The 43,957-nt window shown below is 58.2% G+C and carries 32 protein-coding genes and 11 pseudogenes; 13 read left to right on the top strand and 30 right to left on the bottom strand.

All coding sequences use genetic code 11. From position 1 onward, the window contains the following. A partial coding sequence (locus EX20_RS21795; protein ID WP_034194729.1) for an IS5/IS1182 family transposase occupies positions 1-504 on the bottom strand: 504 nt, incomplete at its 3' end. Positions 505-1,192: 688 nt separating this feature from the next. Here EX20_RS21795 and EX20_RS21790 point away from each other — a divergent pair. Both EX20_RS21790 and EX20_RS21785 read left to right on the top strand, forming a co-directional pair. Further along, positions 1,193-1,987 carry an enoyl-CoA hydratase/isomerase family protein gene (locus EX20_RS21790; RefSeq protein ID WP_034194728.1) on the top strand — a complete coding sequence of 265 codons (795 nt, stop codon included), beginning with the start codon at positions 1,193-1,195 and terminating at the stop codon, positions 1,985-1,987. Positions 1,988-2,528: 541 nt separating this feature from the next. Beyond that, the gene (locus tag EX20_RS21785; protein ID WP_231572276.1) at positions 2,529-3,290 is read left to right on the top strand and encodes a FadR/GntR family transcriptional regulator; all 762 of its coding nucleotides are present in this window, start codon (positions 2,529-2,531) and stop codon (positions 3,288-3,290) included. Positions 3,291-3,804: 514 nt separating this feature from the next. Here EX20_RS21785 and EX20_RS32130 read toward each other — a convergent pair. Continuing rightward, complete coding sequence (locus tag EX20_RS32130) at positions 3,805-4,284, bottom strand: MFS transporter (protein ID WP_034194727.1); 480 nt, start codon at positions 4,282-4,284, stop codon at positions 3,805-3,807. Between the two features lie 467 nt (positions 4,285-4,751). Between EX20_RS32130 and EX20_RS21775 the strand changes: the two genes are divergently transcribed. Next, positions 4,752-5,525: an SDR family NAD(P)-dependent oxidoreductase gene (locus EX20_RS21775; protein ID WP_034194726.1), complete on the top strand. Its 774-nt coding sequence runs from the start codon at positions 4,752-4,754 to the stop codon at positions 5,523-5,525. Between the two features lie 562 nt (positions 5,526-6,087). Here EX20_RS21775 and EX20_RS31160 read toward each other — a convergent pair. The 10 genes and pseudogenes from EX20_RS31160 to EX20_RS21740 form a co-directional block, all read right to left on the bottom strand. Continuing rightward, on the bottom strand, positions 6,088-7,218 hold the full coding sequence (locus EX20_RS31160; protein WP_072465583.1) for an acyl-CoA dehydrogenase family protein: 1,131 nt from the start codon (positions 7,216-7,218) through the stop codon (positions 6,088-6,090). Then, a complete protein-coding gene (locus EX20_RS21765; protein ID WP_034194724.1) occupies positions 7,219-8,412 on the bottom strand; it encodes an acyl-CoA dehydrogenase family protein in 1,194 nt (397 codons plus the stop codon). A gap of 65 nt (positions 8,413-8,477) precedes the next feature. Further along, positions 8,478-8,882, bottom strand: coding sequence for a Zn-ribbon domain-containing OB-fold protein (locus EX20_RS31155; RefSeq protein ID WP_072465582.1), 405 nt, complete (start codon positions 8,880-8,882; stop codon positions 8,478-8,480). Positions 8,883-8,885: 3 nt separating this feature from the next. Next, a complete protein-coding gene (locus EX20_RS21760) occupies positions 8,886-10,052 on the bottom strand; it encodes a thiolase domain-containing protein (RefSeq protein ID WP_034194723.1) in 1,167 nt (388 codons plus the stop codon). After that, positions 10,052-10,978 carry a MaoC/PaaZ C-terminal domain-containing protein gene (locus EX20_RS31150; protein ID WP_072465581.1) on the bottom strand — a complete coding sequence of 309 codons (927 nt, stop codon included), beginning with the start codon at positions 10,976-10,978 and terminating at the stop codon, positions 10,052-10,054. Before EX20_RS31150 ends, EX20_RS21760 begins: the two co-directional genes overlap by 1 nt. Then, positions 10,975-12,630: a long-chain-fatty-acid--CoA ligase gene (locus EX20_RS21755; protein WP_034194722.1), complete on the bottom strand. Its 1,656-nt coding sequence runs from the start codon at positions 12,628-12,630 to the stop codon at positions 10,975-10,977. Before EX20_RS21755 ends, EX20_RS31150 begins: the two co-directional genes overlap by 4 nt. A gap of 156 nt (positions 12,631-12,786) precedes the next feature. Continuing rightward, positions 12,787-13,688, bottom strand: a pseudogene (locus EX20_RS31145) (ISL3 family transposase); the annotation flags it as partial. Positions 13,689-13,826: 138 nt separating this feature from the next. Continuing rightward, positions 13,827-13,979 (bottom strand): annotated as a pseudogene (locus EX20_RS32985) (IS5/IS1182 family transposase); the annotation flags it as partial. A 171-nt stretch (positions 13,980-14,150) separates the two neighbouring features. Next, entirely contained in the window at positions 14,151-15,788 is a 1,638-nt protein-coding gene (locus EX20_RS21745) for a GMC family oxidoreductase (protein ID WP_072465580.1), read from the bottom strand. Between the two features lie 113 nt (positions 15,789-15,901). Beyond that, the gene (locus EX20_RS21740) at positions 15,902-17,410 is read right to left on the bottom strand and encodes an aldehyde dehydrogenase (protein ID WP_034194736.1); all 1,509 of its coding nucleotides are present in this window, start codon (positions 17,408-17,410) and stop codon (positions 15,902-15,904) included. A gap of 137 nt (positions 17,411-17,547) precedes the next feature. Between EX20_RS21740 and EX20_RS21735 the strand changes: the two are divergent. Then, positions 17,548-18,039: pseudogene (locus EX20_RS21735) on the top strand (transposase); the annotation flags it as partial. Between the two features lie 86 nt (positions 18,040-18,125). Here the strand turns inward: EX20_RS21735 and EX20_RS21730 are convergent. From EX20_RS21730 to EX20_RS21685, 11 genes are all read right to left on the bottom strand, one after another. Continuing rightward, positions 18,126-19,238: a CaiB/BaiF CoA transferase family protein gene (locus EX20_RS21730; RefSeq protein WP_051974476.1), complete on the bottom strand. Its 1,113-nt coding sequence runs from the start codon at positions 19,236-19,238 to the stop codon at positions 18,126-18,128. Beyond that, positions 19,220-19,672 (bottom strand): Zn-ribbon domain-containing OB-fold protein, encoded by a 453-nt coding sequence (locus tag EX20_RS31135; RefSeq protein WP_081350679.1) that lies wholly within the window; start codon positions 19,670-19,672, stop codon positions 19,220-19,222. Before EX20_RS31135 ends, EX20_RS21730 begins: the two co-directional genes overlap by 19 nt. Continuing rightward, on the bottom strand, positions 19,669-20,850 hold the full coding sequence (locus tag EX20_RS21725) for a thiolase C-terminal domain-containing protein (protein WP_034194721.1): 1,182 nt from the start codon (positions 20,848-20,850) through the stop codon (positions 19,669-19,671). The genes EX20_RS31135 and EX20_RS21725 overlap by 4 nt, the downstream gene beginning before the upstream one ends. After that, positions 20,847-22,163, bottom strand: coding sequence for a CaiB/BaiF CoA transferase family protein (locus EX20_RS21720; protein ID WP_051974475.1), 1,317 nt, complete (start codon positions 22,161-22,163; stop codon positions 20,847-20,849). Before EX20_RS21720 ends, EX20_RS21725 begins: the two co-directional genes overlap by 4 nt. Positions 22,164-22,221: 58 nt before the next feature. Continuing rightward, positions 22,222-23,187, bottom strand: coding sequence for a PDR/VanB family oxidoreductase (locus EX20_RS21715; RefSeq protein ID WP_051974474.1), 966 nt, complete (start codon positions 23,185-23,187; stop codon positions 22,222-22,224). Positions 23,188-23,204: 17 nt separating this feature from the next. Continuing rightward, a complete protein-coding gene (locus tag EX20_RS21710; protein WP_034194720.1) occupies positions 23,205-24,521 on the bottom strand; it encodes a Rieske 2Fe-2S domain-containing protein in 1,317 nt (438 codons plus the stop codon). 460 nt (positions 24,522-24,981) lie between these two features. After that, positions 24,982-26,028 (bottom strand): aromatic ring-hydroxylating dioxygenase subunit alpha, encoded by a 1,047-nt coding sequence (locus EX20_RS21705; protein WP_034194719.1) that lies wholly within the window; start codon positions 26,026-26,028, stop codon positions 24,982-24,984. 35 nt (positions 26,029-26,063) lie between these two features. Beyond that, complete coding sequence (locus EX20_RS31130; RefSeq protein WP_034194718.1) at positions 26,064-27,113, bottom strand: alcohol dehydrogenase; 1,050 nt, start codon at positions 27,111-27,113, stop codon at positions 26,064-26,066. 36 nt (positions 27,114-27,149) lie between these two features. After that, the gene (locus tag EX20_RS21695) at positions 27,150-28,601 is read right to left on the bottom strand and encodes an NAD-dependent succinate-semialdehyde dehydrogenase (RefSeq protein WP_034194732.1); all 1,452 of its coding nucleotides are present in this window, start codon (positions 28,599-28,601) and stop codon (positions 27,150-27,152) included. A gap of 87 nt (positions 28,602-28,688) precedes the next feature. Beyond that, positions 28,689-29,018, bottom strand: coding sequence for a non-heme iron oxygenase ferredoxin subunit (locus EX20_RS21690; RefSeq protein WP_081350677.1), 330 nt, complete (start codon positions 29,016-29,018; stop codon positions 28,689-28,691). A gap of 21 nt (positions 29,019-29,039) precedes the next feature. Further along, complete coding sequence (locus tag EX20_RS21685; RefSeq protein WP_051974470.1) at positions 29,040-30,071, bottom strand: 2Fe-2S iron-sulfur cluster-binding protein; 1,032 nt, start codon at positions 30,069-30,071, stop codon at positions 29,040-29,042. 661 nt (positions 30,072-30,732) lie between these two features. On the opposite strand from EX20_RS21685, the gene EX20_RS21680 reads away from it, so the two are divergent. Beyond that, entirely contained in the window at positions 30,733-31,809 is a 1,077-nt protein-coding gene (locus EX20_RS21680; RefSeq protein ID WP_034194716.1) for a porin, read from the top strand. A 147-nt stretch (positions 31,810-31,956) separates the two neighbouring features. Here EX20_RS21680 and EX20_RS21675 read toward each other — a convergent pair. Beyond that, positions 31,957-32,937: pseudogene (locus EX20_RS21675) on the bottom strand (IS5 family transposase); the annotation flags it as partial. A gap of 84 nt (positions 32,938-33,021) precedes the next feature. Between EX20_RS21675 and EX20_RS32125 the strand changes: the two are divergent. From EX20_RS32125 to EX20_RS32120, 5 genes and pseudogenes are all read left to right on the top strand, one after another. Continuing rightward, a pseudogene (locus EX20_RS32125) lies at positions 33,022-33,111 on the top strand (IS5/IS1182 family transposase); the annotation flags it as partial. Positions 33,112-33,254: 143 nt separating this feature from the next. Then, positions 33,255-33,479: pseudogene (locus EX20_RS21670) on the top strand (IS110 family transposase); the annotation flags it as partial. A gap of 109 nt (positions 33,480-33,588) precedes the next feature. After that, the gene (locus EX20_RS21665; RefSeq protein ID WP_034194714.1) at positions 33,589-34,509 is read left to right on the top strand and encodes a tyrosine-type recombinase/integrase; all 921 of its coding nucleotides are present in this window, start codon (positions 33,589-33,591) and stop codon (positions 34,507-34,509) included. A gap of 71 nt (positions 34,510-34,580) precedes the next feature. Next, on the top strand, positions 34,581-35,048 hold the full coding sequence (locus tag EX20_RS21660) for a hypothetical protein (protein WP_034194713.1): 468 nt from the start codon (positions 34,581-34,583) through the stop codon (positions 35,046-35,048). Between the two features lie 208 nt (positions 35,049-35,256). After that, positions 35,257-35,460 carry a hypothetical protein gene (locus tag EX20_RS32120; protein ID WP_131929125.1) on the top strand — a complete coding sequence of 68 codons (204 nt, stop codon included), beginning with the start codon at positions 35,257-35,259 and terminating at the stop codon, positions 35,458-35,460. Between the two features lie 67 nt (positions 35,461-35,527). Here EX20_RS32120 and EX20_RS31120 read toward each other — a convergent pair. The 3 genes and pseudogenes from EX20_RS31120 to EX20_RS21650 all read right to left on the bottom strand — a co-directional run. Beyond that, positions 35,528-35,923, bottom strand: a pseudogene (locus EX20_RS31120) (IS5 family transposase); the annotation flags it as partial. 38 nt (positions 35,924-35,961) lie between these two features. Then, positions 35,962-37,233 carry an IS256 family transposase gene (locus tag EX20_RS21655; protein WP_374702175.1) on the bottom strand — a complete coding sequence of 424 codons (1,272 nt, stop codon included), beginning with the start codon at positions 37,231-37,233 and terminating at the stop codon, positions 35,962-35,964. Positions 37,234-37,281: 48 nt separating this feature from the next. Further along, a pseudogene (locus EX20_RS21650) lies at positions 37,282-37,664 on the bottom strand (IS5 family transposase); the annotation flags it as partial. A gap of 436 nt (positions 37,665-38,100) precedes the next feature. On the opposite strand from EX20_RS21650, the pseudogene EX20_RS33270 reads away from it, so the two are divergent. The 3 genes and pseudogenes from EX20_RS33270 to EX20_RS21635 all read left to right on the top strand — a co-directional run. After that, positions 38,101-38,598, top strand: a pseudogene (locus EX20_RS33270) (AraC family ligand binding domain-containing protein); the annotation flags it as partial. Positions 38,599-38,652: 54 nt separating this feature from the next. Further along, positions 38,653-39,123 carry a helix-turn-helix domain-containing protein gene (locus tag EX20_RS32975; RefSeq protein WP_231572277.1) on the top strand — a complete coding sequence of 157 codons (471 nt, stop codon included), beginning with the start codon at positions 38,653-38,655 and terminating at the stop codon, positions 39,121-39,123. Between the two features lie 97 nt (positions 39,124-39,220). Beyond that, positions 39,221-40,120, top strand: coding sequence for an alpha/beta hydrolase (locus EX20_RS21635; RefSeq protein WP_034194709.1), 900 nt, complete (start codon positions 39,221-39,223; stop codon positions 40,118-40,120). 759 nt (positions 40,121-40,879) lie between these two features. On the opposite strand, the pseudogene EX20_RS21630 reads toward EX20_RS21635, so the two are convergent. The 3 genes and pseudogenes from EX20_RS21630 to EX20_RS21620 all read right to left on the bottom strand — a co-directional run. Then, a pseudogene (locus tag EX20_RS21630) lies at positions 40,880-41,853 on the bottom strand (IS256 family transposase). Positions 41,854-41,903: 50 nt separating this feature from the next. Then, a pseudogene (locus tag EX20_RS32115) lies at positions 41,904-42,616 on the bottom strand (transposase); the annotation flags it as partial. Positions 42,617-42,706: 90 nt separating this feature from the next. Beyond that, positions 42,707-43,957: IS5 family transposase (locus EX20_RS21620; protein WP_034194628.1), on the bottom strand; the 1,251-nt coding region annotated here is incomplete at its 5' end.

Genomic DNA, 43,957 nt, shown 5'->3' with positions numbered 1-43,957 from the left:
ACACCGCTCGAGCAGGCGAGAATCGGTTGGATGGGCGATCGCCTTTTGCATGACCGTCGTGTCGACAATTACACGCTTCGCGCTTGAGGCCTTGATCACGCCCGCGCGCTTTGCCGCTTCGATCGTCTCGGCCAGCAACTCCTCAACTCCGGCCTCACCCAGGCGCTTGCGCCAGCGCGTCAGGCTCGACGGATCGATCGGCGGCTCGGTCTGTAAAAATGTTTCGCCGGTGAAGCCCTGCCAATACGGGTTCTCCACCCATTGCCAGACCACGTCCTCATCCGACAGATCGAACGCATGCTGGAGATACAGCAAGCCAGCAATCAGCCTCGGTGACGTGGCCGGCCGACCCTTGCGTGAGACGAAGCTCGCGCTCATCGACGCATTCAATCCATCCCAGTTGATCAGATCGGCCAGACGCACCAGCGGATGCTTCAGGTTGATCTGCTCGCGCAGAGGATGCCGGAACAAATCGCCCTCGCTCACCGCTGTCTTCGGACCCATCCAGACCTCGACAGAATTTGCAGGAAACAACCCACAATCTGCCAGGTTCCTGCAAATGCATCAACAACTTTCAGCTTCAAACCCTTGCTGCGCAAGGCGTTTCGAGTTTTTCAGGACCGACTACTTAGCCCAGTTCGACAATAGTCTCGTGATTTGGTGTCGTGATTTGGTTGAACCATTATAACAATACCGGTATCATGCGGCGATACGATCGAGCCACGAGAAGCCGTCGAATCGCAATCGAGGACGCTCGCACAATTACCACTTCGTGCGCAGGCCAACCGCCAGCGCTCGCGGGAATGCGAAACCAAAGTGATCATTGACGAGCCGCTTACTGTTTGAGACTGAAGTTCTGATAGCGTTATCTGGACCACTATGGACACAAACTAAATTGTGGTTGTGCTGATGTAGACAGGCAAACATGTCGATTCATTTGTCACAACGCCAAACAGATGCTTAACCACTCAATCCAAACCTTTACCGAATTCAGCCCTGCCACGCCCACGGAAGCCACAAGCAGAACACTGGCATCCTGTTGATCAAAGGGTCAATAAACAGTCCAGCCGAGTGATACGCCGTTGCGATCCATTCGGAAGGAGCGGTGCATGCTATCCGGCACTCCGAGACGGTCCAACGCCGCCGGCGGTCGCTGAATGAACACACTGGTTGGAATTACGGAGCACAGCCAATGAAAACACTGAATTTCGCCGTCGAAACAGGCATCGGTTGGATTCGTCTCTCACGCCCTGAAAAGCGAAATCCCTTTGACACGCTCCTCCGTGAGGAGTTGATGACCGTGCTCGAACAGGTGCGTAATGACCTGACGGTTCGGGCTCTGGTCCTGACCGGTGGTCAGGGCAGCTTCTGTGCTGGCGGCAACATTCAAGACCTCCAGGCGAATGCGGACGCTGGAGCGGTATACTGGCAGCAACGCATTACCACAGGACTGAGGGCGATTAACGACCTACTTCATCTCAGCCGCCCGTTAATCGCCGTGGTCGACGGCCCTGCCTACGGAGCGGGTTTCTCCCTTGCGCTGACCGCAGACATGATTCTTGCATCGCCGCGCGCACGCTTTTCAATGTCGCACCTCAAGCTGGGGCTCGTTCCCGATCTCGGCGCACTGTATATGCTACCTCGGGTCGTCGGCCTGCAGCGCGCCAAGGAGATCATTTTTTCAACGCGTGAAATTGACGCTGTCGAAGCGTTAGATCTTGGCATCGTTATGGAGATCCACGAGAGCGAGCTGATTGAGGAAAGAGCCCGGGAAATTGCTCTCAGCCTGGCCAGTGCATCGCCGACTTCTCTTGCGCTAACAAAAGCGGCACTCACAGCATCTCTCGACTCGGACCAGCATGCAATGTTCGCCATGGAGGCCTCCAGCCAGGCCGCGGCATTTTCGGCACCGGAACCCAAAGCTGCAATTGACGCGTTCCTTGGCCGAAAGCCACTCCCGTTCCAGTGGAAGGCGCAAAAATCATAAATCTTATGTGAGAGCGCAGTCTTCGTTACCCATGTCAGCTGGACGGACCGTTGTTTTTATCAGTCACGTCTTCACGAGCTAACGGCGTGTTCTGAGGATAGGCAATGGGGTAACGATGACCTGTGGGCGCATCAGCGATCGACTCCACGTTGAGAGCTCGATGAGCGACGACCGATTGAAGAGATCGTATCAAGCGGATGGACGCGTGAACCTCTATGGCGTCGCCAGCGGGTGAAGTTCATGGAGATCTGAGGCAACAGCCGCTCAGCCGGATGATTCCGGCATCAACTGATACGGGGCGGCAGACATGTTGTGACAGCGCTATACCAAAGACCCGCTGCATTACAGTGAATTCCGGAAGCCGTGTTTTCGCCGCCAGCCTCGCATTGCTTACGGAGAATGTCCGACTGCGATTGAGCCCTAGATCAATTTGTCAAATCAAGTACAACAGATCAAATGGTACTATGGATGATCCAATTACACTGCAAGGTGTTCGTCCGGAGTCTTCCGACTCCGGACGCTATTCACTACGGCGGCCATCGTGACTTCAAATCCAGTCATCAACCTCACTCTTGACGTCAGACCTGTTCAAACGGCGAGAGCCTTCGAAGAAATTGCCCTACAGCTACGAAATCTGATCTCTTCGGGAAAGTTAAGACCCGGCGATCGCCTCCCAAGTGAGCGGGAGCTTGCGGTGCTTTTTAACGTCAGTCGCAATACCTTGCGCGAGGCACTTCGCTCTCTCGAGATATCGGGAATGATAGAACTACGCAAAGGAATCAAGGGCGGAGCTTTTGTCCGCCCAGGAGACCCATCCGTCGTAGTAGGAGGGTTTCTCGACCTGTACCATCTGGGCGCTATCACACCGACCCAGCTTACGGAATCACGCATATGGATTGAGGATCTGGTGGTACGGGTAGCGTGCCGGCACGCTACCGAGGATGATCTCCTACAGCTCGAAACCAACATTGACGCCACCGAACGGGCGATGAAAACCCAGGACATGAACGCCTGGACCGACGAGTTGCTCACCTTCCATTCACTGCTCGGAAGAGCAACACACAACCCTGTGATGATGATAGTAATGGAAGCGATTATCAAGATCACCCGGCAGTTTATCGATGCAATTGGTCCCCAACTCACCCGCACCGTGGTGCCCTCGCGTCGGCGCCTGGTATCCCATCTGCGCGCCCGAGACGAAGCTGCTGCAGGTAGGGAGATGACAGAGCATCTGGAACGGCTACACCGGCAATATCTCACTCAGCTAAAACGCGTTGCCAAGGAAACGACCGACCTCAATTGAGGTCACGCGGCCCAAATCCGGTTCGCTTTTCACCGGGACTTCGGCCATGCGCTGCGTATCATGCTGCCGAAATCTCGGCGCATATGTCGGGTGCCAAAGAAAGTGAAATCTGCGCCAGCTGAGTGCAAAACTACTGACACAGTTCATGAAAAACTCGATGGCTGGCACCCATCGGACGTATCCTTCCGTGACGGTCGCGGACGGATTCGAATCAGGCATACGGGGACCCGCGTAACAGTAGTGCCGGCGTTAGGCCGCGTCGACCGAAAGCGCTCGCAGGTTCGACTGCACCCGCCAGTGAGCGCATCAGGCCGTCGCGAGCATGCACCTCCAAGCCGATGCAGCCACCAAACTGGAGCGCCGGGGTACTCAGCAATGAGGAATCGGATCGGGGAATTTTCCGAGAGGTCGTCAACCGGAAGTTCACCCGCGACCAGCACGGCCCGCATGAGGTCGTAGTCTTCGGCGCGTGTTGCACGCATTTTCATGCGTCGCGCGTTATGCTTCTTAAATGTTACGTCCGTATCACGCCGGCCGCGACACGATGATCGATTGCCTGCTGACGAGGGGCGAATTGCATCGCAACTAGAAACGCGGCAGTCGACACGAGCGAGACCCCGAGAATTCCCCACTCGACTAACGCATAGTCTCGATGGATGGTCCAAAAGGCGGCACCGGAAATGGGTGCGACGCCTTTCACGATGTTCGACGGAGCCGAGAGCAAACCGCTGATCGCCCCGTTACCCTCGGTCCACATCGCATCCTGCGCAATCGTTCCGCGCAGGATTGTCATCATTCCGTTCGCCCCTCCGTACAAGAGACCAAACAGCATCAATAAGTAGGGTGACGTTCCCGCGTACAGCAGCACGAGAATCGAAACCGGAAACGCTGTGGTGCCTACCGCATCATCATCGAGGGCGAGAGCTTCCGCAAGCCTAATCCAATACCCGAAAACGGCGAAAACGCCATTGCGAAATTCGGTAAAAAACCGCATTCTTAAGGCCCTTCGAATCCACGTTTGACACCACTTCCAACTGGCGCCATACGGCGATCATCCCCGGCGCCTTTGCGCCGATCCGTGACACCATGAATCGTAGCAACCGACAGCATAGCTAAGAGACGCTTTCTAGTGCTAGGCGGAGACATAGGACTTCTTCAGATCCCGCATGCCGTGAAGCATCAGTGGGGTACGCGGCCTTCAACCACGCGCCGTGCGCTCTATCGAAACATATTCAGGCGCAAATCCCAGAATCGACGCTAAACGGGCGACATCGCTCGCTCCCGGGACCTATGCGGGCCCGCGGAGGTACAACCCGCTCCCCAAGTCTCGCCCCCGAAGAATCGGCTGCAAACAAGTCCCTGGCCGTTCAGGCTATAGGCAATCTGGGTAACAGCCAAATTGACGGAAGCGTCCGAAGCATCTAAGATGGTCACTCCACTAATGGTTGAACCAATATACTTATGAACCAATTAATTGATTTCAGTGAGCGGACGGTAGTTGTGACCGGCGCGGCCCAAGGAATTGGGCAAGCTATTGCTCGTCTAGTGACGAACCTCGGAGGCAACGTCGTCGCGGTAGATCTCAATAGTGACGCGTTGCACTACAGTGTGGCGGAGTTACCCCGTGATCGGGTTATGGCCGTCGCGGGAAGTGTGGTCGATCCCGAACTCGCGTCCCGGGCGGTTGGCGAGGCCGTGTCTCGTTTCGGTGCTGTGCATGGTTTGGTCAACAACGCCGGTGTCACTCGTCCCGCGATGATCGAAAAGATGACACTTGAGCAGTGGCAAAGCGTGCTCGACGTACATCTGACCGGAACTTTCCTCTGGTTGCAGGCTGTCGGACGACACATGGTCAGCCGGGCCAAAAGCGGGGACGCAGTAGGCGGGTCAATCGTGAATATTTCGTCAGACGCCGGTCGCAAGGGCTCAATCGGTCAGGTTAACTACTCTGCCGCAAAGGCAGGAATGCTCGGTATGACCATGACTGCGGCCCGTGAATGGGGCAAGCATCAAATCCGTACCAATTCGGTTTGTTTTGGCGTAGTCGAAACGCAGATGACAGAAGTCGTGCGCGGCGAAAAATTCAGCGAGGGCATGCTTGCCCAGATCCCGATGGGACGGTGGTCAACACCTGACGAGGTGGTCAAGACAGTGTGTTTCCTGTTGTCAGACGCCGCCTCTTATATCACCGGTCAGCATCTTGGCGTAAATGGTGGCTTCCATATTTCCCTCTAATATTGGCCCTCGATATGCGCCAAGGTCAGGCCGACCGCACATTGGCTCGGCTCAATTAATGCGGTCGCCAGACCATCTGCAATTACCCGCCAATACCCTATACGGATCCGGGTAGTCCTATGGGGCAAAAGAGCGCTTGCACTGCACCCAAAGAGCACTGGCAGCGCGCCCTCCGTCTGAGGTCACGCAGTCACCTCAGACGGAGGGCGCACGTGCCCCGGTAGCGATGAGCCGATACACGACATGGGCGCTTATATCGTCACTGGGGAAATCTAACTGAACGGTTGGGTGCTCATACGCATACGTGCATCACGTATCGCGCGAGACATAAGCATCTGCTGGACTCCATGCCGGGTCTGGAATTCCCGTACGTGTGCCGACCGTTATCCCCGATGCCCTCTCCTTAAAGCAAAGAATCCATCGGTGGATGGATGCCAGTCCAAATATTCCTGCCATAACAGGATCGTTAAGCATTGCTTTCGAATGCGCGCCGTCCCATCTACTCTCAATCAGATCTCCGATGATAGGCGGTCTCGGCACGCATTCAGGTCACACAGTCGCGTTAGCGCATCGCAGAAAGCTCAGAAGCATGCTGATCCGCATCCCCAGACAACTGTTCATTGACTGCAAGGAACCGGAAATAGTGCCCGACAGGATATTCCTCTGTCATCCCGATACCGCCGTGCAACTGCACCGCCTGCTGACCCACAAATCGGCTACTGCTCCCTGTAACCATCAGGGCAGCCGAGAGTTCATGCCGACGTTCAACGGCGTCGACATAACCCAGCGCCATGGTCGCCAGCAAGCTACTGCTACGTGCCTGCTCAAGTGCAACCAGCATGTCAACAAGTCTATGCTGGAGCGCCTGATTTTCGGCAAGCGGGCGACCAAACTGCTGACGTACCTTCAGATAATCGACCGTAAGCCGAAGTGATCTTTCCATAGCGCCTACCGCCGCCGCCGCAGACGCCGCGGCACCTGCCTGCACAACACGCTCCACCAAGGCAAACGACTCCTCGTCCGTGAGGCATCCCAAAGGTTCCGCAGCAGCATCGACTAACTCGATGCTGGCGGCGGGAGTTCCATCCCGCAACTTTTTGCTACGGCGAATAACACCTGGGTCCGAGGCATCGACGAGATATAGACCAATACCGCCCATATCGTCATCCACGCCTGCTCTCCGCGCCGTGACGATAATTTTATCAGCACTTCTGCCATGAAGCACCGTGGATTTCCTGCCAGTAAGACGCCAATGACCGTTCTTCTCTGCTGCTCGGACAGCGACGTGATGCAAAACACCATAGGTATCTGGCTCTTCGTGCGCCCAGGCCAGAAGTAACCTGCCGCTAGCTACACCAGGTAAGATCGCCTGTTTTTGCTCCGCAGCACCCGCCCACAATACGGCATTTGCACCGAGTACAACTGTCGCAAGGAATGGTTCAAGGGAAAGTACAGAACCAAGCGAGTTCATAACGAGCATGGTATCTACGGCGCTGCCGTCGAAACCATCGTATTCCGCCGGAATCGCAAGGCCGAGCAACCCCAACTCAGCATAGGCAGCCCACACGTCCCGACTGAATCCTTCATCGGTCGCGCAATATTGCTGACGTTGCTCAAACTGATATCGGTTCGAGAGAAGACGCTCCAGGCTATCTCTCAATTGACGTTGTTCGTCCGAAAGGTCGAAATTCATTTAGAGCTCCAGTAACGCTTTGGCGAGAATATTTCGCTGAATCTCGTTTGTCCCGCCAAAAATCGACTGAGCACGAGAGTAAAAATAGGCGGGTGCCAAGTGCGCGGCCCAATGCTCGTCGACGCCCAGGACTGGCTCTTCGGCACCCTCTGCAACTGCCAGCGGACCAGCGATCCGAAAGAGAAGCTCAGTGGATGCCTGATATAGCTCTGTACCCTTCAATTTAAGAAGCGAAGGCAGCGGAATTCGCTGTGCATCCGTCTCAGCCGAACCATGTAAAGAGGAGCGTAGCTGAGTAACCTCGAGAGCCCGAATCTCCGCCTCTAGCCGGACCAAGTGCTGACAGAAGACGGGGTCCTCGATTAGCGGACGACCACGGCGCTTTACCTGTCCTGCCAACGTACGTGCGTGTCGCAGGCGTTCCTTGGTCCGACCAATTACCGCGACATCGGTACGCTCGTGACCTAACAGATATCTGGCGTACTCCCAACCCTTGTTTTCCTCTCCGATCCGGTTTCCAACGGGTACGCGCACATCGTCGAGAAAAACCTCGTTCAGGTGATGCTCTCCGTCAATTGAGATGATCGGACGCACCGTTATGCCTGGCGTCTTCATATCGATCAGTAGAAACGTCAGGCCTGCCTGTTTTTTCCCCTCGCTCGACGTTCTCAATAATGCGAACATCCAGTCCGCATGTTGCGCCGTAGATGTCCAGATCTTCTGGCCATTCACAACGTAGACACTTGGGTCAATGCTTCGATCTGCCCGCGCGCGTATCGCCGCGAGATCCGAGCCAGCACCCGGTTCAGAAAAGCCCTGGCAAAACCAGAGGTCAAGGTTCGCGATCGCGGGCAGAAAGCGCTGTTTCTGTTCCTCCGAACCGTATCGGATGATCAGCGGTCCCACCATCGAAACATTCAGGTTGAGAGGAAGCGGCGCACATGCTGAGTAAAGCTCGTCCAGAAAAATGGAGCGCTGTGTGGCAGTCCATCCCGGCCCACCCACCTCGCGCGGCCAACTCGGTGTAGCCCAGCCTTGGCGATTGAGAATGCGCTGCCACGTGACAATGTCATCATGCTCGGCAGAATGTCCGTTACGTAAGCGCTTCTGAATATGTCCTGGCAGGTTTTCGCTGATAAATGCGCGAACCTCCTGCCGGAACTGTGCATCGGCTTCTGTTTCTTGCAGGTCCATAGATAGGGAAATATCAAGAGGTGATGGAAAATTTCATATCGAAAAACTGTCGAACGCAACCGCCCCTACGCTAGTGCAAACGCTGGTACCGGCGGACCATCCTGTGTTTCCTTGAATACGACAGCGACCCGGGCTCCAATACGTATATCTTCGAAGTCGCAATCAACAATACGTGTCATCACCGTGACTCCCTCGTCCAGCGTGACATACGCTATCGCATAAGGCACCGGGTCGGGTCGGGAGGTAACACTGAAGCTGTATACGGTGCCGTGACCGCTCACCTGCTCCCATTTTGTTACGGCACTTCCGCAAAACGGGCAATGTGCGCGCGGGTACCAGTGTGGTTTCCCGCAACTGTCGCAGCGCTTGAGGAGCAGCTTTCCCTCACTTGCCGCCTGCCAGAACGGGGCGGTCTCGGGATTTACATGAGGACTGGAAAATGGGTGCTGTTCCATAATCGACGTATTCATTAATTACTCCCGTTCCAGAATCAGCGTAGCACTGCCATGACGCGTGCCGAGCGAGCCACCTGTACCTTGTGCCAGAGCAAGATCACAGTTCTTGACCTGCACGCTGGGGTGAGCCTCACCACGCAGTTGCCTCACCGCCTCAATCACCTTCGTCATACCTCCCCGATTTGACGGGTGGTTATTACATAAACCACCGCCATCGGTATTGAATGGCAATTTACCGACACCTGAAATCAGATTGCCGTCCGCGACAAAGCGTCCACCCTCACCTTTTCCGCAAAACCCGAGATCCTCGAGCTGAATCAGCACGGTGATTGTGAAACTATCGTAGATGGACGCGTACTTGATATCGGATGGCTTGACTTTCGCCTCCTCGAACGCGCGAGGGCCCGACCATGCAGCGGCAGAGTAGGTCAGGTCAATCTCACCTCCGTGTTGGCCCTTCACTGCCTCGCCAGCCCCAAGAATCTTGACGCGCGGGCGGGACAACGTCTTTGCAATTTCCGGAGACGTAACAATCAGCGCGCCTCCACCATCGCTCACGACACAGCAGTCAAGCTTCCGGAGTGGGGACGCGATAAGCGGTGATGCGAGCACGTCCTCTACCGTCACGACATCGCGCAGCATCGCGTTTGCGTTGTATTGGGCGTGATGAGAAGCGGCGACCTTGATCCATGCAAGCTGTTCGGCTGTCGTACCGAATTCGTGCATATGGCGCATGGCGGCCATGGCATACATGTTCGCTGTCGTCGGACTGAATGGCATTTCAAACGACGAATCGGGCACTGTAGGGCCGGCGGTCCGAAGCACAAACGTATTCCCGCTTTCGCTCCTCGGCCGTCCAGCCAAGGTAATCAATGCGACGCTGCATTTTCCTGCTGCAATTGCTTGGGCGGCGTGCGCTACATGAATCAAATAAGCTGATCCACCCGTATCCGTGGAATCAATGTGACGTGCACGGATTCCCAGATAGTCAACCATGTTTAATGGTCCGAGCCCGGGTGCGTCTCCGCCGCAAAAATAACCATCCACATCCGCAAGGCTTAACCCCGCATCATCGAGCGCTCCCTTCGCACACTCAGCGTGAAGCTGCGCGAGCGACTTGTCCGGTGCCTTACGGAGCGGGTGCTCGTATGCCCCCGCAATATAAGCTTTGCCGTAGATCGTCATTACCTTGTATCCTCCGATGCTATTTGTCGTGACAAGCGTGAATCCAGCGCTTCAGCGCCTTGCGTGGTCAGCTCGAACAAACCGTTGCTGAGTACGGTCACGCCACGGTCGGGTACAGTCGCGCGTATGTTCAGCTGAGTACCAGCACGCCAGATTTCCGTGCGGATCGTGTCGCCCGGAAACGCCGGCGATGAGAATCGCGCGCGCATGGCGTGCAATGCCGTTGGGTCGTAATCACAACAGGCCCGCAACACTGCGTGCACTGCCACACCAAAAGTGGCGAGCCCGTGAAGAATCGGTCGTGGGAAACCAGCTGCCTGCGCCACGCGCGGATCGGCATGCAGCGGATTCATGTCACCGGAAAGCCTGTAGATCAACGCGGCCTCTGGACGCGTCGGTAGATCGATAACAAAGTCCGCGTCTCGCAGTGGCGCTCCAGGCAATGGCTCCGGTGACGCGTCGCTAGGCTCCGAAGCAGTGGAGAATCCGCCGTCAGCGCGACATACCAATACTTGCTCGGAGATGCTCAACAGATGACCACTTCCCTGCTCACGTAAGGCTCGCTCGACGTGGAGCACGGCACCCTTATCGCCCTTGTCGATCACTCGCGTAATGCGGTTCTCGGCGACCACAGTGGCGCATGCAGGTATCGGAGAATGCAATATGACGTGTTGCTCACCATGCAACACGCGTCTGGCGTCCAGACCAAAAGACGAATCCGTCGCAAAAAATCCAGGAGAACCCAACACCGCGCCGTAGGTCGGCAGCACCTTGAGATGGGGACCATACACGTAGGCCAGAGCCTGTTCATTTTCCGGCTCGGCGCCCAGGCCAATCCCCAGCGCATACAGGATAGCGTCACGTTCGCTGTACGATTTCACAACGTCATCAAAACGCCAGTTCTTGAGTTTTTGATAGTTGATCATGGTGTCTCGGTGGAATCTGCTGCTGCGGGTGGTGGCGGTGAAGCAGGTCGCTGACTTTCCTGCAGGCGACGCCAGTCGATCTTGCCGGTTGGCGAGCGTGGCAACGCGTCGACGAACTCCACAATTCTTGGATACTTGTAGGCAGCCATGCGCTCGCGTGACCAGGAAATGATGTCGTCGGCCGATACCGCCCCAGACGATTCCTGCCGCAACACGATGACCGCCTTGACGGTTTCTCCACGGTAAGGGTCCGATGCTGCAATCACACAAGCTTCATGCACGGCGGGGTGCTCGTACAGCATTGCTTCCACCTCGGAAGGCCACACCTTATAGCCCGAGGCGTTGACCATGCGTTTGAGACGATCTTTCAGGTAGAAGTAGCCGTCTGCGTCGTAATAACCAAGATCGCCTGTCCGGAAAAAGCGGCGGCCGTCGCGTTCAAAAAAACACGCTTGCGTCGCCTCGGGATTACGCCAGTAACCGAGAAAAACCTGAGGTGCGGATACAACTATTTCGCCGACCTCGTTAGCCGGAAGTTCGACGAGCGTATCGGCGTCGACCACACGCAGATCCACATTGAAAAGCGGTACACCAAGACATTGCCGGCGCGGATGATCAGCCGGATTACCCGTGACGTGGGCAGTTTCCGACAGCCCGTACCCTTCCAGGAAGTCGATGCCCCAAGTCTCCTTGATGCGCGCCCACAATCCCTCGGACATTTGTGCGCCTCCGCCTCCGATGCGGCTCAGCGACGAGAAATCAAACGACGAGATCTGTGGGCTGCCCAGCAGATCTGTGATCATCGTTGGCATCGCGGTCAGATGCGTAACCCTGTAACGGTGAACGAGATCTGCGGCTCGCTCGCGGTTCCATCGCTTCAACATCACCATGGTTGCACCAGAATAGATCGGCGCATTCATCTGATTCTGCATCGCGGTGATATGAAAAAGCGGCAGTGACAGCATAACCACTGCATCCGAGTGTATCCACATCCAGTGCGTCAACGTCACGACGCTCGCCATCAGCGATCTATGGCTGTGTACACATCCCTTGGGCAGGCCTGTGGTTCCCGAGCTGTAGAGGATCAGTGCGGGCTGATCAGCATCAAACAGGAAATCCGGCTCACCTGCGTCTTCGACGAACATCTCCAATGCTGCATCGAATTGCGTCACCGTGAACGCTGTAGGTCCCGTTTCAACTGTGCCCGCCACGAGCGCATGACGAATCCGGTTTTCACTATTAGCAGCCGCGACATGCGCGAGAAGATCGCCATCGCAGACGATGACCTCCGCATCCGCGTCGCCAAAAAAATGGGCAAGCTCAGCCGCCCTGTTCATCGGATTGATCGTGACCACGATTGCACCAATGCGCAATGCCGCATAGTAGGCCACGATGAACTCGGGCGAATTCTGCATGTATAGGACCACTCGTGCCCCACGATCGAGACCACATCGAACGTAAAGAAAGGATGCGAGTACGTCGACCCGCCTAAGCAGCTCACGATAGGAGAGGCAGACATCTTCGCAAATCAACGCGGCCTTCTCAGGGAAGCGCTGCGCCGACACGAACAGGTTGCTATACAGGTTCGTGCCAGGCACCGTTAACCGGTGCGGAAGATGGTGAGGCCAGTTTTTTATATCCTGTGCTTGCATGGTGTCCCCAGGGCGCGATGCACTACAGCTCACGCTTTAGATAAATGGTTCAACCATTTCATTATTGATGTTCGGAGCCAGATTTGTCAAGCGCGGATATCACTGCAAAATGCAGAGCGAAGCAAGGCATCGTCCAGGTGAGTTCCGGCAAAGACTACCCTGTAGACGCTGTGCAAACAGTTCGAGAGCGGCGATGCCGCTCTGCTTGGCGTGTTCGATCCAATGCTCCCACGCCTTCTGCACCCGGACGGCCCTCCTGTAGAACCATAGCAGCTTGAGTTCGTCGCGCAGCAGCCAGCGACTCGACTTCAACAATTTCTGAGCAGGCAAGTCGTGTCGAAGCTGGTTGGCCTGATCGACCCGCATCCGGTCGATGACTTCGCGCCCATGTTTCGCGATCACATGGAACAGGTCATAAGCGATCTCCGCCTGCGAGCAGTTCGCCTTGATTTCCAGCTCATAGGCCGTCGTCATGTCGATAGCGACTGTCTCGATACGTTTAGCTACGCCGGCGGGAAGTTGCTCGAAAAAAGCTCGGGCGGTTCTCGCGTGAGCGGCCCGGACCGATCCACAGTATTTGGCAATTGAGCGGCTCACCCACGACCGCCGCGTAGCGGTAGCCCTTGTGGAATACGAATTCATTCATCGCCAAATGACGCACCTGCGTCCAGTCCGGATCAGTGATCCTCGCCCACGGGCTTGCCTTGTCGATGGATTGACGGCGTGCCAGTCCAAACCGTAGAACGCCGCCACTGCCTGCACGCTGGCCGATTGCAGCAGTGTCTCGCAGGCCTTCGCATACCGCTCCGTCACTCGCTGGTCGCGACCCACCCAACCCCGCTTCTCCAGTCGGGGACAAACACAGTGCTCGCACCAGACTCGCCGACGCGGTACGCGCAGGACGACCCGAAACTCGAACAGCGGCGGATCCCGTACCCGGCGTACCGTCGTTTCGTGGATCTGCTGGTAGCGCTTGCCGCATGCTCACAGCGCATCACCTCGCCGATCGGCTTCAGATACAGCGACAGAGTCTGGCTACCGTCTGTCGGCCATTCCACACGCTCAAGTCGTTAACCTGTCCAGCTGCCCAGCGCCTGCAGGGTCTTGCGATCCAGCAATTTTCTCTCCAATGCCTGTCTTTACTGACATCAGATTACCAATTGCTTCGCTATCCTCCACGGAATTCCGCGATAAACCCTTTTTAATGCACCGGTTCCATCTGGATGCACCTTTACGACCGTGCTATCAAACGAGGCCACATCGATCCTGACACGAACAATCTGTTCACGCTGCAATTCGGTGAATACGCGATCCAGCACGTCGCTTGTGGAACAACGGTTCATCATAGTATCCCTTTGCCGCGCAGCCTTTTCCCGCTTCATAACTTGTGGAACGGGCGTGGCAAAATTTGAGCCGCGGCGCCAGAGCTCATTACGCGATCATCACGTTGCCGAAGCCCCGGATGTAAATTTGACCCTGCCGCCTGTTCCCCACTTATTCCAAGCCGTGATGTTTGCGATTTAGGCTAATGCCGCATCGTTCTTTGGATATCCCGCCAATTGCAAATCGGCCACTATCATTTCAGCTGCGCGTTCTGCGATCATAATCGTCGGTGCATTCGTATTGCCGCTGATAATATGCGGCATGACAGAGGCATCGGCGACACGCAGGTTGGCCACGCCCCATACACGGAGTTCGAGATCGACAACCGAACTGGTGAGAGATGGCCCCATCCGGCAAGTCGAGGTGGGATGAAATATCGTTACACAATTGCTCCTGACGAATTCGGCGACGTCGGTGTTCTCAGTGATCGACGGTGAAATATTGCGCACGATCTTCCCTAGCGATGGTGCTTCAAAGAAACTCATACCCAGCTTCACTGCTTCGACCTGTGCATCGAGGTCTCCTTTTGCGGTCAAATAATTTCCTTTCAATCGGACCGGATCAGCGGCAGTGGCGCCACTAAGGAGTACTTCGCCACGCGACTCCGGGCAGACATGGCCTACCTTGAGCGAAATGCCGTCAGGGATCTCGGTTGTTTGCGTCGCATTTTGGGCACGTTTGCCCTCGTAGAAAGGAAATACGAACAGCTGCGTATCTATTCTGCCATCCTTGTCTATGTCGAAATAACCTCCGCCCTCAAGCACGTTTGATGACACGACTCCATCGTGATTGAATGCCAACCACTCGATCCCGTTGGCGATCTTTCTAAGTCCTTTTGACTCCCGCAGGATGCTACGGATTCCGGGTGTTTCGGCAGTCAACGAGACCATCAAATGGTCCTGGTAGTTTTGGCCTACCTGCGGGCTGTCAACCTTGACCTTTATCCCGAATTTCCCCAAATGCGCAGCCGGACCAATTCCGGATAGCATCAACAGCTTGGGCGATTCGATGGCACCAGCGGTTACAACGACTTCCTTGTTCGCGGCCACTTCCGTCTGCGACCCGCCTTTGCGGGAATAGCTAATACCAACAGCGCGCCCATTTTCAATCAGAATTTTTTCAGCGACGGCATCGGTGATAAGCGTGAGACGCTTGTTTTTGATGACCCGATACAAATATGCGCGAGCGGTGCTATCTCGCTTACCTTCACGAATCGTGCATTGCCAGAAGCCAACACCTTCCTGTTCAGCCGCTCCGCTCATGTCGGTGATGTAGGGGTAGCCGAGTTCCTGCCCCGCGCGGATGTAAGCCATGGTGAGGGGGTGCCGGTAGCGGTGCTCGCTCACGCACAAGTAGCCGTCGGTTCCATGGTTCGGCGCTCCGAGCGTCTCGTTTCGCTCAGAATGGATAAAGTACGGTAATACATCATGATGGGCCCATCCGGTGCAGCCATAGATGTTTTCCCAATCGTCATAGTCGTGGGCTGTCCCACGGCAGTAGACCATGCCGTTGACCGAACTGCCGCCGCCCAACACCCGACCCTGATGTATATGGATGGGGGGAACTCCGTTGTCAGGGTTAGCTTCGCTAAGATAGTTCCACGAGTACTTTTGGGCGTTACGCATCCCTGCAGGCATGTGGATGAACATATCTTTGTCCATCGGGCCCGCTTCAAGTAACAATACGCTAGCTTGAGTTTCTTCAATCAGTCGTGTCGCGATAACGCATCCAGCGGACCCGCCTCCCACAATGATGTAGTCGTATGCTTCCGGCACGTCAATATCTCCTGATAAGTGCTATTTTTGATCGTGTCGCTGCGTTACCTGTCGACACGCACTGCGCTGGGTCGCCGAAGACGCGGGCCAGCCACGTCCGATGTTTAAACCCGTCAGGATTGCAGGTGTTTAGACGGGAGGCTGTCGAGGAGAACCGTCTTTGTTTCCAGGTATGGCATCAGGCCTTCAATGCCGCCTTCTCGACCTATTCCCGATTGTTTGAAGCCGCCGAAGGCTATTCCGAAGTCGTTGCGGAATCCGTTGTGCGCAACCGTTCCCGTCCGCAGTTGTCGTGCAACCGCATATGCGCGGTCCACGTCATTAGTAAATACGGCGCCGCTTAGACCATAAACCGTGTCATTGGCCATCTCGATCGCTCGCGCTTCACTCTCGGCTGGGATGACCACGAGAACAGGACCGAAGATTTCTTCCTGGGCCAGTACCGACGCGTTATCGACGTTGCCGAACACCGTAGGCTCAATAAAATAACCGCGAGGGAGGTGGGGCGGGCGTCGACCACCGGCAGCAAGCGTGAAGCCAGCCTCTTTCCCTTTGGCGATGTAACTTTCCACTCGCTCGCGTTGTCGGAACGTAGCCAGTGGGCCCATCTGCGTCTCTGGATCGAAGGGGCTACCGACCTTTACTGCTGAGTAGGCTGCTCCAAGCGCCTCCATGAATTGGGTATGGCGAGATTTGGGAACGATGATGCGGGTGAGAGCTGCGCAGACCTGACAGGTCATTTGAGTTGCGGCCGCTGCAAGTTTCTTTGCCGCGACTTCTACGTCGTAGTCTTCAAGAATGACCGCAGCGGACTTGCCGCCCAGTTCAAGGGTAAAGCGCCCGACGCGTTCGGCCAATACGGATGCAATGTGCTTGCCCACCGCGCTCGATCCAGTAAAGGTAATCTTGTCGATGGCTGGGTTACGTACCAGCGCATCCGACGCCTCGCGGTCGGCAGTTACGACATTGAGCACACCTGCTGGCAGGCCGATGTCCTCTGCGGCTTCGGCGACGACCAACGCCATGCCTGGCGCTTCCGGCGAAGACTTTAAGACGACGGTACATCCTGCTATCAATGCCGGTGCCAATTTGTAGGCGATCAGCATCGCCGGGGCGTTCCACGGAATGATTGCACCTACTACGCCGACGGGTTCTCGTACCAACAGACCGTTGCCATTGCCAGAGCTGGTCTGGCGCTGCTCTTCAAATGCAAAAGAGTCACCCAGATTCGCGTAGAAATCGTAAATGTCGGCAATCCGTGGCATATGAGCTTGGGCGAATGTCGATGTGACACCCATCTCGTTTGGCCATATTTCAGCCATGTCACCAGAGCGAGCTCTCAGTTTGTCCGCGATTGCATGAAGGTACTTTGCCCTCTCTTCATGTGAAAGACGCGGCCACGGGCCGTGATCGAACGCTGCGCGCGCGGCAGCCACGGCTCGGTCTATGTCAGCCCTTCCGGCCTCGGCAACAGTAACGTAGACATCCTCGGTGTGGGGGGCGATGACCGAGAATTTTGTGTCCGAAGAGGCATCGATCCACTTACCACCGATGAACAGCTTGTCGGGATACCTAAGCGGCACGGCGGATCTACCGGGATTGTTTGCCTTGATTGCCGTCATCACTTCCTCTTCTGTGTCTGAGAACAATCCATATTCCTGCCCATGTTTCCTGTATCAGTGAATATTTTGGGCGAGGGGCCTACGGCGTTTCCATTCTATTTCGCCATGCTTGAAGCACCACATCCGCGCTACTCACATCAGATATCAGCGAGCGTCCTACACGGGTACGTACCTAGGCACCCGAGGGGCAAACGCCGGCTGTCCAGTTTCACTTCAACTGGAACTACGTGCCGGTGATCGCCGGACTCTATCGCACGAACTACTTGTTCCGGTTATACAAGCGCAGCGTCAGAAAAGAGCAGATGGTCGAGTTTCTCAAGGCGCTCAAGGCACAACTCAAGCAGCCGCTACTGATCATTTGGTATGGTGCCGGACCCCATTGGGCCGCGATCGGCCGCGACTATCTCGATTCCCTCGACGCACATATTCACATGACATTTCTGCCGCCCTACTGTCCCGAGTTCAATCCCGTCGAGTATCTGTGGGCATGGCTCAAGCGCCATGTGATGGCGAACTTCCGCCCCAAACACCCTCGACGAATTGCATGTCACCGCTCGCAACAAACTCAAAAGCGCCCAGCACCGGCCCTGATCATCGCCGCTTGCTGGATTCAGGCAACCTTGTGGTGATGTCATGATTTGGGAAAGATCAAAAGATAGGTGAGCGATTTGATTCAGCCCGCCACGCGCGAAAACGCACGCCCCCACCGGCACGTCTATGACCAGCGACCCAACACGTCCGCCAGCCGCGTTACGGTTTTCGGCGCTGGCCCCTGAATGATAGAAGGTGTCCGGGAAAACCGCGGCGCGGGGGCCGGATGACGTACACCATCCACGTTTACCATCGCATGTCGCGCCTCATTGTGAGGATGGCGGCCCGACTCGCTCATGGATAGAACGGGAGCGAAACAGCAATCCGTTCCCTCGAGCAGGTCACACCATTGCGCCTGGGATTTTTGCAAAAACCGTTCGCGCAATGCCTCGTGCAATGCAGGCCAGGCGGCGCGATCGTGATGACCACTGCGCAGCGACTCGCTGACCCCCACGCTCTCACACAGAAGCGCAAAAAACTGCGGTTCGATTGCGCCGACCGAAACGTGTTTTCCATCGGCTGTTTCATATACACCGTAGAACGGTGCGCCGCCATCGAGCATGTTGGTACCGCGCTGCTCGTTGATCTCTCCGCGCAACTGGAATGATAAAAACGTGCTCATCAACGAGAGGGTCCCATCGACAATCGCGGCATCAATCGTCTGGCCACGCCCTGAGAACTGCCTTTCGTGCAAGGCGGCGAGGATTCCGCAGACCAGATACAGGCTGCCGCCACCATAATCGCCGACCAGGTTCAACGGCGGCACGGGTGGGCCATTGGCGGGGCCAATCGCGTGTAGCGCCCCGGCCAGCGCAATGTAATTGATATCGTGGCCTGCTGACTGCGCCAGCGGACCCGACTGTCCCCAGCCGGTAACGCGACCGTAGATCAGTCGAGGATTGATTGCTTCAAGGGTATCGGGTCCGAATCCAAGGCGCTCCATGACACCAGGACGGAACCCCTCCACAAGTATGTCTGCACGGGCAAGCAACGCGTAGATATCCTCTCGGGCATCGCTGTCTTTCAGGTCAGCGATAACGACCGTACGACCGCGGCCGGTGATGTTCGCCGGGTCGCCAGCTTTCGTGCCGGGTTTCGCGATCGTCACCACGTCGGCCCCCAGATCGGAGAGGAGCATGCACGCAAACGGTCCCGGCCCCAACCCGGCAAACTCAACAACCTTTAGGCCAGCAAGCGGCCCGTGTCGGTCGCCTGATGTCAATTCTTGATTTGCCATTGGATCAGTGAATAAGGTGGTGAGGCCAGCTCGTGATGCTCGAACACGCCCTGAACAGGCGTACCGATGACGACGTTCTGCAGCGGATCGCCCAGCAGGTTGCCAATCATCCGGACATTGCCGGCATGTGGGAGTTCGACCAGCACGACGAGATAGGGCTGGCTCCCCACCAGGGCGGAATGTGACGGATGCCACACACGTTCCCAACTGAAAATCTGTCCGTGCGGCTCCACTTCATGCCATTCCGGGTCGAACGCGTGACACGAATGACAAATCCATTCCGGGCCGAACTGCCAGGTGCCGCAATGCGAACAACGCTGCACGAGCAGCCTTGATTCACGCAGCCCGTTCCAGTAGGGCGCGGACAGTCCATCTGGCTCCGGTACGGGCGAGGGCAATCCCGTCGGCAGGTAGCTTGACGTCTCCGGCTTCACAGTACCGCCTCCGATCCTAGTAACAGGCTGCTTGCAGGCGCGACCATCGGGCCGCCGGTCACCAGCGCAACGTCGTTGCGCGCAGCCTGGCTCGTCGATGTGCCACGCACCTGGCGCGCGGCCTCGAGGACGAGTTCGAGCCCGTGCATATAGCATTCCGCCAGATTGCCGCCGCTTGTGTTTAGCGGGAGTCGTCCGGAAGGCGCCGTGAGGTTCTCGAGCGTGAGAAAGTCGTTAGCGTCCTCAGGACGGAAAAAGCCGTGCTCCGATAGTGCCATCACGACACCGCCCGTAAAGTTCTCGTAGCTCTGCACCACGCCGACGTCCGCTGGCGAAAGGCCTGCCATCCGGAACACGTCCGGCGCGACGGTGGTGAAGCCAGCGCTCGCATAATCTGGTGCGTTGTGCGGGGAAGCCGCCGCTCGCCCGACCGAGCCTGTGGCGGCACCGAGAACATAGACCGGCCGGTGCGGAAAATCCTTTGCCCGGTCTGCGGCGACAAGCACGAGCGCCGCCGCTCCATCGTTTTCCATGCAGCAATCGAAAAGTCTGAACGGCTCGACGATCCACCTCGACTCGTCGTATTTTTCCTGGTTCAGCGGCTTGCCATACATGAGCGCGTGTGGATTGGCCTGAGCGTGGTGATACGAGGCGAGCGCGATGGCGCGCAACGCTTCGCGCCGGACCCCATGCTCGTGCATGAAGCGCGTCACCTTCATTGCAAACTTCTGCGGGGGTGCCAGCACACCATAGGGCATCTGATAAGCCATGTCGCCCGATACCGTCTGCATGTCCGGTGCCTGCCCATATCGACCGTATTGTCCCTGGGCCAGACTGCGGTAGACCACGACACACTGGGCAAGCCCGGCATGGATCGCCGCGGCGCCATTGGCAACAGCCGCCGCGCACCCACCGCCGCCGCCGCCCCATTGCATGGTCGTCGAGCGCAACTGCCGGATGCCAAGCGCGGCAGCCAGCCTTGCAGGGTCGCTTCGGTCGTTTCCAAACGAGGCAAAACCGTCGATGTCACGCGGGTCCAGCTGGGCGTCCCCGCACGCGGCCAGCACCGCCTTGAGGGCAAGCTTGAACTCGGCGTCCGGCGATTTACCGACCTTGTAGTAAGTACTCTCACCAACGCCGACCATAGCGACGCGCCCGCGAAGCGTTCGCTCACTCATGATGCGGAAGCCACCTGCTCCGACGCCTGATCGACAGGTTCCGTCCGGGACGGAGGTTCGTACACTACGCCGGCCCGGACCAGTTCCTCAATCCTCGCCGAACTGTACCCGAGCGAATCCCTGAGAATCTGCCCGCTATGCTCGCCCACCCGCGGCGCGGGCACCGGATCCGCCACTGGCGTCCCGCCGAACCGGAACGGTAATGCAACGTTGGGCAACCAGCCCAGTTCCTGATGATGAACGCGGCTCACTAACCCCCGCTCACGCGCCTCGGCCGAACGGATCGCCTCCCCGACAGTGCGCACTTCACCGCACGGTATCGAGGCGTCACGCATGCGCTTCTGCCAGTACGACCACGGATGCTGGATAAACGCCTCGTCGAGCACCTTGAACAGCTCCGCCCGCTTCGCGATACGCCCGTTCCGGTCGGCGAGAATCGGGTCGGCCCCGAGTTCCGGCATCTCCAGGACCTGTGCGACGAGGCGATGGAAAATCTTGTTATTGCCGCAATTGATATAGAACGCCTTATCCGAGGCTTCGAACACGCCCGACGGGCAGGTATCCGGACTCGTGTTGCCGTGCCGCTGCGGCTCATCTCCGGTGAACAGGTGCTGAAGAGTCGCATAGCCCGTCATCAGAACGGCATTGTCGAACAGCGATACTTCAATCGCCTGCCCCTTGCCGGTACGCTCGCGGGCCACCAGCGCCCCCAATATTGCGTTGCATGCCATCATCGCTGTGCTGATGTCCATGACCGGCGACAGCGCACGGACGCCCTGCCGGTCCGGATAGCCGTTCATCGACACGAAGCCGCTCTCCGCCTGTGCGATCGGGTCGAAACCGAGTCGATCGGCAAACGCCCCCTCGCGTCCATAGGCCGACACAGAACAGTAAATCACTTCAGGATTCAGTTCACGGCACACCTCGTAGCCGAGCCCCAGCCGCTCCATCACCCCAGTTGAAAAATTCTCGGAGACGATGTCGGCGGTCGCGATCAGGTCCCGCGCAATCTGGCGACCGCCCTCCGATTTCAGGTCCAGCGCGATACTTCTTTTATTGCGGTTCGCCCAGAGATACGGCGCCCCGATCGTCTCATCCGCGGGATGAGCTGGAGGATAGTAGCGGAACTCATCGCCCCGACCAGGCGCTTCGACCTTGATAACGTCCGCCCCCATGTCGGCCAGCATCATGGTCGCGAATGGTCCTGCGATAAAATGGGTGAAGTCAACGATACGGATACCGTCCAGTGCCTTGGGCGCACCTTCCGGACGCGAAACGTGCTCCGGAAACTCTTCTTCTAGCTTCGAAAACATCTCTGTACTCCTCCTGTTATTACCACAGTCCGCCGTACCCGACCGCGGTTCCCTCACGCTAAAGGTCGAGCACCAGCGTTCCCGAAAGCGAGCCCGAGCAGCACACCATCACAGCCGAATTGCTGCTCTTTTCTTCATCGGTGAGGTAGTCGTCACGGTGATCGGGGACACCATCGATGACGCGGGTCTTGCAGGTTCCGCACACCCCCGCCGAGCAGGCGTACTGCACATCGACGCCGTTATCCAGCAACGCGTCAAGAATGCTCTTGCCCGGGACGATCGCGATCCTGCGCCCACTACGATTCAGCATCACACTGAAACCGCCTGCGGTCGATGCTTCGTTCGCGGACGAAAAGCGCTCGTAATGGACCGTATCCGGCGATCGCCCAGACGATACGGATATGAAATCATCGACCATGCCACGCGGACCGCAACAGTACACGTGCGCGTCGCCCGCCGCATCCTGCACGATACGTCGCACGTCAAGACGTGTTTCCGACTGTGATTCGAAACAGAATTCGACCCGTCCGGCGCCTTGCGCCGCTTCAGTCAGTTCCTGAACAAACGCGGCTCGCTCCGGCGAACGCGCCGCGTAGTAGAGTCGCCACGCTCCACCGCGACGATCCAGACTGCGGATCATCGACATGACAGGCGTAATGCCGATGCCTCCGCAGATAAAAATCGACTCCCACGCTTCTTCATGCAGCGGAAAATCGTTGGTCGGCGCGCTAATTTCCATCACATCACCCACACGCGGTACCGTATGAAGCCACGTCGACCCCCCGCGGCCCTCGAGTTCCCGTTGCACGGCGATCACGTAACGATGACGCTCCTTGGGATCGTTTACCAGGGAATAGCTGCGCACCATGCCCTTGGGTAAATGCAGATCGATGTGTGCGCCTGCCGAAAATGCAGGCAGCTCCGCCCGCCCGTCCGGACGGAATTCATACGAGAGAATTCCGTCGGCCTCGAGGCGAATCTGCGTAAGGCGTGCCTTCAACCGGGCAGGACTTTCTATCGACATGTGTATCCCCGCAATCTTCAAAGGGCGTAGCCGAAATCGGCACCTATACGCGCAGTCATGGGCTCAACCCCGTCTGTTTGCCACGTTGCACTTGCTGGCAGCGTAAGGGACACCGCGCGTACCATCCACAGGTCCGGATCGTCATAGCGCGTGGGCGTGATCTTATCGGCTGCGAACTTCCGCACGTTCTCCAGCAACAGCCGGCGCGTCATGGCAATGCCCGTATCGCTGATCCCCAGATTTTCCTTGCGGCGGTCATAGATCGGAGAAACACCCGACTGGCATGCAGCATCCTGCACCCAGAGCCCCGGCAATCCCGAGAACCAGGTTTTGGTCTGGGCGTCGTAATTGAACTGAAATGCAGAATCCAGATTGAATTTCGTCCAGTATTTGGCGTACGGTTGGGTCACTGGACGCGGCGCGAACGCATGGACGCTTGCATGGCCGGTCTCACGTCCCTTATGTCCTTCCTCGAACAGTTTCCGCGTCTTTTCGTACAACGGCTGTGCAGGGTGGTATGAGAACATGATGCAAAGGGTGTTCCGGTCATCGATCGGCACCCACGCGTGGCCACTCAGTTCTGGATACTGCGATTGCGGTGGAACAAGCGTGTAGAACGGGAAAAGGAACTGGTTAACGCGCCAGTAATTCGTGCTGTCGTCGATGATCCGGCGGGAGGCGATGCTGATACCGAAGTCCCGGCGCTGGCATTCGAATACCGGACGCAGGTCCTTCTTTGCCACCCATTCGCTGATGGCGCCCTGCGAGTCGATCCGGCCATGGAGGATAGGTGCGTGAGCCGAGTCAATTTCTCCTTCTACCGCCTGTAGCCAGTTGCATTCCTGCACCCGGAAACTGACATGGATGTTTTCGGAGGGCACGAGGTTCCACTCGACGTTCGGAAGCGGCGGAAGCGCTGCGCCATCACCGAGATACGCCCAGACAATACCGTTTCGTTCCTGACACGGATAACTCTTGATCCGGACTTTTTCCTTGAGCCGACTCTCTGCAGGCTCAGCGGGCGTATCGAGAACAGCTCCATCGACGCCGAACTGCCAGCCGTGGTAAACGCAACGAAGACCGCACTTCTCGTTGCGCCCGAAAATCAGCGGCGCACCCCGATGCGGACAGACGTGGTCCACAAGCCCTACGCGCCCCTCGCTGTCCCGAAAGGCGATGAGATCCTCGCCAAGCAGACGCACGCGTTGTGGCTCGCCATCGGCAACCAGATCAGTAGCCGGAAGAAAGGGAATCCAGTAAAGCCGCATGAACTGACCCATCGGCGTACCGGGGCCTACGCGCACTAGTGTTTCGTTGTCTTCGTATGAAAGCATTCGCTGTCTCCCTTGTGGAAGGTCCAAATTGGTAGAACCAATTATAGTCGCGATTGACCCAGTGTCAACGCGGTCTGTGATGATTGCGGCTTTTTTTAAGTAACGACGCTACCGTGTTGATCCCAACTCCCAACAGGATTGCGCAAAGAAAGGCGTCGTACGAATGGAGTGAGCCATGCCGACGAGGACCGCAGCACAGCAGATCTCTTTGCGTGGAAATCGCGGGGGCGTGGGCTATCCGTTTCCTGAATGAGTACGCCCGCGGGCGTATATTGACGGTAGCGGCACGTGATCATTGGTCGCCCGGACGCGATGCGAGCTGCCGACCAGCGACCCATCCTGACAGGATCCGGCCTACGCGACTGCAGGGAGCGAACGTAGGGAATACATCGCACTTCAGAAGCAGTTATGCGCGACGCCAACTGCCAGCGGCGTACCGACTGGCAGTTGGCTCAACAGTTCACGCGGCGTCGGTGGCAGTTTGCGTCTCCGCCTTCAGCAGATTCAGCAACATTCCCCGGACCTGAAAAAGCGCGCCGTCAGCGGCGATTGACGCCATGCCCGTTTCGCCGGTTTCAGCAACTACCCGCTGTTGCGCATCGATGATCGCGCGATCCTCATCGAAGGCCGCACTGACCGCAGTCGCGAGTGCAGAGGTCACATCACTCCGGGGCGACTGAAAATCGTTGTGTGTGATCGACCAGAAATAATGCGTATTGTTTTCATCTTCTGGTGTCAGCGCAATGATCGTCCGGATTCTGGCTGTCTCAGGAGCCATGCTATCCCGGTCGCCCGTACCCGCGGGCGAGACGACACTGTCCTGGGCAAAGAAATTGCCTTTGACGTACCACTCATAGTGGTTCGAACGATCAACACGCTCTGGCAGACTTGAAAAAGTACCCAGGTAAGGCGGACGCGCAATGTCCGGGATGCTAAACATGATTTTTAGACGGCTGCTCCCCCGCTCCACCTCGGGCCGGCGTTGCGCGAATTCGGCGGATCCGATCGACTGGCCATGCACGTATGCCAGGTGCGAGAAGTCGAGAAGGTTATCGACAATCAGCTGGAAGTTCGACGCATAGTGAATGTAGCCGCCGACATAGCTGTGCCACTGCGGATCGCTCTGCCAGTGGGCATCATGAATTTCCTCAGGATCGGCCTTCGCAGGTTCGCCCATCCAGATCCAGACAAACCCATCACGCTCAATCACGGGATAGCTGCGGACCTTCAACGACGGGCCGATTTTGTCCTGACCGGGAACCTCTACGCAGCGTCCTGTACCATCGAATTTCAAACCGTGATACATGCACCGCACGCAGTCGCCCTCGTGGCGTCCATGTGACAACGGTGCGAAGCGATGACAGCATTTATCTTCGAGCGCGGCTGGTTCGCCGTTAGCCTTCCTGTAAAAAACGATACGCTGACTCAGCAGACGCCGGGCAAGCAAGCCCTCCTGAGGTATCTCGGTTGCCCATCCGGCAACATACCAAGCATTCTGAAGAAACATGGTGCCTCCTCTAATTAAAATCAAATCCATGCCGCCTATGGCGTGGCAATCGCCCGGCCAATCAACTTGCCTGCTCGCATTTCATCGAGCCGTTCGTTCAGTTCGGCCATTGGCACCTGGAACAGCGGCACATTCAGTAACGGCTGCTGCTGCAGCAACGCCAACAGTTCCCGCATTTCCGCCAGTGAACCGACGTAAGAACCTCTCAGGGTAATGTTGCGCATGGGTAGTAGCGCTGTGGCCAGGGGCAAGCGCCCCCCAAACAGACCAACGACCAGAACAGTGCCCCCCTTCCCGACAGCCTGAAGCGAAAACTCAACAGTACTCGCGGCGCCAACGAAGTCGATCACGGCTCTGGGCGCCTCGCCCGATACCGCATGCAGTGCCGCCACCGCGTCGTTCGAGCGGGTATTGACAACTGCGTCTGCCCCTTTCGATAACGCAAGTGAAAGGCGTTCGTCGTCGATATCAGCAACGACGATACGTGCAGGCGTGGCAGCCCTTGCCAGCCCCAGCGCGGCAAGCCCCAGCCCGCCAGCGCCAAGCAGCACGACGGTATCGTCGCCTGACAATGCTGGCAATTTCTTCAATGCCGACCAGGCCGTCAGTCCCGAGCATGCGCATGTCGCTGCAATCAAGGGGTCAAGCGGGCCATAGTCAAGCAGATACCGGCTGTGCGGAACAATCACGTAATCGCTGTAGCCGCCGGCACGCCGGGTGCCCAGACCGGCCGAGCTGCTGCAATCGAGCTCATGTCCTTCGCGGCACTGTCGGCAGACGCCGCAACCTATCCATGGATAGACGACACACCGCGAACCGAGCACAGCGTCCGCTTCGGGACCGACGGCGTCGACCACCCCGACAATTTCGTGGCCCATCGTAAAGGGGAGCTTTGCACCTATGCTCTCGAATGTGACCTGTTTCCCCTCGCCTAAATCAAGATACCCGTCCTGAATATGAATGTCGCTGTGGCAAACTCCGCAGCCACTTATCTTCACTCGCACCTCAGGACCCACTGGTACAGGCGTCTCGCGCACGATCTTCTGCAACGGTTTGCCCCATTCAACAATGTCGTAGCTTTCCATCTTGTCCTCTGTATAGGGGAGGCGGCGGCCGCCCTCTCAGATCGTGCCGGATCGCACAACCGCCTTGATATGGAAATGATCCATGAGTCCCTCTTCACCCATCTCGACGCCCATACCGCTTAACTTGATTCCAGCAAACGGTAGTTCAGGCGGAGTCACTGCGAAGGTATTAATGCTTACTGAACCGGCTTGCAGAGAGCCCTGCAATCGCTGCATCGATTCCACTGAACGGGTGAACGCATACGCGGCCAGGCCAAACTCGACATTGTTCGCAGTTTCAATCGCCTGCTCGAGCGTATCGAAGCGCGATACGAGCGCGATAGGTCCAAAGACTTCCTCATGCATTGCTCGAGCGCCTGCGCCTACGTCCGCCAGCACGGTTGCCTGCCAGAAAAAACCATCACCGAGCCCTACCGGTTCACCGCCACCGCATAACAGGCGCGCGCCACTTTTCACCGCCTCGTCTGTCAATTCCTGCATCGCCGCCTGACGCCGCCGGTTGACGAGCGGTCCCATTTGCACGGTCTCGTCCATCCCGTTGCCCAGACGCAATTGCCCGGCACGCTTCGCGAACTCGCGCTCAAATGCGTCGGCAACGCTGTCGTGAACGATAAAACGTGTGGGTGCGTGACAGATTTGCCCGGCGTTGCGGAATTTCGCTGCAGTCGCGAGTTCGGCGACACGCTCGGCGGGCACGTCCCGATCCACAATTACCGGAGAATGCCCTCCAAGTTCGAGCGTAATCTTCTTCATCGCTGCACTCGCCAGACCCAGCAGGTGGCGCCCGACGGGAACGGATCCCGTAAACGAAAGTTGGGCAACCTTGGGGGAAGCGATCAGGCGCCGCGAGATCATGTCCGGAACGCCATACAGTACGTTCAGAGTACCGGAGGGCAAACCCTCGTCCATGCAGATGCGCGCGATGGCAATCATGACGCCAGGCGTTTCCTCGGCGGGTTTGATCACGATCGTGCAGCCGGCGGCGAGCGCGGTGGCCACTTTTCGGGCGGCCAGCACCATCGGGTAATTCCACGGCGAAAATGCCCCAATCACACCAACCGGCTCATGGACCACGAGCTGCTCCACCCCCGTAAACCGCGAGGGCACCACGCGTCCATAAACACGCTTGCCCTGTTCGGCCATCCATTCGAACGTGTCGGCCGTGGCGGTCACTTCTCCCAGTGCTTCCGGGAGTGTCTTGCCCTGTTCCAGTGTCAGGATCTGCGCGAGGCTCCGCGCCTGCTCACGGATGGCAGACGCTATCCGCAACAGCAACCGGCCGCGTTCGAGTGCCGTCCAGGTTTTCCATGCAGCAAATGCACGATGAGCGGCCTCAATCGCCTGCTCGACATCGTCCTCCAGCGCCATGGGAAGCCGGCCCAAAAGTTCACCCGTCGCCGGGTTATGCACCGGTTGCGTGTCGCGCTGATTTTTTTCAGCGCCGAGCCATTGGCCATCGACCAGCAGCTTCAGTTCGGGGTACGTCATTGAGTCATCCTCACTCTCCTTCATCTTTTTATACGGCCGTGTCGACAGCCAGAACGGCATGCGGCGAATATAGAATTCCGCACCGGGTCAGTTGGAACGCAACATGACAGCATCGTCTGAAACTGTGACCGCATAGACCTTCAATGCCTCGACCGCCGGAAAACCGGTCGCCTCGCCAGTCCTGATGCAAAACCGCCCTGCATGCCAGGGGCATTCAATTTCATCGCCATCCACAAAACCCTCCGATAACGATGCGTCGCCGTGCGTGCAGGTATCCGCCGTCACGAAAAACTCGCCCTCAAGATTGAATATGACCAGTGGCGGAAAACCGTCGACCTCAACGCGCAGACACTCGCCGGCGGCCACGTCCTTTACGTCACAAATCCGTGTCCATGTGGTAGTCAAATCGCCTTGCACTCACTGCTCCGGAAGCTAAGATCAAAAGAAACGGTCGAAGTGGATCTGCGTCGCAGGGACCTTTTGATCGACCATGAGATGCTTTACCGTTGCCTCGATCATGGGCGGAGGTCCCGCCACGTAATACTCATAATTCGCCCTGCTCGCTTCGAGCCTTTCGGCGACAACGTCGTGAACGAGGCCGACTTCACCGTCCCATCTGCCCATCTCGACCAGACCTGGTTCCGATACGACGGGATAGAAGCGGATATCAGCACACCCCACTTCAGATCCGAACAGATGCTCCAGCGACGGCACGTCCAGCGGACCTCGACCGCCATAAAAGAAATACACTTCCCGCCCGGTGCCCGAGGTAAGCTGGCCAGCACGTTTGAGAATCGATGCAATGGGCGCGATTCCCGAGCCACCTGCTATACACACCAGACCTCGCTGAACGGATTCCCTCATGTATGCCAGTCCGTACGGCCCTTCCAGCATCAGACGCTGTCCCGGTTGACATTCGTCGCACAGGAATGGACTTACGGCTCCGCCGGGAACCCGTCGCACCATAAATTGCCAATAACCCTCTTCGTTAGGAAGGTTCGACATCGAGTAGGCGCGAGGCATCCGGCAATCCGGCATATGCAGCAATGCGTATTGCCCCGGCAAGAACTCGGCTGGCTCTGCCGCCCTAAGCGTGAGTTCACGAATGTCATGCGTGATGTCACGCACAGATTCGAGGGTCACCTCCCTGCGGCGCGGCGTAATCTGCGGCTTGAACTCTAGTCCGGTGCGCATCCTGACCGTGCAGTCCGAAGTCGGTATGCACTGACACGCGAGCCGCTTGCCTCGTTCACGCTCACGTGGTTTGAGCCCAGCTGAGGCAGTTGAAATCTCGTCAACGCTACCTTCAATCAAATCAAATTTGCAGCTTCCGCACGCGCCGACGTTGCACTCGTAGGCGAGCGGAACGCCCTGGCGTAGACCCGCACGCAGCAGGTTCTCGCCTTCCTCGCAGGAAAACGACACGGGGGAGCCTGCCAGGGAGATGTTAAAAAGCGGCATCGCGTCCATTCCATCCAATCGAGAATCGCCCGACGAGCCCATAAATTGGCCCACGTCGGGCAGTTAAGAGTTCAAGAGCATCGGGGAATCACACATCGGTGAGCCAGCCAGACACGTCAAACTTTCTTCATCCGCCAGAGCAGATCTGCATTCTGCCCAATCGTGAATCTTAATTTGGTCTCAACAATCTGGTAGTACCATTTTTGCACTCCACACTACCCCTGTCAATCGCAATACATTCGGGGATTACACCTATCGGGCCCGAGATAACTTCCTCTGGGCACCGCATTGCGTCTGAGGACCGCTAACCGGGGTCCCTGAGAAATGTGCGAGTCAATCCGTCGGGCATCCCAACGCTGGCGTTGCGTTCACCCGCGAGTGAGCACAATACCTCCATTGACGCGCCCTGCTGCCCACGCCTGTTCGGTCGGTCACTTGCAGCAGTTGTGGACGGGCTTTTTGTATGAGCATCAAGAGTTCAGTTTCAGGGTTTTCCACCATGGAACACCATATTGGAATGTCCACAATGGTGGGCCAGTTGGACAACTCGAGGGCGGGCTGGAGAAACAATTACATCGATCGCACGGCGATCCAGCCACGCTAGCGCTACGCGAGCGACAACTAGTTCGGGCGCGAATGCGCAAAAAAATACCATTTGGAGACTTAATAAATGCGGTTGACGAAAAGGAAACTTGGACTATTTGTGACTGCAGCGAGCCTGCTCCTTTGCGGAGAGGTGCATGCTCAAAGCAGTGTGACGCTTTATGGCGTGGTCGACGGCGGACTTCTCTATGTGAGCAAGACCCCCGATGCAAAGACAGGACTGAACGATGGAAGGACTTTTGCCATGGTCGACAGTGGGTCCTCGCCATCGGTATTTGGTCTCAAGGGAATGGAAGATCTTGGCGGCGGACTGAAGGCCAAGTTTGCGCTTGAGAGCGGAATCGATATTGCTAATGGTGGCTTCAATGACTCGAACGGCAATCTGTTCGGTCGCCAAGCATGGGTCTCGATCGATTCAAATTTCGGTGAGGCCAAGATCGGTCTGCAATTCTCGCCATTCTTCCTTGCGCTGCACGAGTCAGATCCACGCGGCCTTGCGCAGTTCGGTAGCGGTCTGGTCAACTATGTCGACAACATCGTCGGTACGGCCGTATTCAATTCAAATGCGATCTCCTATACGAGTCCGAATATTGCCGGCTTCGAAGGCAGCGCAATGCTTGCACTCGGTGGCACTGCCGGCGACTTCCAGGCGGGACGGCAATATTCGGCAAGTCTCAAATACGACAACGGAACCCTGATGGTCAATGCAGCAATCTATGACGGCAACGGCGGCGGCACAGCAGCACAGACGCCAATACCGACCACGATCGAGTTCGAGGGGCGAACACTGGGGGCGGCTTACCGGTTCGGTGGCCTCACCGCCAAGGCGGACTTCGTGAACTACAAGGTCGCTGGATCGATGAACAATAACGTGTACGGTGGGGGACTTGACTATTACGTCTCGGCACAACTCAACGTCAATGGCGGTGTTTGGGTAACGAGCGACCGCAATCGCACCGCGAACCATTCGCTGCTAGTCGGACTCGGCACCCAGTATTTTCTCTCCAAGGCCACGTCACTCTATGCAGATATCGGCGTAGTGAATAACCACGGCGCAATGAATACCGGTTTCTCCATTGCGCAGATCTATGGGGTCACTGGAACATCGACCGGTGTCGAAGTTGGCGTTCGCCACTCCTTCTAACAGGCCGGTGAAATATCCGTCGTTGATGCGCTCAGGTGCATTACGACGGATGCTGGGTTCGTACTTTTGAAACGCGGAATACGTTTGCAGGCATTCCACGTTGCTCGCGAGTTCACCATATCGGTGTTATCCATCGCTTCCTGCCCCTCAACCGGCAAGTGTGCGCATACGCGTCAGGTTGTAGCCGACCTGCGTCAGCACGAAGAGTTGGTCTACGCGTTCAAGTCCCCGATACATGACCTGGCGAATTCGTCCGACTGTCTTGCCCCATCCGAACACCTGCTCAATGCGCTTACGTTTTTGCTGGCTTACCGCGTAACCCGGCCAGCGCGTAGTTCGCCCGTCAATTGCCGAGCCTCCTGGACGTCCATCGTTTTGCGCCACATGTGGCGTGACACGATTCGCGCGACAACTTGCTACGAAGCCGGCGGTGTCGTAATTCTTGTCCGCGCCGACGGTGATGCTGAGCGGCGCAACACTCGCGGCATCAGCAAGCATCAGCTCAGCCGCGTCGCGCTCGGCGGTGCCCGTCGCCAGCGTCACCTGTGCGTTGACCACCAGGCCATGCCGGTTGTCGGTCAGCACGTGGCCCATATAACAGAGCATCGCGCCGGTTCCTTTGCTCTTGCGAAACAGGCGCGCCTGCTCGTCCGTCGTGGATTGGTGCGTCTCGTTACTGCGTTTCTGTCCGTGCCAGTTGTCATTCGGCGCTGGCGGTTCGTCAGGAGGCGTGTCGTCTTCGTCTGGACTTGCCTTCGGCACGAAGCTCTTATGCCCCGCCCGTGCCTGAATCAACGTGCCGTCGACGCTAAAGTGCTCCCCGGAAAGATATCCGCGCTCGCGCGCGGTCTCGACTGTCTCGTTGAAGAGCAGCACCAGCACATCGTGTTCGAGCAACCGGTCGCGGTTCTTGCTGAACGTCGAGTGGTCCCACACGGTCCCGTCCATCGGCAGGCCAACGAACCAGCGGAACAGCATGTTGTAGGAAATCTGTTCCACCAGCATGCGCTCGCTACGAATTGAGTACAGCACCTGCAGCAAAAGAGCTCGCACCAGCTTCTCCGGCGCGATGCTCGGCCGACCTCCTTTCGCGTCAGCCTCGTACATTCGCGCGAACACATCGTCCAAAGATCATGAACACGATATCCATAACGCCGGTCCCTCAAACCCCGTTTACACGGGATCCAAATTCAACAGCCTGCTAGGGAATACCTGCCACGAGAACTCGGCTTTGGCAGCAGCATGACGTGCTGGTGCCGGTTACGCGACTGGCTAGCCGCAGGCGTGTGGGACAGGCTGAACCGCCCCGGATTTTGTGGAGGCTCCAACTTTTGAGAGAAATGGTATGGACGCCTCCCTCCCGCATCGCGAGGCACTGGCCTTCGACGTGAGCGCGCTCATAGCGCAAGATCACATGAATCTTCACGGCGAAGCGGAGGCTCGCGATGAATCTGACACCAGTTGGAATCGATATTGCCAAGACTGTTTTCCAGGTGCATTACATAAACCGGGACACGGGCGAGGTCGTGAACAAGCCAATCAGACGCGCTGTGTTTCTCGAGCATTTCGCAAACTTGGCTCCTTGCCTTATCGGAATGGAAGCGTGCGGCGGAGCGCATCACTGGGCACGCAAGCTGGTGGAGATGGGGCATCAGGTCAAGCTGATGCCAGACTGACAACGGCGTCGGGCGGGAAAACCCCATCTTCCTGGCGGCGATTGCGCGAATCGCAGATTCGCCATGGGTGGACGAAAATACAAATTCAGTATATCCGGCCACAATGAAAGCAGATCTCGAATGGACTGAGGCGCCGGCGCAAGCCTATCGACGCTGGCAGGAAGCCGAGGCGGTTGGTTCGGCACGGCGGCCGTTCTCCGCGCGCTCGATCGTGCAGCACACTGCCATGTTCGAGCGCTTTGCGCGCTTTCTCCGGACGAACTGCGTGACAGTGGCCAGCTTCGGCGAGGACCATCTGGAATCGTTCATCGCGGAACTCGGGAGAATGTGCGCTCCCGGCACGAGTACCGCGCTCAGGTACGCGAAACTGCTTGATCGCCTGTGTCGCCATCTGGTGGACATTGGCGTGCGGGCGGACAACCCGGCAAATGCGTTCGCGCGTCACGGCGCATGGCCAACCACAGAGCCCGTGCCTTTGTTCCTCGACGAGGCAGCTGACCTGCGCCTGCAGGCGTACGTGCAGCCGGCCAGCCACCACGGTGCGCGCGACGTCCGGAACATGGCAGTGGTGGCGCTTCTGCATGCCACTGGCGTGACGTCGGCCGAGCTGAGGCGTGCACAGCGCATGCACGTCGTGGCGGACGGCACCCGGCCGCATATCGTCGTCGCGGCCCACAAAGCCCGCGGCGAACGGATCGTGCCCCTCGCCCCGTTCGCCCTGGCGCCACTTCAAAGATGGCTCCGGGCGAAGACGGGCGACGGGGCCGCTTTGCTCTTCCCGCTCGAGGCCGCGACCGGCTCGCTGAGTGAGGACACGTTGTGGCGCATCGTGCGCGACGCGCTGGAAGCGACCGGATTTGACGGCGCCGACATGAGCCCGCGCGTGCTGCGTAACACCTTCGCACGCCGGATGCTGCTGGCAGGACGCTCCAACGAAGACGCCAGCAGGCTGCTCGGCCTGGTCAGCCACAGGACCGTGGTGCGCCTGCGGGCTACGATCCCTGCGCCCGATACACCGACTTGACTTCCTGTCGAGCTCCGTAACCTGGACTTGCCGCCATTTTCCGGCGGCGAATCCGACGAAAGGAGCCGCAAATGTCCTACCGTAGTCCCTTCATACCGATCGTCTATCCGGACGAGACGGGAAGACCCAGTGCGATGCAGTACCGCATCGTGTTCACCGAACGCGAGCCGTGGCTGGCCATCCTGCAGCTTCGCCAGACCGGCGACGATTACGCCAGCCCGGTCGAATCCCCAAGCGTTCGAGACCACGTTCTTAACCGTCTCCTGGACAGCGATCTTCGTGCCCTGCCGCTTGGCGTCTTACGTCTCGTCGCGGGCGACGCGTCGGGTGAATTCGAGTATGAGATGACGCCCGACATTCACGACTACATTGGCCGCGGAAACCGCTACCGGGCGTCGCCGGAGCGTGCTCGCCGCGGGAAACTGGTCGAACGCATCGAAATCGACTCCCGCAGTCTCGTGGCCGGGAGCGTGCGTGTTGACACGGTTCATGCCGTCGCCGCTCCGTTGTCAGCCGAGGTTCGCGCCGCGCCAGGCTAGAGCGGTTCAGAGTCCGCCGCCCTCTACCCGGGGCGGCGCCCCCTTGGCTCAAAGCTAACTGTAGATTGTCAATTACGATGGCTGCCCGTGTTGCCTCACGGGATCATGTTACTCCCGGGTAGTTGTCATTTTCCGATAGTTTTGCGATGAAGGCTGGTGCCGCGTAGCGGTGCCAGCCTTCATCGCGTCCGTGGCGCCGAGTATCTGGATGACCAGTTCTCTGGCACGGTTCGATCGCCATGCCTTCACCCTGCGTTGCAGCGTACGCAACTGGGCGCTGGAATACATCGCCGGTGCCAGTGCGACGAGCCGTTCATGCAGTTTCCTTGCTGTAATGCCGGGCTCGCTTTCAAGCCATTTCTGTATTGTCGGCCACCATTTGCGCGTTGCCGTCTTTAGAGCCTGTGAGTAGAAGGTGAGTCATATTTTCCGGTCAGTTCTTCAGGATGACTTTGACGTTGGAGTTCGCTAGGGTCTGTTCACATTCTCAGCAGCGGTCCCAAGGCACACGCAAGCGAAGCGAAGGCGAGATAGTTTCCTGCGAGTTTGTCGTAGCGAGTGGAGACACGACGAAAATGTTTGATGCGATTGAAAAAGCGCTCGACGATGTTTCGGGTTCGATAGAGCACACGGCTATAGCGACGCTTGGCCTTTCGATTCGAGCGCGGGGGAATAACGGCCTTCGCATGTGTAGCGCGGATGGTGTTCACAAAGGCGTCCGAGTCATAACCTTTGTCAGCGATCACGGCACCCGTGCGCAGATGCTCGACCAATTCGTTCGCACAGAAAATGTCCGAGACCTGTCCCTCGGTGACGATCATTCGCAGAGGCCGTCCGGCTTCATCGACAGCCAGATGCAGCTTGGTTGTCGAACCTGTCCGCATTTTTGTGGGCGAGGCGGTTGAACAACGCGTTATCCACGCGCCTGCGTAAATCGCTCTCCGAACAGGATAGCAAACTGGTTCATTGCTGATTTCCAGTCGAACGCAGTCCGCACGGTCTTGGCCAGTACGTTGCGCAGCGCCAGCCAGAGCAGCTTGACGGCCGCTTCATCATTCGGGAAGTGACCACGGGTCTTGATGATCTTGCGCAACTGCATGTTCAAACTTTCTATGGCGTTCGTGGTGTACACGACCCGTCGAATCTCCGGCGGAAACACGTAGAACGGCACGACGTGCTCCCACGCGCGTTGCCACGACTGCACGATCGTCGGGTACTTCGCGCCCCAAGGGCCGTCAGCGAAGTCTTGCAGTGCCTGCCTTGCCGCCTCCTCGCTGGCGGCCGCGTAGATCGGGCGCAGCGCGGCGGCGAGCACCTTACGGTCCTTGTAGCTGGCGTATTCGAGGCTGTTGCGGATCAGATGCACGATGCAGGTCTGAACGGTGGTCCGCGGATAGGCCGCGCCGATGGCTTCGGTGAGCCCCTTTAGGCCATCGACCACGGCGATCAGGATGTCCTGGCAGCCGCGCGTCTTCAGTTCGTTGAACACCTTGAGCCAGAACTTGGCCCCTTCGGTCTGCTCGATCCAGAGGCCCAGCACGTCGCGCTGGCCGTCGGCCTGAATGCCCAAGGCCAGATAGACGGCCTTGTTGCTGACCACGCCGTCGTCGCGGATCTTGACCCGCAGCGCGTCGAAGAAGACGACCGGATACATCGTCTCAAGCGGGCGGCTCTGCCAGCTCAGCGCCTCGGCCATCACCTCATCGGTGACCGAGCTGATGAAGTCGGGCGACACTTCGGTGCCGTAATGCTCGGCCAGAAACCCTTGAATCTCGCGCACGCTCATGCCACGGGCGTACATCGCAATGATGCGTTCGTCGAAGCCGGTGAAACGGCGCTCATGCTTGGGAATCAGGATCGGCTCGAAGCTGCCGTCACGGTCGCGGGGAACTTCAACCCGAACCGGGCCGCGATCGGTGATGACCGTCTTACCGCTGGCGCCGTTGCGCTCGTTAGCCTGACCGGGCGGCTTGGGCTGGCCAGGCGGGTAGCCCAGATGCAGATTCATCTCGGCGCCCATCGCGCGCTCGATGACCGCCTTGTTGAACGCCAGCATCAGGTCCTGCACCTCGGCCGGCGTCATCGGCCCTTTGACCAACTGGTCCAGCAGTTCTTTAGGCAGTTCAGGCAGCGGCCCGCGGGCCGCTGCCTGGGATGCCACCGTTCGTTTCTTCTTCATTGGCATATCCATGGCTTTTACACCTCATGATATGCCCCGCCCACGAAATCACGGATAGGTCCTGGTTGTCAGGCCGCCGCGCGAACGCCCGAGCCCTTGCGGGCCGCTTTTTTTCGGGCGCCGGCCGAATGCTGGTGCGCGCGCACGATGGTCGAGTCGATCAGCACGCGCTTGATTTCCGTCTCGTCGGATACCGCATGCGCCACGCGCTCCCACACGCCTTTGCGACGCCACCGCGAGAAGCGCATGTACACCGTATGCCATCGGCCGAATTCCTTCGGCAAGTCGCGCCACGGACAACCCATGCGGCCGATCCAGAGAACGGCTTCGACAAACCACCGATTGTCGGCTGCCGTTCGCCCCGGGTCGCCTTCCTTGCCTGGCAGGACAGACTCCATTCGTGCCCATACCTCGTCGCTCAGTAATGTTCGGACCATCTTGCCTCGATCGTGCAAAAGACAAGATGTAAACACATTTCATTAAATGTAAACAGACCCTAGTACGGCCTCGATGGATTCCTGGCTCGCGTTCTCAAGAGAGGTGGTATCCACGCCTACCAACTGAACGACGCGTATTGGCTCTCCCGTCTCTTTCGCCAATCCGTCAATCGCTGCCTCGACGGCTTGATTACTCTGGCCGTTGATGTAGATCGGCTCACCCGCTTCGACACGCTGTTTCAGGACATTGTGAACGAACAAAAAAGCTTGACACCATGAACGTCACATAATCAGTCACTTAGCGGAATGCTTCATCACGCTCTGACGAAATAGAGTTTGACACAATCACAACCCAACACCATTGGTATCGGCATCTCGCGATAAAAGAGTTTGACACAAGTGGGAGCACCGTAAGGCTCTTGAAAGTGCGCCGGCGATGCCGCCCGGAGATCGGAGGGCCGAAGCCGACCCACTTCTGCCGCACGATCGTCTCTCACCAGTGTCGGCAATGGCATTAGAAACAGACAGCCGGCGCAGATGTTTTAACGCGCCCGCTACTCGGGAGCCCGATCTGGCACCGGACGACGTGCGTCGAACTATACTGAACTGTTTTTGCCCGGCACGCCTGACAATGTCGCCCGTCCGTCCCCTCCGATGTTCACACGCTCAACTTTCCGCCCGCAGTACGAATCCTGCAGATTATCAACGCGCATCTGGGCCTGCCTCCGTTCTGGCGAAGGAATATGCAGACGGCTTTGAAGTTGGCGAGCACCGGCACGCGCGCGCCCAACTAATCTACGCGACGCGCGGTGTCATCGAGGTGACGATCGGGCAGTCGCTTTGGCTCGTTCCGCCGCAACGCGCACTCTGGATGCCAGCCGGCACGCCTCACGCGATGCGTGCGCGGGGCGCAGTGTCGCTGCGTAGCCCATATATTCGGGCCGAAAGCTGCCCGCGTGGGTTCCCCGACACTCCTCATTCCGTCAACGTGACGCCACTGCTGCGTGAGCTGATCGTTCGCGCCGCGTCGATTCCGCTCGATAGTGAGCTGACGGGGCGAGATGGACTTGTCATCGCGCATCTGCTCGCCGAAATCGAATGGGTGCCGGGTCATCCGCTGCGTATGCCGGGTGGCGATGATCGACGTCTCAAACGCATTTGCGACGCGATTCTTCGCGACCCCGCTGATGTGCGCACGCTCGATGCATGGGCCGACGAAGCTGGCGCATCGACGCGCACGCTTGCGCGTCTTTTTCTCGCTGAAACCGGCATCTCGTTCGTGCATTGGCGCCAACTTGTGCGTGTCCAGCATGCGCTGCCGTTGCTTGCCAGCGGTATGCCCGTCGCCGAAGTGAGCCTCGCGCTCGGCTACGAGACGCCGGGTGCCTTTGCGGCGATGTTCCGTCGAGTAACCGGCACGACGCCGAGTGCGTATTTCAGTTTGTCCGAATCGGCGTAGAGCATGTCCTGACTTGCGGCACACCACGCGCCTCATTTGCGTATCGTGAAACCCGGGCGCCGAAACTCGGGCGCACCTGACTGATGAGGGATACGCAATGGAACGTCAAAACGTGGAGTTTCTTTCGGAGGGCGCGCTTCTGCGCGGCTGGTTCTATCTGCCTGTGCGATCGCGGCGTGCGGGTGGATACCCGGCCATCGTGATGGCACACGGATTCTCGGCGGTCAAGGAACAATATCTCGATCGTTATGCTGAGGTGTTCGCTGGTGCAGGTTTCGCCGTACTCGTCTACGATCACCGCAATTTCGGCGAAAGCGAAGGGATACCGCGCCAGGAAGTCGATCCGGCCTTGCAGAAGCGGGGCTATCGCGATGCGATCAGCTACGTGTCTACGAGGGCAGAGGTGGACGCCACACGCATCGGCATATGGGGTTCAAGTTTCAGCGGTAGCCATGTGCTTGAAGTTGCCGCGGTCGATCGACGCGTGAAATGCGTGGTTTCGCAGGTGCCGCAGATCAGCGGTTATCAATCGGCATTGCGTCGGACGCGCGCAGATCATGTTCCGGCGCTGTTAGGCCGCTTCGAAGCGGACCGCGCTCGACGCTTCGCCGGGGGCGCACCCGCCATGTTACCTGCGACGAGTGCCGATCCTGCCGAGTCGTGCGCGATGGCGGGTACCGACAGCCACGCATTTTTTGCGGGCACAGCAGCGTTCGCATCGAACTGGAGAAACGAGGTGACGTTGCGCAGCGCGGAGCTATCGCGCGAGAACGAACCTGGTGCTTACATCGCACGCATCAGCCCGACGCCCCTGCTGATGATCGTGGCCGACGCAGACACGTTGACGGCCACCGACCTGTGCCTGCGTGCGTACGAGGATGCGCTACAACCCAAACAACTCGCGATGATTTCAGGAGGGCACTTTACGCCCTATATAGAGCACTTCGAAACCACCAGCCGGTGCGCTGCCGAGTGGTTCAAGCGGCATTTGATTTGAGTGTTAATCACTGAGCATGGCATAGCTCGAATCTTACTGTAGCTTGTCACCGACGAAAACGCTGCCATACGCGATCCGTCATTGCCGACGCTTCTCGGACAATGGCGTCTGCTTCGTGGCAGTTCGCGTTCGGGCGTCTTCGAGCATTCATGGCTCTACCTGTATGCGCGCCGTTCGCGGCGCGCATGCGAACGCAGGTAAAGGTTGTTCAGGACAATGGCCAATGCCGTACAAGCGAAGCCAGCGATCTGTGCTTTCACGGGCACTACGCCCTGACAGGCGGAAATGAATCCAGGTCGATGCTATGAGGCGCGCTGGCAAAAAAACCGCAGAGGCGAGTCCGCGGTTTTGAGGTTTCCACGTCGCGACTAGGGGTATCTCAAGCCGCTTAGGAAGTGTAGGAAAGCTACATCTGCTTGCCTGTAGGGTTATCCCTAGCGTCCAGCGCTAGCACGACTAGCCAAATGCGCCCCGTTGCTGCCGGACATTGCTGTGCGCAAGCAACGTCCGTTAGTGGAGTAGTGCAGTCGTTGTAATGGCAAGTCTAGCTGCTCGTTGGACGGCAGGTCATGGCCGGGTACTGCCATATGCAATGGGCATATTTTGTCCCGACTTTGCCTGTCTGCGAGCGGCCGGACGCGACCCTGAGGAGCCCTTCAGTTTCTCGACTCAAACGTTCGATAGGTGACCCAAAGCCGACGCTGCAAAAGTAGAGCTGAGCAATCGTCAATACTGGTGTACGCGGGCGGGACGGCATGATCAGGCGGCCAGCGCTTGAGGAGTCGGTGTGCTGTCGATCACCGGGGTTCCGTCTTTGAAGGGGACGCCCTTCAGAAGCTGATCAATTTTCTCGGCACCGCGAATCCTCCTCCAGGTCTGCTCGGCCGCTTCAATCAGCTTGAACGCCATCGCGAGGAAGGTCGAGCGCGACAGGCAGTTGCGCGTGCGGCACGTGCGATGGCGTACCGTCGCAAACGTCGATTCGATCGGATTCGTGGTCCGCACATGCTGCCAGTGCTCCGCAGGAACGTCGTAGAACGCCAGCAGTGCGTCTCGATCCTTCGTGAGCTTCTCGACCGCCTTCGGGTACTTGGCAGCGTACACGTCGACGAACTGATTGAACGCAACAATCGCATCGGCGCGCGTCGCGGCATTCCAGATCTCTGCGAGCGCTGCCCTGGCCTTGCCGTGCTGCGACTTGGGCATCGCGTTGAGGACATTTCCGACCTTATGAAACCAGCAGCGCTGATGTCGCGTCTGCGGGAACACCTCGTCGAGTGCCGCCCATAGTCCCATCGCGCCGTCACCAACCGCGAGCAGCGGCGGCGCCTGCAGGCCGCGCGCTTTCAGATCGAGCAGCAGTTCGCTCCACGATTGTTTCGACTCGCGGTAACCGTCGCAGAGCGCAACGCGCTCCTTCTCGCCGTCCGGCTTCACGCCGATGATAACCAGCAGGCATTGACCGTCGGAACCTTCGGAACCTTCACCGGTACCGGGCCCACCGCTGTGACGATCTCGCGCTCTGGCAGGTAGCCGTTGCGCACGACCGCACGCCGGCCGTCCATCGTCTTCACATTCGAATACTGCTCAAGCATCGCCGCCAGTTCCGCCTCAATTGCCTGCTGGATGATTCGCCGCGCCCCTTGCTGGATCAGATCGTCCAGGCCGGGCACGCCCTCAATCTGCGTTTCTGCCGTTTGACTGGTGCTCGTTTCCTGCGTATGTTTCGCCATGGTGGTGGAGTTCGATTGAGGAAGTGTTACCGTGAGAAGCAACATTCTCCTTCAATCGCCACCGCCTTCTCTTGCCTCCTCCCTATGCCGCATACACCACTTCCGACGATAACTCGCACTCGGCCATCGACCAGCTGGTCGTGGACGAAGTCGTAGCTCCAGACCGAATTGGGCTGCGTCGCGCCAGGCAATCGAATATCGCTGCCACAACGCCGTCGACGCGGTGGTCGCTTTGGGATGTTCAGCTTCAGGGCACGCCACATCCGGCCCACGCGCGATTCGCCCAGCGACAGCAACGCCGAGATCCGGCGATATCCGAAGCGCGGCACCTCCTGAGACGCTGCGATCAACTGCTCTCCCAGAAGCCGATCCTTATCCGGCTGCCTGGGCGTATAGGCCGGCACCCGGCGGCTCAGCCCCAGGTAACGACATGCCTTGCGTTGTGACAGCCCCCGCCGGGTCAGGACTTCCAGCGCTTCGCGCCGGCCCGTCGGGGTGCTCATTTTTTTCGGCTGAACTCCTTCAACCCGTCGATCACCAGCAGTTGCTCGGCAATCAGGCGCTTGAGCCGGTCGTTTTCCGATTCAAGCTCTTTGAGACGCCGGGCTTCAGCGACATCCATGCCGCCGAACTTGTTTCGCCAGCGGTAGAACGTCTGCTCTGTGATGTTGTGCCGTATGCACAGATCCTTCACCGCCTCCTCGCCGCTCTCAGCTTCCCGCAGGATGCGGATGATCTGTTCGTCGGTGTAGCGCTTCTTCATCGAGTTCTCCTTGCCTACAGGATAAGAAAACTCACTTGCCGTTTGGCTACATGGTCGCACCTGAACAATTCGTCTTGCGCGGCGCTGCCATCATGCCGTGATGACGACAGTGAGCGAGCGATTACGCAAAGCAATCAGAACAAGGGCGTAAAAAAGCCGCAGTTTTCTGAGGATCATGCGCAGGTTGTGGCCCGCGCCGCACAGCACCGCGTGCATCGCATCGCCGAGTGCGCCTTTAAGCCAGTTCCGGTCGAGTTTGCCGTCGGCCTTCATGTGACCGATGGCCGGCTCGATCGCGCTGCGCCGTCGAATCATCGCGCGCAGGCTCCGCGTGATTCCGCGTCGCAATCCTGGGTGATAGATCTTCACGCCATCGATGGCGACACCCTTGTAGCCTCGATCAACAACGGCCACTTCCGCCTTCACGTCGCTCAGGATTGCCGCCTGCTCCAGTGCCTCGGCCAGCGTATGGCCGTCATACGGATTGCCCGGCATCGAGCGCGCTCCGATTACGAGCCCTTCCTTGTGGGTCGTCGTGATCGACACCTTGACGCCGAATTCGTACGGCGTGCGCGCTTTGCCCTTGGCCAGGCACTCGACTTCCGGCGCATGCAACGCGTACAGCTTGTTCTTGTCCTTCTGCTTTTGCGACAGGATCCGCCTGGTGCGACTGACCAACTCTGTTAGCGCGCCGCGTGCGGCGTGGCCAACTGAATCGAGTTGACGCTCCACATCACGCATCACCCGCCCAACGCGCGAGCGCAACGTGCGCAGCGCCTTCTTCATGCGCTTGTACTGCTTCGCATGGGCGTAGCGGCCAATCTGACGCGCCAGGTGCGGCGCCTCGCGATTGTAGTTCTGCCGCAGCTTCAGTCCGTGCCGTGCCGCAGCCTTCACCAGATGTTCGCGACACCGCTCGAGCAGGCGAGAATCGGTTGGATGGGCGATCGCCTTTTGCATGACCGTCGTGTCGACAATTACACGCTTCGCGCTTGAGGCCTTGATCACGCCCGCGCGCTTTGCCGCTTCGATCGTCTCGGCCAGCAACTCCTCAACTCCGGCCTCACCCAGGCGCTTGCGCCAGCGCGTCAGGCTCGACGGATCGATCGGCGGCTCGGTCTGTAAAAATGTTTCGCCGGTGAAGCCCTGCCAATACGGGTTCTCCACCCATTGCCAGACCACGTCCTCATCCGACAGATCGAACGCATGCTGGAGATACAGCAAGCCAGCAATCAGCCTCGGTGACGTGGCCGGCCGACCCTTGCGTGAGACGAAGCTCGCGCTCATCGACGCATTCAATCCATCCCAGTTGATCAGATCGGCCAGACGCACCAGCGGATG

It is taken from the genome of Burkholderia sp. WP42 (assembly GCF_000745665.1).
GTDB classification, from domain to species: Bacteria; Pseudomonadota; Gammaproteobacteria; order Burkholderiales; family Burkholderiaceae; genus Burkholderia; species Burkholderia vietnamiensis.
This window is presented reverse-complemented; position numbering and strand designations above follow the sequence as displayed.

What these genes read in the sequence shown, in the direction of transcription:
- EX20_RS31155 (WP_072465582.1), bottom strand. Translation starts at nt 8,882, where the DNA reads ATGAATACGTCGATTATGGAACAGCACCCATTTTCCAGTCCTCATGTA.
- EX20_RS32120 (WP_131929125.1), top strand. Translation starts at nt 35,257, where the DNA reads ATGACCAGTTCTCTGGCACGGTTCGATCGCCATGCCTTCACCCTGCGT.
- EX20_RS21715 (WP_051974474.1), bottom strand. Translation starts at nt 23,187, where the DNA reads ATGTCGATAGAAAGTCCTGCCCGGTTGAAGGCACGCCTTACGCAGATT.
- EX20_RS21730 (WP_051974476.1), bottom strand. Translation starts at nt 19,238, where the DNA reads ATGGCAAATCAAGAATTGACATCAGGCGACCGACACGGGCCGCTTGCT.
- EX20_RS21775 (WP_034194726.1), top strand. Translation starts at nt 4,752, where the DNA reads ATGAACCAATTAATTGATTTCAGTGAGCGGACGGTAGTTGTGACCGGC.
- EX20_RS31130 (WP_034194718.1), bottom strand. Translation starts at nt 27,113, where the DNA reads ATGGAAAGCTACGACATTGTTGAATGGGGCAAACCGTTGCAGAAGATC.
- EX20_RS21685 (WP_051974470.1), bottom strand. Translation starts at nt 30,071, where the DNA reads ATGGACGCGATGCCGCTTTTTAACATCTCCCTGGCAGGCTCCCCCGTG.
- EX20_RS21710 (WP_034194720.1), bottom strand. Translation starts at nt 24,521, where the DNA reads ATGCTTTCATACGAAGACAACGAAACACTAGTGCGCGTAGGCCCCGGT.
- EX20_RS32130 (WP_034194727.1), bottom strand. Translation starts at nt 4,284, where the DNA reads ATGCGGTTTTTTACCGAATTTCGCAATGGCGTTTTCGCCGTTTTCGGG.
- EX20_RS21665 (WP_034194714.1), top strand. Translation starts at nt 33,589, where the DNA reads ATGAAAGCAGATCTCGAATGGACTGAGGCGCCGGCGCAAGCCTATCGA.
- EX20_RS21680 (WP_034194716.1), top strand. Translation starts at nt 30,733, where the DNA reads ATGCGGTTGACGAAAAGGAAACTTGGACTATTTGTGACTGCAGCGAGC.
- EX20_RS31150 (WP_072465581.1), bottom strand. Translation starts at nt 10,978, where the DNA reads ATGATCAACTATCAAAAACTCAAGAACTGGCGTTTTGATGACGTTGTG.
- EX20_RS31160 (WP_072465583.1), bottom strand. Translation starts at nt 7,218, where the DNA reads ATGAATTTCGACCTTTCGGACGAACAACGTCAATTGAGAGATAGCCTG.
- EX20_RS21655 (WP_374702175.1), bottom strand. Translation starts at nt 37,233, where the DNA reads ATGCCAATGAAGAAGAAACGAACGGTGGCATCCCAGGCAGCGGCCCGC.
- EX20_RS21695 (WP_034194732.1), bottom strand. Translation starts at nt 28,601, where the DNA reads ATGACGTACCCCGAACTGAAGCTGCTGGTCGATGGCCAATGGCTCGGC.
- EX20_RS21765 (WP_034194724.1), bottom strand. Translation starts at nt 8,412, where the DNA reads ATGGACCTGCAAGAAACAGAAGCCGATGCACAGTTCCGGCAGGAGGTT.
- EX20_RS21790 (WP_034194728.1), top strand. Translation starts at nt 1,193, where the DNA reads ATGAAAACACTGAATTTCGCCGTCGAAACAGGCATCGGTTGGATTCGT.
- EX20_RS21740 (WP_034194736.1), bottom strand. Translation starts at nt 17,410, where the DNA reads ATGACGGCAATCAAGGCAAACAATCCCGGTAGATCCGCCGTGCCGCTT.
- EX20_RS21760 (WP_034194723.1), bottom strand. Translation starts at nt 10,052, where the DNA reads ATGACGATCTACGGCAAAGCTTATATTGCGGGGGCATACGAGCACCCG.
- EX20_RS21705 (WP_034194719.1), bottom strand. Translation starts at nt 26,028, where the DNA reads ATGTTTCTTCAGAATGCTTGGTATGTTGCCGGATGGGCAACCGAGATA.
- EX20_RS21720 (WP_051974475.1), bottom strand. Translation starts at nt 22,163, where the DNA reads ATGTTTTCGAAGCTAGAAGAAGAGTTTCCGGAGCACGTTTCGCGTCCG.
- EX20_RS21660 (WP_034194713.1), top strand. Translation starts at nt 34,581, where the DNA reads ATGTCCTACCGTAGTCCCTTCATACCGATCGTCTATCCGGACGAGACG.
- EX20_RS21755 (WP_034194722.1), bottom strand. Translation starts at nt 12,630, where the DNA reads ATGCAAGCACAGGATATAAAAAACTGGCCTCACCATCTTCCGCACCGG.
- EX20_RS21725 (WP_034194721.1), bottom strand. Translation starts at nt 20,850, where the DNA reads ATGAGTGAGCGAACGCTTCGCGGGCGCGTCGCTATGGTCGGCGTTGGT.
- EX20_RS21635 (WP_034194709.1), top strand. Translation starts at nt 39,221, where the DNA reads ATGGAACGTCAAAACGTGGAGTTTCTTTCGGAGGGCGCGCTTCTGCGC.